Raw genomic sequence first — 57671 nt, forward strand, 5'->3', positions numbered from 1 at the left:
ATTCCTCCCGATCCGGGAAATCTATCTTCTGTTGAAGGTTTGATCAGGTCTGCAGATTATAAAGTAGAAGTTAAAAAATCGGGCGATACAAACTTTACAGAATGTTTTGTCTATAAAACTATTAACTCCTGGACAGCATCAAGTATTTTTACAGCTAAGCCTCAGGAGTCTGCTTCATTCACTAATATCTCCTTTAGCAATACCGCTGTAGACGTTAGAATTACAACTAATTTTAATGCAAGCAATGTTACTATACGTCCCTTAAATTATGGTATTAGTAGCGTTCGAAATGGAAATGTAATTACTTTTAGATTAGACAAACCAGTAAAAATTTCCATTGAGGTTAATAATCGTTTAAAGCCATTATTCCTATTTGCTGATACTCCGGATATTGCTCCATCGGCATCTCAAACTACCTACTTTTACGGACCGGGAGTGCATAAAATTGGTTTGGCAAAAAAGCTGAAATCAAACGACAAAGTATACATAGCAGCCGGTGCAGTGGTTGAAGGTTCATTTTTTATTCCATGGAACACCCAGAATATAAGTATAAAAGGGCGTGGTATTTTAACAATGGGAGAATGGAAACATACCTCTACAGATCTTACATGGCTGGGAGAACATAGTGCTATTAAAGCAAATGGGGTAAGTAATCTGGAAATGGAAGGTATTATTTTTGCCAATATTACAGGATGGAACTTAAGTATTTATAACAGCGACAATCTTACTCATGATAATCAGTACCGTAATTTAAAAATGATTAACTGGAATGGAAATACTGACGGGATATGGGTAAATGGAGATAAAAATATTGTAGACGATTGTTTCATTTTTAATAATGATGATTGTATTATGTCGCATGGCTCAACAAATTCAAAAGTATCAAATATGGTATTTTGGGGAGGACCATGGGGGAGAATTTTATGGCTTCCTTCTTTCTTTGCTACCAGTAATTTTACAATGGAAAATATCAATGTAATAGGCAGGGATGGTAGTTATGAACCGTTAATATTGGTTCAAAGGGAAAAAGACATGAGTCAGATTAATTTTAAAAATATCCGATTTGAACAAAGGGCCTCTGCTAAATTTTTAGAAATAGAAAATGCTAAAAATGGAAAGATTAAAAACTGGAAGTTTACAGATATTACCCTTGATGATCAGAAAAATGATGAGGGCTTTATTTTAGGAAATGCAACCGGTACAGTTGATGATATTACTTTTTCTAATTTAAAAATGGGAGGAAAAGTAATCACTTCTATTGAAGAATCTAAAATGACTAAAAATGCTTATGCCACAAATATTAAATTTGATACAGCAATTATAACTGCTCCCTCAGGATTTAAAGCTGGATCTGTTGCGGATACGCAGCTCACTTTGAGTTGGCTGGATAACTCAGATAACGAGACTGAATTTGTACTTGAAAGGAGGAATGTAACAGCCGGAGGCGATTATGCCCTAGTCAAAAGCCTTACTCCAGGTACTACCACTTTCAAGGATACCGGATTAATTCCGGGCACATCCTATAATTACAGAATATCTGCAAAAAATTCAAACTCACAATCTTCATTTGTTTATTTAAGTAATGTCACTACACTAAGTGCGCCTGTTTTGGCCCCATCAGCCCTTTCTGTAACAGCTGTTGAAGCAACACAGGCTACATTAAAATGGGTTGACAATTCAAATAACGAAACTGAGTTTGTTGTCGACAGAAGATCAATTACTGATGGTGAGGAATATGCTTTAGTTAAAAGCTTTTCAGCAAATAGCACTTTTTTTACAGATCAGACACTTTCTCCTGACAAAGAATACCGTTACAGGCTTTCAGCTAAAAACGGGGACAGAGTTTCAGATTTTGCTTATTCTGATATTTTTAAAACACCTGAGGCACCCGGAACCGGACTTCAGGGGGTATATTATAATAATACGGATTTTACAGGAACATTCGTTAGCCGTGTAGATTCTAATATTAATTTTAACTGGGGTAGTGGGTCACCGGCAACAGACATTCAAGCTGATACATTTTCGGCCCGTTGGACAGGACTAATTAAACCTGGGTATACTGAAACTTATACTTTTTACACAACTTCTGACGACGGTATCCGATTGTGGATAGACGACGTATTATTAATTAATAAATGGGTCAATCAGGGCAGTACGGAACATAAAGCGACTATACAACTTAATGCCGGCCAGAAATATAAAATAAACGCAGAGTATTTTGAAAATACAGTAAATGCGCTAGCTCAATTAAGCTGGTCTAGTACAAGTTTGAAAAAGGAAATAGTTCCTCAATCGTCCTTATACCCATCCTCAGCATCCCTGGCAAAAAAGATTGCCGGCGCAAATAGCGAGGGTGAAATTTCAGATAATGCTGTTAAAGTCTATCCTAATCCTGCAAAAGGAGTATTACATTTTACTTTATCTGGTGCTGTTCAAAATAGCATAGTGGCAGAATTATCTTCGCAGGAAGCAAAAATAATCAAAAATGAAAAATATAATGGGGTGAATATAAATAATACGTTCACTTTTGATATTGGAGGATTAGCGGCCGGGATCTATTTTTTAAAAATTTATAACGGATCTCAGACGACTGTAAAGAAAATTATTATTAGTCAGTAAATATTCATTTGCTATCCGACAGACATAGGTATTTATTCTCAATTGCTTGCCGGATAGTATTTACAATTGCAAAGTAACTTTAAATAAAAATTATAAAATGAAACATTATAAAATGAAACATGCCCATTTTTTCGTAGCTCTTGGGTTAATTTTTACTGGTTTAACGAGCTGTGAAACTGAGTATAATCCTGAACAATCACAATCAGTACAGTTGCCTCAGTCCGTACAGCAAGCATCAAACGCAGATTTATTGCATGCAAAATTAATTGAAGAGGCCGCAAAAGGAGGTTTAGAGTCTATAAAAAATGGTTTTGCAGTAAATCCAAAGGCCGCAAGACCTGTGGCAACTAATTTTTTAAATACAAGGGTTCTAATTAATGGTTCCATAATTGGATATGGCGTCTCCGGTTATCAACAGTCCTATGTTTCAACCAGTGGTAATTTTATGACACCTATTGCCGAATTATTAAGGAGATTTGAATACACGGTTTCTTTTGCTAACGGTGTTCTTACAGGTGTTCGCAGACCGGAAAATACTTTTGGCGCACAAAGAATTAACATTACTGTTGGCAGTACAAGTGTATCCTATTTAACTTCATCAGGTCAGAGTACCAGTTTATTTTTGCCGGAAGCTGCTTTGAATTCAGATGGAGCGATTTTTGCTCCGGCGAGGGTTGTAGCACTTTTAGCCGGTGCAGCCACAGCTGAATTTGATGCCGATACAACTACATTACAAACCTATTATTATGAGGTAAATGATTTTGGTATTTATTTTTACGGTATTCAGCAAAATGCTTCAAACGATGCAGTGGGCTGTCAAAAATATATCCCCGGAGAACCTAATCCATTTTTTACAGCAACAAGAAAGACTTTGATTTATGCTCATGGATATCAGCCTGGATCGATAGGCGGCTTCAAAAGAGAAGGATTTTTGTTTAATCAGGCTGAGAGTGGAAATCAAAATGTTCAGAACTACTGGAAGCTTAATTCAGAAAGTGAAAACTGGAATATCGGGATATTCCAATGGATCCAACTGGCTGATGATAGTGGACTTCCTCCTATAACTGAAGAAAAGAAAATCTACGATGCTAATTCGAGCGGAATCGGTATGAGATGGAGAAAATCAAATAATACGTTCAGTACCAGAGGTAATCCCAGTTTAAATGTATTACAATTATATCGTCAGGAATATCAGAAAATTACTGCTGTAGTTTCTAATGCAACTGAGTTACGTCTTATAGGCAACTCATTAGGAGGTAATCTTACTATGGCGATGTTACGTGAAGTAGCAATAAATGGGGCAAGGGTGCCAAACAGAGTGACATTAATGGATCCCTACTGGAATCCTGGTCTGGTAAAATCAAGCTCATTTAATTTGCCTACTAATTTTGTAACTCCAAACTCCAGTCCCGATACACGATATGTTGGCAAAGATGCTGCGGTGCGACTTAATAATTTAGATGTTGCCATAGAATATTTTGTTTCCAGTGCAGCAGGTTCGGATGGCTATAATCGCGGCGTTGCTTATATTGCCCAATATACTAACTTGTTACCCTATTATACAAATGACATAGCAGCGAAACATACCCAGCCGACACGAGTATACATGTGGTCTAAAGGTCTTGGATTTCCATCAGTGGGACCACATCCTAACAGGAGTAATTTGTTTGTGAGACAAAATATGAATACAGATAATTATTTTTCTCAGAGTGGGCAGGCAAGTGCATACACCGCAGGACCTGGTGACGATACTTATATTCTTGCATTTGGTAAACCGTAATAAAGATACATTTATAATTTCTTTAAAAGAGAGCTTAGTTTTAAGCTCTCTTTTAAATTATATTTTTAACCCGTTGGGTGCAATTCAAAATTGGTGTCAGGCTGAGCGAAGTCGAAGCTCTTTCCCTGTAAAAAAGCCTTCGACTTCGCTTAGGATGACATTGATTTCTAAAAGAATAAAGGTGTTTTACTCAAATTTACACTTTTATTTATCTGTTTTTTATATCAAATAGGAGTTTCAGTGAATTACATCCAACGGGTTTATATTTTTAGTATTCCATAATTAGCTAATTCGTTAAGTCATCCTTTTATAGGTTATTGTATTTTAAAATGTTTTAAGGCAAGTCATGGTTCTGTCGCATTTGGAATACCTTTTATGTTTGGTTTTTCAAAACTAACAAAAAATGAATACTAAAGGTCATTGTTATCCAAAACACATAATCCTTCAGGCAGTATATTTCAAATTAAGATTTACACTTAGTTACCGCGATGTTGAAGAAATAATGAAGATTAGAGGAGTGCTTGTGGATCATGCCACGATTCGGCGCTGGGCTTATAAGTTTACACCTTTGAGTTAGATCTGAAGAAGAGAAAAGGCAGAGTGGGGGCCAGCTGGAGATTAGATAAGACCTAATATCCATTTAAAACATTAAAAATATCCAAAATGGAAGTATTTAATAATTCCGCAATTTGGTTCACTGAAAGCCTTCTTCCTTCAATAAGTTCCATTTTTAAAATTTCTCCAGGATGTACGTTTCTCATTTTTCTTTCCATAAGTACAGTGTTTAGAATGTAGAAGTTATATTAGTAAATCTATTTTACTTTTATATCCAGGATGATACGAAGGCATATATTTTAAATATCCCATTTCCTGCAATTGCTTAAAATACTTGTGGTATGTGGGTAAAGTGCAAATTCTGGCAAAAGTGAGCGTTTAAATAGTTTCAAAAGCCTTGATGCCTTTGACCAGGAATGCAGGCAGATTGCCCGTGATGCCTTTGCCCTTTTTACGGAATATCCCACAGCAGGCATTTTCCGAAATGCCTCCATTTCCGAACAAGACCCCGATAATAATGAGGATGACTATGACTATGAAACCATCGGGATGGAAAAGTACATTTCCTTTATAGCCGATACCAAAGGATGGCTCTATGAAAGCCTTTCCGAGAGCATCAACAATGAATTTAATGAGTACGGGGCAATGGAAGAACCCACCATTTGCAAACATTTTGACGCAAGTGCAATAACAGCGGGAAGCCTTGATTTCGAGAACCGCCTGTTTCCCTTATTGAACGATTTATGCGGTTTATTATATGAATATAAAACGGAATAAAAATGAACAATTTAAACGACATCACCGAGAATTTCGAAACATTGTACCACCCGAAATCCGCTTTGGTTTTTTATGAAACCAAAGGAACTGACACCAATATGTATGTGGAGCATTTTGATATGGACAAAAACGGAAATCCCATCAATGCTCATCCTTTGAGCGTAAAGGAAGCCAGTGTATTGGCAAAGTCATTGCAGAGTGATGAAGAAAAAAGCAAAGCCTTTTTAAAGCCAAAGGGAATTTTGCCGACCAACATTCTGCATATCAATCCGAGCGAAAAAGGAACGGTACTCTGGTACACCAAAGCACAGCAAAGACAATTGTTTTTTGTGAATGGTTTGGACATTTCGAGCGGAATGGCACAAGTTCCGCCAATGGTTTGGTATGCCAATAAAAACAGCCTCTTTGTATTTGCCCTTGCAAGCGAGAGAAGACCCACAGAGAAAACACCATTATATTATGCACCTTTTTTCAATGTCTATGAAAACGGTAACGTATGTATGGGAACGGTAAGTATCGATATCAAAAACTCAGCTTCGGTAGAGGAATTTACTACTGCTTGGGAACATTACTTTTTCAACAGCTATTTCAGCCATTTATTAGGAAATTACAATCCGATAAAAGGAAATTGTGAAACCCTATGCAAAGACCTTATTGGAACAGATAAAACCTTTCCTAAGGAAGTATTAAAACCAAATAACAAAACAATTAAAAACCTGCTCAAATGAACACTGAAAAAATAAAAGTCCATTTTACTGACAATTATCTTATTAATCCCAGCAATCCAATTGCCGTAAATTTAATCGGTGCAGGTGGCACAGGCTCAAAGGTATTGACTGCCCTGATGGAAATGAACCATAGTTTAATTGAACTCGGACACGCAGGATTATCCGTTCGCCTTTGGGATGATGATATAATAACGAATGCCAATTTAGGAAGACAGCGTTTTGCAGAGTGCGAAACAGGATTGTACAAATCCGTTGCTTTAATCAATCGCGTCAACCGCTTTTCAGGCACCAATTGGAAAGCCGAAACGGTAAAATTTGAAAAGGACAAGTTTGGCAGATTACCCGAAAATGTAAGGGCAATTATTACTATTACTTGTGTGGACAACGTACAATCAAGGTTTGGGGTGGCTGAAATTTTAAAAGAAATAAGCAATCGCAGACATCACAGGGATGAGCCAAAATATTGGCTGGACTTTGGCAACAGCCAGCACACAGGGCAAGTCCTGCTATCTACTATCACAGAGATAAAACAGCCCAGTTCAGAGAAATACCAAACGGTGGCAAGCCTGCCAATGGTGACCGATGAATTTGCAGAAGTGCTCAAAGAGTCCGAACAGCAGGACGACACGCCAAGTTGCAGTTTAGCAGAAGCATTGGACAAACAGGATTTGTTTATCAATTCTTCATTGACCCAGATGGGATGCTCATTGCTTTGGGGATTGTTCCGCAACGGAATGACCCGATACAGGGGATTTTTTCACAATCTGAAGGATTTCCGAACCCATCCGATAAAAGTTGGCTGAAAACCAATTTTCGGCGGCAAAAAGACAGACCCTTCCGATGGTCGGGACAGTCTTTTTGCATAAAAGTGGAACAACCACATTGGAAAAATGTACCTTTTCCCATTCCTCATTCCTTACATTTTACCAAAGCGGTTGTGACGTTTTTGGCAGGGATACACATCCCTCAACTAGATTTTGGGCTTCTTTTCTTTCCACATCAGCGGCCAAAGAAAAGCAAAAGAAGGCCGTTTTGGATGTAACCGCTTTTACTTTTTTATTGTTTCGGAATCATAAGAAATATTTGTAAAAAAAATACGTATAAATACCTAATCCTAGGAAAGAAATCTTTTTTAATTTAGAAGAAAAAATTTTGATTGAAAAATAAGATTTAATTTTTTAATCAGACTTAACCTGTTTATTACGTGTGGATTAAAAATAAAAACTTATGAAAAAACTTTTACTCATTTTGTTAACGCTAGTTACTACTACTACTACTTATGTTCATTTAAATGCGGGCAATAATAAGACAACCTACTTTACGTCTTCTTTAGCCATGAAATATAAAAGTAATTTTTCTGATTTAAAGAAAGTGGAAGTAACCCAAACCAATTTTATTGGATCAGATTCAAATCAAACAAGAGAAAATGCTGAAAAATTCTTTGCCTATTCGGGAACCTATAAAACAGGTATAACCGAATTGAATGTTGATGTTGATTTTTATCATTTTCCATTTAATAAAAGTGAAATAGGATTTCATATTTTTCCAAAAAGTAAATATACACAAAACATAAAACCGGTATACAATGCTGGTGTAGGAGTGGTATTTCCATTCTTAGACAAGAAAAAGGATAAATCAACCATCAATGCTGAATTGTATTACAATTTTACGGATATTTTCAATTCCAGAGATTCAAATTATACAGTAATTGAAAGAAACAACGTTGGAGTACGTTTAGTTTTCCCGATAAGTTTTAACTCTAATTAATTTATATTATGGCAAAAAGTACTATTTTAAAAAGCAATGCCTTTACATCTGAGCGTCAATATAAAGCTGTTTGTAAAGAAAAAGATCTTAAATCTGAATGGAGATCGACAAAAAAAGAAGCGATTCAGGATGCTTTGGCACATCAGGGAAATAATAGTTCTCACAGGGTGGAGATATTAGTACAGGAAAAGCAACAGTACATTATAGGTATTTCATAATTTTCTGTTTTAGAATAATGAACGATGGGGGTTAGATTAAAGATTTCTATCATAAAAAGTAAATTATAAAAATGACCTGCTATAATGCAGCAGGTCATTTTATTATAAAGCAATCCTTATTGATTTTATCTATTTATGCTGTTCAATTCAAAACTCACTTGTTTTTCATTTCCAAAATTATCCGAAATCCATACTTCGAAAGACTGGGAAACAGTGGAATTTGAAGTGTAATACAGCCTGAATTGAGCTGTTGGTATCCCGTACAGATCATTGGGCTGGTAAGGCGGTTCATTGTAATACCGCAAGGTTCCCTGCCCGTCAAATTGAAAGTAGCGGATGAAATACTGCGTGCCCGTGTAATTACCCGCTGGCTGTATGGTTAACCTTATTTCCACAGTATCGCCGTTAGCAATGTCTTTAGATATGGGCATCACCTTTACCTCAAAAGGGAAATCATTCTGTATCTCCAATTCGCCCTTATCACAGGACAAGAGTGTAACAGAGCTTATCAGCACTGCCAGTATTAACGGCAGTAATCCTATTGTGAACTTATTAAAAAATGTTTTCATAGTTTTTCGTTTTAAAAATTAAATCTTAATCCCACACCTGCCGATGGCCGGAACTGTTCCAGATCCGTACCCCAAAAGACTTTTGTACGCCCCTGCAGCACTAATACAAATCGGTCTGACAGGTAGGTTTCAATAGTCAAACGTCCACCAACTCCGTAGATAAAATTATCCTCGCTTTGTATTTTTGCTCCGTCATACAAGATAGTTTCACCCCGATTGATGCTTTCATAACCGACTACGCCGGTTATTGCGGCATTGAGGGTAATGTTCATATGAGCATCTCCCAGTAGGAAAAAACTGTACCCGCCCTCGGCGGTATAGGTTTCCTGCGGTATAATGAGGTCTTTATAATCGTGGTATTGGTGCGTATATTCCAACGACCACAGCTGGTAATGACCATTTTTGCCGTTTACGGTCATACCGATATTGAGGTAATAATCATTGCCAATTTTATCATTGGATAACACACCTGCATTTACTTCCAGTCCTTTTTGTTTTGCCAGCATGCGTTGTGCCTGTGCTATTGTGATGCCCATCAAAATAAGCATTACAGTATAGATATATTTTTTCATTTTATTTTGTCGTTTAATGGATTACTAAAATTTCAGGTGCATATCATTAATGAGTCGCGCTTTTATCAGATCCGAATTTTCAACCTGAAGTACCTGATGCCTGCCACCGTTTTTCTCGAAAACCTCGATCTGCAGAATCTTGTCATCGGCAATGGTAAACTGGTCCATTAGGAAAACGTTTTGTTCGCTTGCTTTTGCGCCAATCTCATCCAGCGGCTTATAGGTTCGAAGTGGTATCAGTGATCTTTCCTGTATCACGGTGCGTTTGGCTATTTTTTTATCCGCCACTTTGAAATTGATAAAATCAATCTGGAAAGGAACATTGGTGCGGTTTTCCAGCTGGGTATGGAAATAGTATTTACCGTTATGGATGTAAATTCCTTTAAGGATAAACTGAATACCAAAACTTTTCGCCCCGATATGCTTTACAAAACGTGTGTCCTTTTTATAGATGGTTTCCAGCAGCAGTACTGCCAGAGATGGCGAATTATTGCCCAGCTCTTCAAAAAGCGCATCGTTTGTTGCAGATTTATCTACTGCTTTTTGCATTGTCAAAAGGCTGTAGCTTAATGTCTCGGGAGAGAGATTATAATACACGTTGAAACTGTAAAAGCGGCCGTCATCGGTAATCACCGAAAAATTGGTTTCAGCTTCAAATTCCCTTACCGATGCTTTTACACGAAGCACATTTTCTGCATCTTCAGCCTTTGCGGCAATCAGGTATTCACTTCCGAGATCCACATAACGGATGGCAGTGGGGAAAATCAGATGGGAAGTCTTATCATAAGTTACTTCCATCTGATAGGGTTGTATAGCGCCCATAGTAAGTGGCGATTGTACAGCATCCTGTGCCATAGAGGACACAATAGAGCCGATCATTAAGGCAAAAGCCCAAAAGATTTTTAAATGATTTTTCATTATGTAATTGATTTTAAGTTTACTATTATTTTTTATTTTTTGAAACAAGAAAAACCTGATGCCCAGATTTTAGGGTAACTTTCGGTGTCCTTACTTTTTTGGAGAAGTAACCGGAAATCCCCTGAACCACTCCTTTGCTCATCTCTGCGGCTATCTGCTGTCCTGCCGATTGGGTCAGCATGAGGCTTGTTCCTGATTGCTGGCTCATATTGCCGGCCATTTCGCTAAGGGCGTTCATTTCCGGTGAATACGGCACGGGCAAGCCCTGCTGTCCGTCAAGGTCATAGATGGTGATTTCGACAGGGATGACAGTACCGTCCACTTCTATGGAAGTAACTTTTAGCTGTAAACGCCCTGTCTGAATCTTAGCCGCGGACGTTAAGATGGTACCTTTGGGAATGATACGGCCAGAAGTCTGGGCAGGTTCCAATAAACGCAGCTGTACCAAGCTTTCACCGATAATGGTCTGTGTTTGCTGTACACAGGCTTTGATGCTGTTCTTTGGCTTTACCACTTGCTTGGACGAACCAGCCGTATAAAAACTGCGGTTTCTGGCGCCGCTCCATTCTGCCAAAAAAGTACTATCACTGGGTTCGCGGTACAGCGATGATACTGGGCTTTTTCCTGCTGGGACGAGCGGTGCAAAATTTCCTTCCTGTATAGCCGCAGGAGTAACAGTACTAGTGCTATTGCTGTTTGGGACCTGATTGGTAACGGTTCCTGAGGGTAGGTACTTGGCAGCCATCTGATAGGATTTCTCCATGAGTGCCAGTTGGTCAGTTGTCGTTACTCCGGCGGGTATTTCCTTTTCAGCCAGCTTTTCCTTTAGCTCATCGAGCTGCCTGCGGAGTTCCTGTGTTTCGCTGTTATCGTCCTTATAAAAAGAACTTAATGTACTTTGTGCGTTGCGATAGCTGTTGAGTGCCGGGTTGCCGGATTTTCCAGTACCGACGCCAGTTCCATTGTCTGGGTCTTCTTCATCAGGTACTGCTGTTGAGTTATCGGCTGAACTGCCCTCGTTCCAATAGTCCGACAGCGTGGTAAGGGCACTCTGTTTTTCCTGGTCTTTCTCTTCCAGCATCTCCTGTTCGTAGGCCTTTTGCTTGTCTGCCTGCATTATTGCATCACTTGCCTGCGGTACGGCATCGTTGAGTCCGATGTTTTCGATTTCTTTTTCCGAGGAAGACGGTTTAAATATCAGGTACATACAGCCTAAAAATAGGATGCCCATTAAAACGAATACCAGTGGTTTTTTAAGCCGTTCCTGCTTGCTTTTTTGATCATCAGCAAGATTGGATGTGTTGTTCTGGCCCCCTTCTTCAATAAGAAGGCTGACCTTTTTTTCATTTTCCTTCATAATTTTTATTTTTTAGAATTGTGATCAAACTGTCCCCTAAAGTCGGAGGACTTTCTTTCTTTTTCAGGGCAGGGTTTTCAATATGCCTGATCTCCATATCATTATCGGATCCCGCCGTATCGAGTACTGTTTTAAAAATGACCCCTGCAGTAATCAGTACATATCCTGCAAAAAAGTATAGTGTACAGCTGTGTTGTTTTTCTACTGGCAGTGCTTTCCAGCGATGATCCAACCTGTCAAACCACTCGCTCATATTGGTTCTTAGATTTTTCATAATCATATTGTTTTCTAGCTATAGTTTGAAATGCCTGCGGGCTGACACAGTTTCCTGCTCAATAACATCACTAACCATAGCAATTGCTTCACTCGCTTTTGGCATAGTATCTACTGAAAGATTTTCTAATTTCGATTGCTTTAACAGTTGGCCGAACTGGTCTTTTTGGGTTATTTCCATTTTTTGAAGCTCGAAATTTCCGTTTTCATGTTTCACCCGCATACGGCATTCAATTCTCGGGTGTTCATCACCTGTCCATTTAAGATAGCCTATGAGCGTAAATTCGCTGTTAGAAAAAACTTCCTTTCCTTTTTGGCAGCTTTCCAGATAGTCACTGATACTTTCTTTTAACCTGCCGGGATGTGCAGACTGCGTATGGAAATAGCCGTTATAGCCTTTATCCGAAAGGCTTTTTGAGAATGTTTCTAAATCAATTATCTGTTTCATGTCTTTTTAATTTAGCGTTTAACGACCTCAATATCCCTGTTCTCTGTCACGGCGAACTTTTCGATATTGAAGCCTTGCGGGTTATTGTCCGAACGAACGGAGTTTACCAGAAAACAGGACGTAACCAGGTTACGTTTTGTCACGTTGCTCGAACGGATAATGAACTGTTTGGCATAGGTATGTACTGAATAGGGATAGGTCTCAAAGCTGCAGGACACACTGTCTATTTCGATGCGCTGCTGCACATTGCCCGATATAATACGGTTATAGTATCCTTTTTCCGAAAGGTCTTTGTAATAGTCAAAGGCACTTTTATCGGCAAGATTAAATGCCCTTTTCATATTGCTTTCAATCGCGTTTTTATCCGGAGCAAGTGTAAAGAAGAGTTCATGGAACCGCCTTACGTGTTCTCGTGCTTCGACGGGACGGTTGATTGAGGCATCCTGAGCGAGTGCCAGCATGAGTGATTTCCCATTGTCCAGTACATAAATTTTCTGTCTCTGCTGCTCGGCAAAACTGTAGGACTTCCATACCGCATATCCTGCAACACCTGTGCAGAGCACAGCAAACACAATAGCATACAGGCGTATCTGCCTGAAACTGTTTTCGATATTTCTTAGCGTTTTAAATTCCATTTTCTTGAATAATTAGTTGTTTTATTTGTTTATCAGCCTGCCACCGATATTTCCAACTGCCGAACCCGCTCCGGCTCCGGCAATATTTCCGGATTTCATTGCCGTTTGGTTTACGTTGCGGGTAAAGTTTCCAGCACCGCCGGCTTGGATGATCCAGCCTGTCACCGTAGGAATAGTGAAGTAGCCCACAATACCGATAATCATAAAGATGATATAAATACTGTTTGAGGTATCGGGAATGAAAGTCGGATCGGCTAGCATTTCAATATCCCTTTCAACAATCAGCGATTGTATCTTGGCAAGCATCGAACTGAACAGGTCTGCTACCGGAAGCCATAAATAAACGCTGACGTATCGGCTGAACCACTGCGTGAGTGTCGATTGAAACCCATCCCATACCGATATGGCAAATGCTATTGGTCCGAGTATGGACAGTACAATCAGGAAAAAAGTTCGAATGGTGTCGATCACGAGTGCTGCTGCCTGAAAAAGTATTTCCAGCAGATTGCGAAACCATTCCTTTATTGCTTTCTCTATCCTATAAGCCTCCCTGTCCATATACAGTCCTGCCATTGTCCCGACATCGGCAGGCGACCAGCCTAATTCATCGAGTTTTTTGTCAAATTCTTCGTTTGACACCAAATAGGCAGTTTCCGGGTTGCGGAGCATTGCTTCGCGGTCGAGCTGGTCTTTTTTTGCCTGCAGCTCGTTCAGGTCAAGCACTTGGTCTTCGAGGATGGAGTGGGTACCTGTAACCACGGGACTTAAGACCGCATTGATGGTTCCCAGTACAATGGTGGGAAAAAACATGATACAAAGCCCTAAAGCAAATGGGCGGAGCAGCGGGTAAACATCAATGGGCTCTGCACGGCTGAGTGCCTGCCAAACTTTTAATGCCACATAAAACAAGGCTCCAAGACCAGCCACCCCTTTAGCCACTGCCGCCATATCGGCGGACAGCGGGAGCATCTCATCATACAAAGAGCGCAATACCTGATGAAGGTTATTAAATTCCATGGCTTACCAGTATTTTTGGTTTGGTGTTCCATAGAGTTCCAGTACTCTTTTTGTATTGTGCTGCTTCTTTGCCCTTAGAATGCTTACCGAAATATTCTTATTGGTATAGTAGCGCACCAGGCTATGGTATTCTTTGACTTCTTTGTACACACGGTCAATAATATCCATGCGCTCTTTGTCATTAAGGGACAGGCTGGAGGAATTTACAATCTGTTTGAGTTCTTTCAGCAGCTCGGTACTCTCTCCCAGAAGTGCCGAATAGCCATTGGCAATAGCAGCCAGTTCCTGGGCGGAAAAATTGGGGTCATTCATCATTTTGCCAAAATTCTTTACATACATTTCCGATACATCACCCACCAGCAGGACGGTCTGCTGCACTTTGCGCGCATCTTTCACCAGATTGTTTACCGCTTGGAGTTTGTCGTAATATTCTTTGCCCTGCTTGTATACCTTTTCCACTTCCTTGAAATTTTTTACGACATTCGACACCGTGTTAGAGGTCTGTACTATTTCATTGGCGCTGTTGAGAATACCTGATGCCAGATTTGCCGGATCGGTAACTACAAATTGGGCTTTTACAGAAGGTGCTCCGGCAAGCATAAGTGCCGTATACACCAAAAACGTTAATTTTTTCATTGTTTTTGATTTTAAAATTTGTTACTAATTATTTGTTTTTTTGTCACGCCTTGCCATTGCAATGCGTTTGATGGCGAGTTCTACATTGCCGTCCAGTTCTGCAGCAAGGTTCATCACTTCCAGTTTTTCAGTTTCTTCGGTGGTGTAGGCATAATACTCTTCAAGGCTGACCTCTGTGGCATATACCGCCGAGTGTGTACCGCCGAGACCTATCCATACTTCCTTGTAAAGCCTTGAAGGATCGTTATTCATATTGATAGAAAGTACCTGCGCCTTTTCTTTGTCAGTCAGGCCCAGCATGGCCTGTATATCATCAAACTTGTTCATGTACTTGCGCTGGTCCAGCAGGATCTTACAGTCGGAATTGTTGATAATACTTTCCTTGACAATCGGTGACTGAATGATATCATCGACTTCCTGAGTCACTACAATCGCTTCTCCAAAAAATTTGCGCACAGTCTTAAATAAATAGCGGATATATTCTGCCATTCCTTCTTTGGCTATCGCTTTCCAGGCTTCTTCAATCAATATCAGTTTGCGTATCCCTTTTAGTCTTCGCATTTTATTGATGAATACCTCCATAATGATGATGGTCACTATTGGGAAGAGTATTTTATGATCCTTGATGGCATCAATCTCAAAAACGATAAAACGTTTGGACAATAAATCAAGCTGTTGTTCGGAATTCAGCAGGTAATCGTATTCACCGCCTTTGTAGTAAGGCTCCAGTACATTGAGAAAATTGGCAATATCAAAATCTTTTTCCCTTACCTGTTTTTCTACGAGTACTTTGCGGTAATCAGTGCGTACATAATCATAAAAGCCATTAAATGAAGGTTTTGCTGTTTCCTGTTTGATTCGCTCGATATAACCGCTTACTGCATTGGACAGCGCTACCTCTTCCGAGCGGGTTGGCGGTTCATCATCCCTTTTCCAAAGCGTAAGGATTAGAGTTTTGACACTTTCTCTTTTTTCAATATCAAATACCCCGTCATCGGTATAGAAAGGATTAAAGGCAATCGGATTGTCTTCCGTATAAGTAAAGTACACGCCGTCTTCCCCCTTGGTTTTACTTTTAATAAGCTCGCATAATCCCTGATAACTGTTTCCGGTATCTACCAAAAGCACGTGGGCTCCCTGTTCGTAATACTGCCGTACCATGTGGTTGGTAAAGAAAGATTTCCCGCTTCCTGATGGGCCCAATATGAATTTGTTACGGTTGGTAATAATTCCTTTTTTCATCGGCAGATCGGAAATATCCAAATGGATGGGATTTCCGGTCAGACGATCTGACATTTTGATTCCGAAAGGCGATAGTGAATTTTGATAATTGGTTTCTTCTGTGAAAAAGCATAAAGCAGGCTCGATGAAAGTATAGAAACTTTCCTCACTTGGAAAATCACCGGAATTACCAGGAATACCAGCCCAGTACAAGGTTGCTGTATCGGTAGTGTTGTGTCTTGGTTTACATTCCATGAGTGCCAGTGCACTCCCGGTATCGTTTCTTACTTGTTTTAATTCCCCGGGGTCATCCGACCATGCCATCACATTGAAATGCGCTCTTATAGAAGAAAGTCCGAAGGAATGTGCCTCGTTCAGGTAACGCTCAATCCACTCTTTGTTTATCTGGTTACTTCGGCTATAGCGGGCCAGGGAATGCATATTCCTTGCGGACTTCTCAAATTTTCTAAGGTTCTCATCACTGTTATCCAGAAACAGGTATTGGTTGTAAATATGATTGCAGTTCAATAACAATCCTACCGGAGCCGCAAACGAAAGCCGGCAGTCGCTTCGGTCTGTGGAAAGCTTTTCATAACGGGTATCTGCCGATACTGTACCAGGCAGATCGTCTGTGTCGGACAAGGTGTGCAGACATAGTCTTTTGTTCCCGATTCGCACCTCTTCAGCACCCAGGACAATGTCCTGCATCGGTGTTCCGGCTTCTCTTGAGAGGGTGAAGTATTGCTCTAGTAATCCCTGTTTTTCATCTGTCCCGACTATTTCTTCTTCACTCAGCCTTGTAAGTTTTACAAATCCGGAATCGTTAAGAATTCTTTCAAATTGCGATACGGCTTCCATAAAACGATGAATGGTTTCTTTATCGCTAATTTCTTTTGGTATTAAAGTGCCCTTGCATAAGGAAGAGAAATTACTCTGGGTGCGCATTCTTTCTTTAGTGGTTTTGGTCAAAAAGAGATAACAGTAATGATTCAAAAATGGGCGCTCATTAAAATGCTGCTGATAGGATTTCCCTAAAAAACTTATTTCTTCCTGATCCATTTTTGAAGCATAGTCTTCTTTAATAAACCAATCCTGCTTGTGTACCACTGTAAAATCTGGCAGTGTTTTAATTGCTTTATGCCAGGCGGAGTGAATGGCTTCATATTCCGCAGAAGCTGCTGTGAAAAGCTCGGGTAAATGCACCTGAAAACAAGCCGTTATATCAGCATCTTTAGAAAGGATGCAATGGTTTTCTACCGCCAGTAAAGGAAACTTATTTTCGAGTGTGGCGGCTTTTGAGGTATTTCTCATAGCGGTTTGGTTTTTACTGATGAAACATAGCGGTAGATGGGCTTGCGACAAATAATGTATCGTGGGTGCCTTTTTTTTGCGCCCGCTTTCATGAGACCATGTTCTCCATACTTTTTATTCAGCGAGAAAGTCTTCCAGATAATAAGTGATGCGCCGCCGATACCAAGCCCTAAACAGATATAGGAACTCATCCCAATGATATACAGGATCATCACCAGGACAAGAATACCCAGCAGGCCGCCTGCAAAAATGAATAGATACTGCGCTTTGAGTCCTTTAAATTCCACTGTATTTCCAATCCCTTTATTGATATTGTAATTGTTCATATATCAGTTTTTAAAGGAAGAAAGAGCGAAGAATCGTAGCCGCTACAATAAGGAAGATACAGGCACCAAACCAGCTTGCGGCCGTCTTACTGGTATCTGGATCGCCGCTGCTGAATTTGTTGTACACCTTAACACCTCCGATTAGACCAACTACAGCCCCAATAGCATAGATGAGCTGAGTTGCCGGATCAAAATAAGAGGTGACCATCTGAGTTGCTTCATTAATACCTGCTGTACCGTTGCCTTGTGCCAACGCACCGAAGCCTGTCAGAATTATCATTGTTGCCAACAGGTTTTTTTTTCTTTGTTTTTCCATAATTAAACACGTTAAATTGTTACTCTTTTCCCGCACTTAGCGAGTTTAGAGACAAAGATGTTATAGAATTTCATGTGTTTTAAGAAAGTGGCTATGAGTGGAATTGTTTGGCGCTGATGGGCGCTTACAATGAAGAAAAGTATTATATTAGTCGATTGTATATAATTGCTTTGTGTCTTAAAAATTAGAATAATGTCAAATAATTTAGTCGCATATTCAAGAGCAGGTGATGTATTTCATTACAGATGGGCAGCAAGGCGTTGTTTAGGATTGATTTATCCTAACGCCTCGTTACGCAGCATTGTAATTGAAGGATCCAAGGAAAATGAAAAGGCAGGCGAGTATGTCATAGATGTCTCAGAATACTATGAAGAGTTAAATGACAAAAAACACGTCAAGTATTATCAATTAAAACATACAACAGTTCAAAAAGATGTTCCGTTTGTTTTAAGTGATTTAAAAGATACTATTGAAGGCTTTTCAAAGAGATTTTCTCAGCATTTGCAGAAGAAGAATGCTCTTGCTTTCTCGTTTAATGTAGTTACCAACAGACCGATTGAAAATTCTTTTAAACAAAATATAATTTTCCTGGCACAGGACAAGAAGGTTCCCAACAGGTTTAAAACAACTATTGAAAAATACACCGGACTTACCTCCAGTGAACTATCTCAGTTCTGCCAACTTTTAGAATTTAAAGATGGTGAAGGAGACTACAATATTCAAAAGGATGATCTCAAATTAGAAATTGCGCAGCTTATAGCTGGAGCCGTTGATAATGCACAAATTGAAAGTATTGTTGCCCTTGTACAGGAAAGAGTTTTACCGGACTCTGATGGAACAATTACACGTGAGGATATTTTAAAGCGTTTTGGGATATACTATGAAAAAGATCTATTTCCGGCTCCTGCTATATGGGAGACTGCTGAAAATATTATTGAAAGAGAGCAACACGGGGAGCTTATCACGAATGTTTCAAATTCCCTATATGCTACAATAGTGCATGCTCCTGGGGGTGTTGGTAAATCCATATTCTGTAGGCAGCTAGTGAATTCACTACCTTCAGATTCAGTGGGTATAGCTTATGATTGTTTTGGAGCTGGACGCTATAGAAATCGTAGTGAACCCCGGCACAGGCATAGAGATGCGTTGGTACAAATCGTAAATGAACTTGCTGTAAAAGGGTTATGCGATCCATTACTTGTACAAGATACTTCTCAGGATAGCGATATTATGAAGAAGTTCTTATGGCGTATTGAATCGGCCTTAAAAATCTTAAGGCAGACAAGTAAATCTGCCATGCTATTTATTTTAATTGATGCGGCTGATAATGCAGAAATGGCAGCCCAGGAATATAGTCATCCTTGTTTTGCCAAGGAATTGCTTCGTGAGGATATGCCAGATGGATGTAAGCTTATTCTGTTATGCAGGACAGAACGTATTGAATTATTAAAGCCACCTTCTAAAATTGAGCAGCTCAAATTAGAAGGATTTTCTAAAACTGAGACATTCATAAATTTAAAGAGATGGTTCCCAGAAGCTGATGAGAAAGACGCCGAGGAATTTCACCGCTTAACAAGCGGGAATCCACGTGTACAAGCAAATGCGTTAAGTGTCAATACTTCATCTGTTTATGAATTACTAAGTCGTTTAGGCCCTTCAGTAATTACTGTTGAAGAGCAGATTGAGATGCAATTAAGTACAGCTGTATTGGCAATAAAAGATTCCCTATCAGATTCTTTCCAAGAACAAATAGAAGCTATATGTTTAGGATTAGCTAGTTTACCACCACATATTCCAATAGAGATTTTAGCAAAGACATCGACTGTAACCATTGAGACAATAAAAAGTTTTGTAGCCGATATTGGCCGCTCATTGTGGTTGTCAGATGAATCTGTACAGTTCAGAGATGAGCCAACGGAAACGTGGTTTAGAAAAACTTTCTTAGCAAAGAAAGAAAATTTTGAAACCTATATAAATATATTGGAACCTTTAGCCAATCATTATACTTATGTGGCTGAGGTTCTGCCGAACATGTATCTTCAAGCGGAGAAATATGAAAAACTAATTGAAATAGCACTCTCGGATAGTTATTTACCGGAAGATAATCCCATTGATGCAAGAAACGTACGTGTTTACAGGTTGCAATTTGCTTTTCGTGCGGCACTAAGGGCAAAAAAATACAATGATGCGATTCAGATTGCGATGCGGGCTGGTGAAGAAATGGCTGGTAACCAAAGGCAGATAGAACTTTTTCAGACCAATATTGATCTGCTTGTTGCGTTGCAGGACAAACAAAAAATTCAGGATATTGCATTTAAACGTTTATTGAAAGGAAGATGGAATGGTTCAGAGAATGCTTATACCGCTTCATTACTGTCAGGAATTGATGAATACAAAGGAGAAGCCAGAGGGTATTTAAGGGCTGCTGTAAACTGGATGCAAATTTACTTTGAAGAACTTAAGATAAGTGATAAGCAACGTCCTGAAAACGAAGTCACAAAAGAAGATGTTTTAGAATTAGCATATGCATTTTTCAACATCGAAGGAGTAGCTGATTGTGTTAATTTTCTAAACAGATTTACATCCAAAGAGTTTGTTTTCAATGTGATGCAGAATCTGACAAAAAGACTTATTGATATTGGAAATTTTGAAGCTGTTAATAGTTTTTTGGCAGCCTGTACCAAAAAGCCATATTGTACAGTAGCAATTGTAAGTGAACTGTTTAAAATTGGCATATTTCCAGAAAAGAAATTCATTGAAACTTGTTTAAAACTAATGACAGGTTCAAAGTCCCGAATTAAAAAGCCAAAACAATATTACAATAGTGAAAATATAATTTCAGCAATAGTTTCCTTTATAGAAGCTTGTTTATACAGAAATCTATCTTACGAACTGATTTTAAATGTATTACGGTATTATGTTTCTGAAAAGGCACCACAGATGGTGCATAGCAGACATCAATCTGCAGAGCGTACTATTTATTTAAAAGCGCTGGCAGTCAGAAGTTTGATAGATGGAACGCCGGAATTAGATATTGATGCTATCTTACCTCAAGAACTTGCTAAAAAAAAGGAAAAGAAGAACTATGATCGTGATAATGAGATTAACGAATTCAAAGAAATAATCGGTGGCTTATTTCCTTTGTATTTTTTAAGAGCTAAAGTAATAAGCTCCCATCATTTCAATATCCAAGAGGAAGTAAAAAATGCGAAAGAAAAATCAGGTAAAGCCAGATCGAATAGATATCAATCTCATGATAGCTTACCCTACGAGATTACTTCGCTCTGGTCATCCATTTTAATATTATATAACAAAGGAAATAAAGAAGAAATTAGTTGGTTGTATGATTCCTGTCTTAAGGATAATAAATCTTTGTGGATTCCTGTTGAACTGAACACAGTCAGGGCAGCTTTTAGATTGCCGCATTTATATTTTATCAAAGAGAGCCTTGAAGAACGGGCTTATTACCGTATTAAAAGTATTAATGACGGTACTCCGGAGGAAGCGGCAGAAAAATATATATGTCTTAGTCGTGCTGTATTGAACACCGCATCAGATGATGCTGGTATTTATTTTGAAGAAGCCGTAAATATTGTCTCTAAATTTGGTGATGAGATAGTCAGGAGATGGGAAGCTTTTATATCTCTTAGTGAAGAGACATGTATCGAAAATAATATCTCAAATGAATTGGCTTACCGGTTTATTAGATGTGCCGAAGTTGTTGGCGAATACGTAGATCGTGAAAAGTATTGGGATAGAAGTGAAGCAATTGCTGTTTGTGCTAAAATGTCCAGTGGAACAGCAATTGCTGCATTAAGTCGGTGGAGAGAAAGGAATATTGGAAGGTTTGAGTACCAGTTAGAAGCCTTGATGATTGAAATGGTTGGATCGAGTAAAATTTCTCCTTCATTGGGATGGACTATGTCACGATTCTTTTCACATCATCAAAAGGAGCACTTTCTTTCAATCTGCTTAGAAAAGGAATCTGATTTAGAATTAAAGCAGAAAATATTTGCCGACGTCGTCTGTCTTCTTCAAAGAGAAGGAACTACAGCAGAATATTGGAAAAAAATTAGAGATATAGGACACATTCAGAATATTCAAAATGATATATTAGAGAGTATATTGGTTAGCCATAAAAAAAATGAAAAATTAATATTATTACAAGATAAAAAAGAGAAAGATATTTTTAAATTCGATCAGAAAGGCTCTGATATAAATTGGGAAGATGTATTTGGGGATTTGAATATTCTGAATGCTACTGATTTTGAAAAGTGCCTTCATTCCTTTTATGTGATCTCAGATAAAAAAATTTACAGGACTACTAAAATATTTTGGAAAGAAGGTTTAAAAAGATTAGACAAAAAAGATGTTGTGAAATTTATCGATCTAGTACTTGAATCTGAATTAGACCGTTATGAAGTAAATTCATTTTTCGCTTCCCTTCCGAATGAAATAAAGAATAAGGTTAGTTTTAAGAAAAATTGGCCCAATCTGGTCAGGCAGCTAGGAAGAAAGTATGCTCAGGAATTGTCGGCTCCATATTCCATTAAATCCTATGCATTAGAACTTGATCTAAATCCTGATGAAATAGATAAACTAAAAGAAGGGATATTTGAAGGCTTGGCAAATGGATATGAGTTTTCCAATGCAGAAATATTCTTTGGCTTTGTAACTATTGCTTCTCCTTTAATAGACGCTGTACAAGCAGGAGATCTTCTTGATTTTGCCATATCAAGATTTGAACTGCATATTGAGACAGGTTTTGGTGATGGGCAATGGAATAATTGGCTTAACACATCTATGGATGTCAATAATCAAATAGCAGGTTTCATTTGGTCCGCACTTGGATCTCCAAGGTCGGCTGAGCGATGGAATGCTGCCCATTGTGTACGAATGCTGGCTGAGTTTAATTGTATTAAGGTTATTGAAGAACTGTTTAAATGGATGCAACATGATAAAACCGATGCTTTTGGCAGTTGCGAATTCCCTTTTTATAATCTTCATGCACGGCAGTATTTATTAATCGCTATAGCGAGAATATCTCTTGATAAACCTGATTTATTGATTCCTTTTAAGGATGTATTTGTTCATTATTCCATAGGAGAACCTCATATACTGATCCAAAAAATTTCAGCTGAAATAGCAGCTAATCTTTCAGTTTATTTAGAAGATATCTACGATGAGGAAACGTTAATTAAAATAAATGCTGTTGGTAAAAGTAAATTGCCCGTTTTGAAAGTGAGCGATAATGAGAGAATAGAAAGCCCTTGGCATATCAATAATGAAGTTGCCACTGAATATGATTTTTATTTTGGATTGGATTTCGACAGCTACTGGTTTGAACCGTTGGGTGAAGTATTTGGTATACCTTGGAAACAAGCACAAGATATCGCTGCTGACGTACTCATTAAGGAATGGAGTATAAAAGAAGAGAATGGATATGATAAAGATCCTCGTGTTTCTTTATGGAATAAATACTCCAATGAACGGGAAACATGGCATGATCACGGAAATTATCCAAGAACAGACAATCTTGATTTTTATTTGTCTTATCATTCGATGATGGTTGCAGCCGCAAAGCTTCTTGAAAAAATGCCCGTGGTTTTAAAAGAAGATTGGGAAGATAATCAATTAGAGGAATGGATTTCAGATCATTCACTAACTAGTACTAATGGTAGATGGCTCTCTGATTATCGTGATGCTGTTCCATTAGACAGGCCTAAATGGATTTCTCAAAATATGAATGATAACTGGAGGAAAGATATGCCGGAAGAATCCTTCTACGAAGCATTACTCGTTGTAAATGGGGATAATGATGATCCGTGGCTTAATGTTAAAGGAGGGTGGACAGAAAAGGATGGAGAAAGAACTGAAAGTTTTTCAATTACCTCTGCTTTAGTTTCTAAATATACTTCCAATGCATTAATGAGAGCACTAGAAACCTGCAGTGATCCTCACGATTATAAACTTCCTGACTATAAAGAAAGAAGAATGGAAATAAAATCAGATCCTTTCGAACTTAAGGGGTGGCTTATGAATGAAACTGCTTCAAAGGGATTAGATGAATATGATCCTTATGCGGATAATGTAGACTATCCTTCTTATTTAATAGGGGACGAATTTATAAACAAGTTAAATTTGTCTAGAGAAAGTGAAGGGAAAAGCTGGTATTTGCCAACATCATCTTATCCTGATTTGAAATGCGAAATATGGAGCAGTCATAGGGGAATGGAGAGGGATGAGAATCCAGATCAAAGTGGTAAACGATTGAAAGCATCATTACATTTTTTAAAACATCTATGTTCAACTTTTAATTGTGATTTATTACTGGAAGTTGAAATAAAAAGGGATATTACCTATAAATATAGAAGAAGTGAGGAGAAGTACGAATATTTAAAACCTAAACACAAACTATTTATACTATCATCGAATGGAGAACTTAGAACTACAGAAAAAAATTATAAACTTAGGTAAACTTTTTGTTAAGGAGCTTAAATTAGAACCAGGGGTTGACACTTTTTCGCGTTGGATGGCTCATTTTATTGCTGAAAAAATAGTTATTGCTGAAGAATCAGAAGGAAGTGTAAAACAAGCTGCTGAAAAAGAGTGTTTTGAAGTAATATTAAAATTATGGGAGCACCGACGGTCTCTTCCGTCAGGAAGAAGACCTTTAGAAAGTTTTGAACCGATTTTAGCCACATTATCTAAATTAAATCCTGATAATGAGGAGCCTTATTTTTTTAATCCTTTCCAAAATAGAGACCTAACGGAATTAAAAACTGATATTTCAGATTTCAATTCTGTAGAAGCCTGGTTAAATATTGTAACAGAAATTGATAAGACATCCAGAATTTGGATTGAATATGCTTTAACTCAGGCAACAAATAATGCTAAAAATGAAAAGACAAAAGAATGGATTGAAAGTACGATAAACCTGCCAAATGATAATATTGAGGTAACCATAGTCAATTCTTTAGTGGAAGAACGTCCATTTTTTGATTTTGAAGATGACGATCAAGATGATTTTTCAAAAAAATATAATACTGAGAGATTAAAAAAAAGGGTTTCTGAACTCAAAAAATACTCAGAGTTAAATACATTTTTATTAGCTAAATATGAAGATGAACTAAAAAAATTAAGCAGCACAAAATAATGATATTTATTAGTCAAAATAATAATTTAATGTCCTTAACAAGATATGGAAAGAGTCTATACAAAGTCCCCAATGTCAAACTCCCCCAAATCATTTTTCCGCAAAGTGGAAGAACTGGCATCAATTTCAGAGGAAAGGCTCTCATCCAATAGCTCAGCTTTTATAGAGTTTTCTAGCGGTCTGAATATTAGCTATTTGTGGTTTTTAAGCGGAAATTGAGTATGAAAAGTACCAACCTTTTACTGTTTAGCATTTTTCGATTTACATTTTGCGTCCTTTTTGTTTACTTTGTTTTGGCTGGATTGACAGTTGTTTTTCGGTAGCTTTTTTTAGCCTCTTTTCTGTTTTAAGGTTGCTTTTAATTAAATCGACTAGAAACGTTTTTTCCCACGGAACATTCTTTGCAGTAAACTGCAATTTTAATCCTTGCTTTACCAGTCCGTGGCTAATATCCAATCCATATTTCCGATTCCAACCTATCCTGTCCAATAATCTTTCAGATGGAAATTCAACAGCTATTAAATCCTTTGGATATGCTTTTATACTGTTATAATCAGGCTCCTGGAATTCATGCGTTTTTGGGTTGTATGGAATGGTATAGGTTCTTTTATCTCCGTCATAGTAGCTTTCGATATCGGAAAATACAATGCCTTGTGAAAGGAAATCATCTTTGGGTCTTAGCTTGTCCATTCGTACATCAACATAAAAAGTATGCCCTGCAATTTCTATAGTGGGCAGCAGTCCCTTATTTATACGTAAATCAAAAGCTTTCTGATCCACCATTATTTCAAAGTCGGTCATATGGCCGATAGCATCAGGCGAGCAATTGTACTTCCTGCATATACCCAATGGATCCATATCGGAAATTCTGGGTATTCTGACAGTTGTAAAGATTTCATTTGCTATGTCGGATGCATCTATTCCGTAGGTCGTCTTTGATTCGTCAAGACGTTTGGAATTTCTATCATATACAAATTCATAATGTGTACCGCAATCTTTCATATCCTCCAGCAGTACTCTGTAGTCAGGTCTTACTTTTTCAAACAAAGCCATTTGGTCGATGTCGAACAGGTATTGTGTTCCCTCAATTTCAATTTCGGGCAGTTCTCTTTCCATAATTCCTTCTTTTTATAGAATGACAAAGGGAAGTCTAAAGAAACTCCCCAATATCAAAATCACTCAAATCATTTTTCCGCAAAATAGAAGAACCGGAATCAGCTTCAGAAGAAAGGCTTCCCTCCAATAGCGTAGCTATCTTTCGGGAAGCACCTTCCATGGAATTTTCCAGCAGGCTGAATAATTCGGTTCCCTGTATTTTCTGAACGATGGCGGCCGCTGTTTCCTTTTGGGATGGCTCCAATTTTTCTTTTTGGAGCAGCATCGCCACGGAGCTTAGTTCTTCGAAGGTAACCCCCTGGGCAAAACCGTCATTCCCTGCCGATATCCCATACCTGTTCCATTCTTCTTCCTCTTCCTCAAAATCAGGCATTCTACTGAATACTTCGTCCAGTTCTTCTTGCGGAATTTGAATACCGACGTTTTCGTTTTCGTCGTATTCAATGTCTAAATTATCAGGATTTAACTCCAGTTCCTGAATCTGGTGCTCAGTGTCATTCTTTGGCACTGAATGGCTTCTCATAGGTCTAGGCTGCCCCATAATTTCGGGAAGATTTGGATTTGTCTTTTCCTCTGTTGGGTTTTGCTCCTTCCTTTTCTTAATAATAATTTTATCCTGTACCAACAGGGTAATAATGATAAGCAGGCATATCACAATGATTGTTTCCATAACTAAAGAATTGGTTTGTTGCGTTCATTAAAATAATCCGTGATGTCCTGGCCAAATTCCCTGAAGTGATGTTCCATAATATTGTCAATGTAGGAATAGAGCGTAGTTTTTTCTTCTCTCGATAATTGCACAATGCGCAGCAGACGTTCATGGTACTCGGGGCGTAGGTATACTACTTTTCCGCTTCGTCCTGAGGAAAAGCGATTGACCATAAACAATTTTTTAAATTGTTCTTTACGGTTCTTGTGAGTTTTAATTTTTATCTTCATGGTTACATTATAAAATAGGTTTGTATTTCTCGTTAAAACTTTTGGTGATCTGTTCTCCGAATTCTTGAAAATGATATTCCAGTACATTGTTTAGATAGGCATAGATCGCCAGCTTATCCTCACCGATAACCTGAACGATCCGGGATAATTTTTCATGAAAATCAGGCTGGATGTACACCGTTTTGCCATCTCGGGCATTGGTATCAGTTTTCTTGAAAAAAATGGATTCATAGTCCGTATCAGTTCCTCTTTTAATTCTTATGCGTTCCTTTGTTAAAGGCTTCTCCTGTACCGGTTCTGATGAAGGTTTGTGTTCTTCAACCGGAGGTATTAGCCCTTCCTTTTTAACGCCATCCGCCATTATATCCATCATCAACGCTTCGTCGATGTTAGGAGTGATTTTTTTCTTATTATCTTTTTCCATAGCTTTATAATTGAACAATCTTTAAAAATTCTGCCATGAACTGGTCTAACCGGCAAGCCTTCATCAAGTATTTGTCCGGAGGCATTAAAGTGGAGCGGAAAACAGACTTTGTATCGAGTTCGCTTTCTTTTCGGAAGCGTGTGCTGTTCATGATGCTGCACTGCATAAGGCTAAATCCCAAATCATTGATAAGTTTGTTATAGATGCCATATAAAGGGGAGCGTTCCCGGCCATCTACCTGGTTCCAGAACAGGTTGATACTTTTAATGGACGTTTCTCCTTTTTTCATAATGACATCGCGCATCAATTGTGTAAAAACAAGGGTGCTTTCCATCACTACACGATCAGCAGTAATGGGGGTGAAAATGTGATGCATCCCTGCCAATGCTTTCAAAATCCCTGGTGTATTTACCGTTCCGGGAAGATCAAAAAAGATAACGTCTATTGGAACTGTTGAGGATTCTAAAAAATCATTTGCTGCCTCCAAAACACCTTCCGCTTTATGCTGAATGATTGGATAGGCTTTTTTGTTGATCGTGGTAAACTGTGTGTATGCCATCCTTTTTAAAACCTCATTTTCCATAACCATCGCCAGGTCACGGGTCTTCATTTTCATTAAGCTGAGCTGTGGGAAATCGGCATCGAATACTACAACATTGTAACCCAAACGATAATGAAGCGTACTGGCTGCAAGTGCCGTGAAAGTACTTTTGCCCACACCCCCCTTTTGGGAAGAAAAGGCAATAAATACGGGTTTGTTTTCTGTTTTCATTTCTTACTGTTTTTAATTATTTGTACTTATTTATCTGTGTAGATAATCAGACAGTTAATTGTATGTCTTTTACAGTACACAAGTAATTTTGTCTTGGCCTGCGTACCTGATTACATTTGTATTATCCTAGTAAACTATCTGGGTATAGTACTACCGTTTCAGATAGCAGTGCGCATAGTGAGATACTGTTTCAATTACATCTGCGTACATATAGCCCAATGTTTAAGTGGGTAATCAGCGGACTACTTTTCCTTATACTCTTATAGACAATTAGCAGCTTATCTATATTCCAATTTCGGTATCTACATTACTCTGTAGATAGATACAGAGGTGATTTTAAAACTCCATGCATCTACTTTCTTATACAAAGGAATAGAGATATCTATGTGCTTTTATTACTACGGTATTGCTTGGCATCCAAAGGCAGTTTTTGGCATTGCAGCACACTGCATTACTCTGTTAAAGAGTGTTTTACTTTGTAAAATAATTTTTATTAAACGCCTGATGCAAAAACAAGATGATATATCGGGTAAGAAAGTAAACGGCCAAAAGCCGTTTTTCCCTGCTAACATTAATCCGCCTGTAAGAGCGGATTTTCCTTTCACCAGAAAGGAGCAAGTTGTGTTTTGAGCTGCTGGAAATGAATTCCGCCGCTCAAAACAACTTGCCCCGCCGGGGGCTGGAAAACATTCTCCAAAGTCGATGTTTTATAAAATTATAAATGGATTTTTTATGACCGAAAATACTAACAGACCACAAAAGAAATCTGGACGCAATCCTAAAACGGATCCCGCTGTATTTCGTTATTCCATATCCTTAAATGCGGAAGAAAACGCCCGTTTCCTTTCTCTTTTTGAGCAGTCACAAATGAAAGTAATGGCCCATTTTATCACTGCCTGTATCTTTCAGAAGACCATTAAGACCGTAAAAGTAGACAAAGCCACAATGGATTATTATATGCGATTAACCACTTTTTACGGGCAATTCCGGAGCGTTGGAGTGAATTACAATCAAATCGTAAAGCTGCTTTATCGCAATTTCTCCGAGAAAAAAGCCGCCGCTTATCTCTATAAGCTCGAAAAGCATACCGCAGAAATGGCAGTATTGTGTCAAAAAATCATACAGCTAACAGGGGAATTTGAAGCAAAATACAGTAAAAACAACAAGTGATATGGTAGCTAAAATTGGCAGAGGACAAAATTTGACCGGTGTACTTTCCTATAATCAACTCAAAGTCGAGAAGGAAAATGCGGAGATTCTCTTTACCAATAAGATGCTGGAAACTCCTGATGGTCAATATTCTGTTGCCCAGCTACTGCGTTCTTTTGAACCTTATTTGCTGGCGAATCGTAAAACGGAGAAAACGGTTCTGCATATTTCTCTGAATCCGGACCCAAAGGATAATGTCAGTGATGAAAAATTTAATGCTATTACGCAGGAGTATATGGGAAAAATGGGATACGGCCAGCAGCCTTATGTAGTGTTCAAACATACCGACATTGAACGCACCCACATTCATATTGTATCGGTCTGTATAGATGAAGAAGGCCGGAAAATTTCCGACAGTTATGAGCGTAGACGCTCGATGGATATATGCCGGGAGCTGGAACAAAAACACCAATTAGCCTGCGCTGCTGAGAAAGATCCCAAACAGAACCAGAGGGCATTTCGCCCAGTGAATTACAAGAGCAATGATCTTAAAGTACAGATCGCTTCAGTGATACGGTACCTGCCCAAATCCTATCAGTTCCAAAGTTTAGGGGAATATAATGCTTTGTTATCGCTGTTTAATATTACAGCAGAAGAAGTCAGAGGAGAGTTACATGGAAAGCCCAAACAAGGGCTGGTCTATTTTGTCCTGAATGAAAACGGAGAAAAAACAAGCACCCCTTTTAAAGCCTCTCTTTTTGGAAAAAGTGCAGGTTATATCGAGCTGCTAAATCATTTTACAGTTTCCGCAGCGTCTCTTAAAAAAAGTGATGCGGGAATTACAATTAGAAAAGCAATTGAAACGCCCCTGCAATGTGCCACTGACGAACCAGACTTTAAAAAGCAATTGGCTGAGAAAGGAATTAATGTTGTTGTCCGCCGAAATGAAACAGGCCGCATTTATGGCATTACATTCATTGACCACAATTCTAAATCAGTATGGAATGGTTCGCGTTTAGGAAAAGAATTTTTAGCCAATGTATTTAACCATTGGTGGAACGAGGGACAAAAACCGGAAATCATAAATGCAGAAGAACCACAAACAATTTCCACCCAAGCAGCAATATCCGAAAGCTTACCAACGGACAAAGTTCACGATTTGTTTGATTTTCTACATTATGAAAGTCCTGCATATGCTGTTGACAGTCATAGTACTATAGAAGGTTTAGGCGGATTATTGCCTGAGGCTCAGGGAGAAGATTTTGAGGAACAAGCCTTTGCAGATCGTCTAAGGAAAAAGAAAAAGCGAAGAAACAATAATAAATAATTAAAAATAACAGCTATGCAGGGAGAAGATGACTTAAGGGGATTAGCCAAGATTATGGAGTTTATGAGAGGAGTCAGTATTTTATTAGTACTGATGCACTGTTATTGGTTTTGTTACGGGTTTTTCAAAGAAGAAGGGTGGACATTATCTATTATTGATAAAATACTGGGGAACTTTCAGCGGACTGCAGGACTGTTTTCACATACGCTGTATACGAAACTATTTGCTTTAGTTCTTCTGGCGTTAAGCTGTCTGGGCAGTAAGGGAGTGAAAAACGAAAAGATTACCTGGGGCAAAATCTATACAGCGCTCACAATAGGCTTTGTTTTTTTCTTTCTCAATACCCCATTACTCAGTCTTCCTGTTGAAATGGCAGCATTTTTATATATGTTCACCCTGAGTTTGGGATATATTGCCCTGCTGATGGCAGGTGTATGGATGAGCAGGCTGCTCAAAAACAGCCTTATGGATGATGTATTTAATACCGAGAATGAAAGTTTCATGCAAGAAACCGAGCTAATGCAAAATGAGTATTCTGTCAATCTGCCAACTAAATTCTGGTACCATAAAAAACAGCACAACGGCTGGATTAATATTGTAAATCCGTTTCGTGCAACCATTGTTTTAGGTACTCCGGGTTCAGGTAAATCCTATGCCATCGTAAACAATTATATCAAACAACAGATTGAGAAAGGTTTTTCCATGTACATCTACGATTTTAAGTTCGATGATCTCTCTACAATTGCCTATAATCATTTATTGAAGCATACGGATAAGTACAAAGTAAAGCCCAAATTTTACGTGATCAATTTTGACGATCCGCGAAAAAGCCACCGTTGCAATCCGATCAATCCTGATTTTATGACTGACATATCCGATGCTTATGAATCTGCTTATACCATCATGCTCAACCTGAACCGTTCCTGGATACAGAAGCAGGGTGATTTTTTTGTGGAAAGCCCGATTATCCTTTTGGCTGCCATCATCTGGTTTTTAAAGATTTATGATAACGGGAAATACTGCACTTTCCCTCACGCAATTGAATTATTAAATAAAAAGTATGCCGATGTATTTACCATTTTGACGACATATTCCGAACTGGAGAATTATTTATCGCCGTTTATGGATGCCTGGCAGGGAGGTGCACAAGACCAATTGCAAGGTCAGATCGCATCAGCAAAAATACCATTGTCCCGTATGATCTCCCCAAGTCTTTACTGGGTAATGACCGGTGATGATTTTTCACTGGACATCAATAATCCTAACGAACCTAAAATCCTTTGCGTAGGTAATAATCCCGACAGACAAAACATTTATTCGGCAGCTTTGGGATTATATAATTCACGTATTGTCAAACTCATCAATAAAAAAGGACAGCTTAAAAGTTCGGTAATCATAGACGAGCTGCCTACTATTTACTTCAGGGGACTGGACAATCTTATTGCGACAGCACGAAGCAACAAAGTAGCTGTATGTTTAGGGTTTCAGGATTATTCACAATTGACCCGCGATTATGGGGATAAAGAAAGTAAGGTAATTCAAAATACGGTAGGTAATATTTTCAGCGGACAGGTAGTGGGAGAAACGGCAAAAAGCCTTTCGGAACGTTTTGGTAAAATATTGCAGCAGCGCCAGAGTATGACTATCAATCGCAATGATAAATCAACTTCCATTTCCACACAACTGGAAAGTCTCATACCGGCCTCCAAAATATCTACCCTGACACAGGGAATGTTTGTGGGAGCCGTTTCCGATAATTTTGAGGAGCGTATCGAACAAAAGATCTTTCATGCAGAGATTGTGGTCGATAATGAGAAAGTGGCTGCTGAAACTAAAACCTACCAGAAAATCCCAGAAATACTTTCATTTGTAAATGATCAGGGAGAAGATACGATGAAAGCTGAAATTGAGGCCAACTACAAACAAATCAAACAGGATATTATCGGGATAGTGTCCGATGAAATGGAGCGCATCAAGAACGATCCAAATCTACAGCATTTATTACCAAAAAGAGAAGCCTAAAGGCAATGTATAAATATAAATTTATCGTCAGTTTTCAATCCGAATAAGCAATCTTTCCTTCAAACAATAGATTTTTTATATTTTAAAAAAAAGTATTTGTTCTAATAAGTTTTGTCATTTACAGAGGAACTAAGCTGATTTAGCTACTTGTAACATTATTTGGCCAATACATTACAAAACACTTCGTGCAAGATTCATTACGACTACTAAAGACAACTTTTATTTATTAACAAATGGTACTTAGTTCTTAAAGTCCACAATCTAAATATATGCTGATGTAAGTAAGAAAAGTATTCAATAAATAAAAACTCCATTTGATGATTTGTAAAATAAATAATTTATATTTGAGATAGATAAAAGCGAAACAACCTTCGCCAATCTACCCAAAAATGTGTGTGTGTGTGTGTAAAAGAATGTTTGTTTCGACTATATACAATTTGTGCGTCATCGCAAAAAAAAACGGAAACTGACATAAAATATAACTATGGATTTTTTTGAAAAATCAATTATCGAACTGCAAAATCAAAGACCAATATTTCATTCTGAAGATGATTTAAAATTAGCTTTAGCTTTTAATATCAAAAAAAATAATCCCGAATTTGAAATTCGTCTTGAAAGACCTGTACAACTAGAAATGATTAATCGAAATGGGAAAGGAATAGCTGTTCGTGCTCCAATAGATATAATAGTAATGGATACTAGTGGAGATTCTTATCCAATTGAATTAAAATACAAAACAAGAAAAGCAAATATTCTTCATAATAACGAAAATTACATTTTAGCGGAACATGGCGCACAAGACGCAGGAAGATATAGCTTTAGAAAAGATATTTATAGAATTGAAAATTATAAATCAAGTAATTTGAATTATAAATATGGTTATGTTTTAATTCTAACTAATGATAATGCATATTTTGAAAAAAATGTTTTTAAAAAAGACAATATTGACAAACATTTTTCATTCCATAATGGCGTAATTCTTAATCGTTCTGATTTAAGTTGGAATTATAGCAAACTTGATAAAAGTAGATTCATATTTAATGAAAATAAAGTTTGGTGTAACATTAAGTCAAAAGAACATTGGACATGCAGTAAAGAAAATTTTTATAAATTGGACTTACTAAAAGATTATGAAATAACTTGGAAAGATTTTTCAGTAATTGAGAAAACAACCTTTAAATATTGCCTCATAAAAATAGGATAGTAAAAGCAACGACACACAAGACACATCTGTAGCGGTTTGCGAATTTAGTGAAATTACCGTTTTAATTTGTATTTTCGTTTAGCCGAGATGCTTGGTTTTAAAAGTCCTAACCACGGCAAGTGCCAAAACGTTATAAATCTTTTAGCAAAAAACCATTATGAAAAGTTATTGTAATAAATGTAGTAGACCTACTAATCAAGTTGTAGTGAAAGAAGAAAAAACTTCATATGACGACGGCGAAGGTTGGTGGGAAGAAATTGACTATCAAATTATACAATGTAGTGGCTGCGATGAAATTTCATTCAGAAGATTGGAAACAAATCCGCAAATACAATCGTATGATGACATTCCACAGTATATGCAAGAGCTTTATCCTAAACGTGGTCCAAATAGCATTTCAATAAAGAATTTTAGTAATCTCACAATAAAGCTAAAAAGCTTATATCGCGAGACTATTGATGCTTTTAATAATGAACAACTTATTCTTTGTTGTGGAGGATTACGTGCATTAATTGAAGGTATATGTCTTGATAAAGCCATAAAGGGAATTATGGTAAAAGACAGAAAAGGTAATGATGTTTTAAAGGAAAATTTAGAAGGTAAAATTGAAGGATTATTTGAAAGTGGCTTTTTGACAAAGAGTAGTGCAACTAGTTTACATGAATTAAGATTTATTGGAAATGAAGCACTTCACGAACTATCAAAACCAAGTGTTGATGAAATCAAATTAGCTATTGAAATTTTGGAATCAACAATCGATGATATGTACGAATTACATCATAAAGCAATGAAAATTCAAATGAAAAAACAAATTCGAACAAAAAAATAAACGACTCATAATAGCTACAACGGATTTGTGCAATTGACTCAATGAAAAGTTGTTTCTGTATTTGCAATGATTTTGCAAATTCGAAAATAAGGCTTAATTCAACCCAAACCTCTTCTAGCAAGGGGGCATTCGTGGTAATGCTAAAACACAAATACTTATGAATGAACTTTACAATAAATTAGAAACTTACTTTCAATTTGAAAAAGCAGATTCCATTGTTATTTCAATTTCTAAATCAATTCTATTAATAATCTCAGGAGCCTATTTTGGATTATTTCTAAAAGAGATTAATTCCGAACCGGCAATTTACAGATTTAATCATCTTATATATGCAGTTATAGGGGTTATTATTTGTATGTATATTGAGTATCGACGATTAAAAAAAGAAAGAAATTTTCCTGTTTCAATATTAGAACACTTAAAAGCCTCAGAAGAACTACAAAACTTACGCAACCTTTATAGTCGAAAAATTAAAATTTACGAATACATTGATAATTCCATTCAATCGCTAAATTCAAATACATGTCCCATTTTAGGAGGTTCAGAAAATGACCTTTGTCATCAAGATTTAAGTTCTGGACTTCTAGGTGTACTTACAGACTTAGTAGAGAGACCAAATTATTTTCTCAATATTGATGAAACAAAATTTACAGTTGGTGTTTATTTAGAAAATATTCATGATAGGAATTCCAAAATTGGAGAGTTACAATCCTCTGAAAAATTCTTCATATTGAGAGATGATTTAGAAATTAACGATCAGTTTCCTGAATCTTTATTTAACATGGAATCTGAGGAAGAAGAATATTTTCAAATACAGACAGCTATAATGGAGTCGAAAAAGTTTGATAAATATCTATGTAAAAGATTAACGTTAAGTACTCGAAACTTGACAATTATATGTTCTCCAATAACAAATGTTTGTGAAGATTGTCCGCCTGATGGAGTAATTTTCACCATTTACACTGAAGAAAAACAATGTTCCCCCGACATGGAAAACGTTTTTCAGATTTTTGGTCGAATAGTATCAAATTGGATTTCAAAATACAATGATTGCGTTCGTTCATCAAAAAATATAAAAGTTGAGGAAAAACATGATCATAAAGAAGTATTAGGAAAAAATTAAAAGCACTACAATTAACACTTCCTATAAGCAATATTAGAAAAAAATGAGCAAAAACTACTATAAATATTTGCCAACTAGCAGAATAAGTTATCTTGAAAATGAATTATTAAGATTTACTCAAGCTAGTGATTTAAATGATCCTTTTGAGTGTTTGCCACAAAAACCCAGTATCGAAAAATTAAATGCTTTAATAGATTCGTTAATTCCTACAAATACAAATAAAATGAAGGGAAAAATAGTGAGAGAAAAATTTGACTCAAATTTTTTAAGCAATTTATACGAAACTCAGTATGGAAAAGTGAATCAAGATATAGGCATTTTATCACTGTCTAAAAATTGGAAAAACTCACTTATGTGGGCTCATTATACTGAATCTCACAAAGGATTTTGTATTGGCTTTGATTCACAACACAATTTCTTTACAAATTATTTATGTCCTGATAAAGAAACTTCCAAAACTATTAGAGAAGTTATATATTCCGAAAAAAGAGTTGAAATTCCGATGATTTTAGGACAAGAAAAGCTCAATTTTGAACCATATATAACGAAAAGTTTAGATTGGAAATATGAAGAAGAAGTTAGAATAATCTCTACTCTGAATTCTCGTGAACATTTAATAAATGGAAAACCTTTAGATATTTATTTATTCAAAGTTCCTCATTCGGCAATAAATGAAATAGTCTTGGGCGCAAATATAAACGTCGAAAACGAAGAAAAAATAAGAAAGTTTGCATCTGACAAAAAAATAAAATTATGGAAATCGAAAATAGCTGAAACTACATTCGATATGGAAAGAGAATAAATACATCTGGTAATAATCGTTTTGTCTATTGAGTGATTTTTTAGCCGAAAAACTCATTTTCAAAACCCCAAAACCTCTTCTAGTGCCAGAACGTCAGGCTGTGAAAAAACCTCATTTTTCAATTAAATCTTTAAATTATCTTGCCGTAGAACGCAAATAGAAGTCATTTAACGGGGCGTAATTTTCAGGCTGCCAACTTGGTTTGATAAAAAAAGCACTCTAATTTCTACTTTAAATACATCGCTTTTAGTAAAAACAAGACTTTTACCTTGTAAGGTGAGTTCCATTTTTGGAGTTTGGCAATCAGCTCGGGAACTCCAAGAATATTGATACTGCGTTTAATGTTATAGACCAACATAATCAAGCTATGTTCTCCGTTTACTTTTTCCAATCCCGTTAAATTTGTATGATTGTACCCCCATTGCCGTTTGATAGTTCCAAAGATATGCTCGTTGATTTCCTGTCGCTTGCGATACAACTGCGCATTTGCATGATAGCGTTTGTTGTTTTCTTCTACTGCATCAGCATATTGGCTTCGGTCGATTTCTCTGCCGCCTGCTCTACTAGTACATAAATGTTTTACGGGACATTCCCTGCATTTAGGTGTTCGGTATTTTTTAAACTCATAACTGTCTCTTTCCGTGGTTTTCTTGTGCCAGCTTCCTGTAGTTTTAAGCGTTTCATCCTGTGGGCAAGTGTAAGTATCGGTGTCTTGATCGTATTGAAACTGGGCTACCAAATAATCCTTGGTCGTACCGTTTTCGTTACTTTTTCCCTGCTCGGGTTGTGCCACAATGGTAGTGATATTGGCTTGTTTGCAGATTTCTATTTGTTTACCGTTATGATAGCCTTTGTCCACCAAAGCCGTGTAGGTTTCAATGCCTAAATTCTCTTTAGCTTCAATAGCAATTGCCGACAAGGCACTGCGGTCATTTTTGTTGATAGTATGCGTAGCTATTACAAGATTGTGTTTGGCATCTACTGCAGCCTGAATATTAAATGAAATTTCAACCACTTGCCCTTGTACCAACAAAGCTCTGGCATCGCTATCGGTAGTGCTTATTTGAGGCTCGCCACTGGCTTTTAGCTTTTCTTCCAGCAATTCATAGCGAATTTTATTTTGTTTTAATCGTTCTATTTTTTGTTGGATGTTTTGAATTTTAGGCTGATTTTCTTTGGTATCATTTTCCTTCAGAGCATCAAGGTATTCTTGGGTTTTAGTTTCAATATATTCCAGATGCTGGTCTATTTTCTTTTGATTGAAATTGGCTTTCTTGCTATTGTGCGCCCGGCTTTTGTACCATCAATAGCAATGGTTTCTCCTGCGATCAACTCGGCATCTTTTAAGAACGAAACAAAGAGTTTGAATAGCTTTTTAAGTCCTGTTGGATTGTCTTTTCTAAAATCGGATATACTATGATAATTGGGAGCTATTGCACACAAAAGCCATTGTAATTCTATATTGCGGACACATTCTTTTTCTAACTTCCGGGAGCTTCTAAGGCCATTTAAATAACCGTATAAATAGATTTTAAGAAACACTTTGGTATTGTAGCTGGGACGGCCTTCGGTTTTAAGTGTTTGAACCGTAAAACCAAGAGATTCCAGGGCAACAGCTTCTGCAAAAGCATCAATAAAACGAATGGGATTATCTGCTGAAATAGTGTCTTCTAAAGAAGAAAAACACATTTGATTACGGGGAATTCCTGTGATATGTTGCATTATTAAAGATACAACCTTTCTCTTTTCAATGCAATTCTTTTGCTATATTTGGTTACTAATAAAACGGAGGTTTATTCACAGACTGACGTTACAGGAAATAGCATAAGAGACATTACAAAACTTACAAAAATCTTAATGGAAGACTATAATTTTTATAAAAGTAAATTAGACCGAGAACTTTCAAGACGTAATGACCTTGATAATGCTATTAACAACCCTATACTTGGCATTACTATTATTGTTGGACTAACATCGTATATCATTCAAAATAATAATTTTAAACACCTTGACAAAGCAGATTATTGGATAATTTTCAACCTAATACTTTCTACTTTTACTACTTTGATTTCTTTGTATTTTATTTTCTTATCAAATAATAATCTTTTAAAAGGCTTTGAATACAAAAATTTTGGTCTTCTTAGTGATTATCGTGATGTCCAAAAAAAACTAGAGGTCTATAACGAACAAGTTGAAGAAAAAGAGAGAGAAGATTTTGAAACAAAAATTGTTGAAAAAATAATTACCTTTTCTGATAATCATACCATAATAAATGACAAAAGAGCATTAGATTTACAATTAGCAAGAAAGTATATAATCATATCATTTATTCTTGTAGTTTTTAATTTAATATTTTTAACAATTAATAATTTGATTCATGATTGACAACGACAAACAGACAAATGAACCAACGACTCAACCAACAGAGAGTCCAAAACCTGAAGCTCCAAGAATGCCAGTGGACAGAATTGAAAAAGGTGAAACTCCAGATTTGGAAAGAAAATAATAATTTCTAAATTCAGATTTATGATAACTAGTGATGACAAATCAAAAAGCCAGCCACCTAAGATAGAAACACAAAAACCTGAACTACCAAAATTGCCCACCGACATGATAGAAAGAAATGGTGATTCTACTACTATAAAAACACGATGACTTAAAAAAGCTACTTCCTGTAACAGCCATGGGATTTAGTGGAATAAACGTTATTTTTAAAGTTTACGTTAATTAAAACCCTTCAAGATCTAAAAGCCACGAGACGTTGGCAGTAAAGCATACAGCAGAAAATGGAAATATGACATTAAAAAGAAAAACACAAATATTTATAACAGTTTCTGCAATTCTTGTTGGACTAACGCATTTAATATTTCCTGATTTACAGATAGATGCAATATTTATTACTTTGATTATTGTAGCAATAATTCCTTGGTTGGAACCTTTGTTTAAGTCTGTTGAACTTCCTGGAGGGCTAAAAGTAGAATTTCAAGATTTGAAAAAAATTGAAGATGAAGCAAAAAAAGCAGGTTTGATTAAGCCTGAAAATGAAATGAATTCAATTTCAAATTCAGAAACATATTCCTTTATTGAAATAGCTGAAAAGAATCAAGAGTTAGCATTGGTAGGTTTTAGAATAGAAGTTGAAAAAAGATTAAGAAGTTTAGCAGATAAATATAGTATTGAAAGTAATAAATTTTCAATTTCGAAACTCATCGATGCATTACACAACAAGGAAATCATTAACAATGCAGAAACAAAATCTTTAAAAGATATTATTCATACGCTTAACTATGCTGCACATGGAATGGACTATGATATTAGAAATGCAAATTGGGTAATTGAAAACGGCCCAAAAATCTTAGACAGTTTAGACGAAAAACTTGAAAGTAGAAGTGGTAGATTTTCCGCTGGAAGTACAGACGAAAAAGAACATTGGATTGACAAATCATTTACTAATTGTGAATGGACTACCAATTTTGAATGGGGAGAATGTATTAAAAAACATAATGAACTATGGGAAAAAGAGATGGACAATATTTATCAATCTTTATTAAAAAAACTCTCCGAAAAACAAAAACAGAAACTCATAGAAACGCAAGTTAATTGGATTAAACAATTTGAGATGGAAAAGGATTTTGTGTACTCCTTTGAGGACTTACAATTTAAAATTGGACGAGAGGGAATATTTATTACGGCTACAAACTTTATGAATAAAATAAGGGAAAGAACATTAGAACTTGAAGAAATTTTAAGCAGACTAACCGAATAAAACCTGCTGCCAGCAGCTTAGCGAGATTGGGGATTTAGTGGAATTCGCGTTTTTTATCACTTTTACGTTTAGCAGAAAGTACTCATTTTCAAAACCCCACAATAGATAGAAGCATCCGAACTTTAGCGGTTATATTTTTAAAAACCTATGGAAAACAAAACAATTTTAGAAAGATTACGAGAAGTAGAAATTCAATCAGAAATAAAGGTGGTTGAATGTCTAAAAGAGACAGAAAACAAAGTTCAATCTGAATTTTTCAATATGTGGAAGAATCATGATTCTGAACAATATATCAATATAATGTTCAATGATTTAAAATTAAACATTGAAAAATACTGGCTAAACGAGAAATATAATAAAGAGATAGAAAAGGAATTCAATATGATCTATTTTGAACATAGTGGCCTTTACGGAGGAGAATTTGAATCTTATGCCATTGATTTTAACTATATCAATGATAAGTTTCCAAAGTTTGAAATTATGGATAAAAGGATTACTTATTTAGAAAACATTTCTTGCTTTCCTGCTTGTATAGTTCCATTGCTTAACGACTTAACTAGAGAAATACAAGGAAAAGAAGACGACTTTGACGATTGGGATGATGTAATGGATATTTATAACCTTTTCGAATCAAGTTCATACATTGAAGCATATCAAATGTTTTTGAGAGCAGATAAAGAAAAAGTATTTAGTAAATTGAATTTTAAAACACCTCTTTATTTAGCTGTTGGAGAACATGACGGAGGTGCTCCGAATTTAATTTATGTGATTAAATAAAAAATACATCAGCTAACACCAACAGAATATATGATTCAACAAGTAACACAAGTTAAGCACTTTAATTACTAATTAGATAGTCTTTAAGCGTATAGGAGTGTTTTCCTGAACCTGAACATAATCAATTTGAATTGTTTTTTTCGACTCATCAGCTATGAGTTCTTTATTCTCTGGAGTGATAGACAATTGTATTTTCCTGTCAACTGCCGCCAATTCATTTTTCAATTCACCAAGTACATTCTCTTTAGTCCATACACTGTTTACTACTTCTTGCAGTACAGGAATATCTTTCTCAATAGCCGTAATTTTCTTTTGCTCGGCTTCGATCAATCCGGGTATTTTTTCCAATGCATTCAAAAAATTCAGCGAAGCAAGTTTATGATCGCCTGCAATCTGCCCGTTATTATATGTATATTTTATATTTCCTTCACCTTGAATAAAAAATCGGTTGTCTCTAATATCCATTCCTTCTTTTTCCGACATTTCCGTTTTTACTAAAAGTGTAAACCCATACAAAGTACCGATTTCCTCATACAATCCCTCTGTTCTGGTTTTAATGGCAAGCACATTAAGTTTTTCTCCAATCTGTTTTATATCAGCATTTGCAGGCCGGCCGGTAAGCTCAACCGGATTTAATTTTGAACCATCACTATCTGCAAGAATGCGTTTTTCTAGGTTCTGCCAATCAACAGAAAATCTTTCTACCATCGATTTTGAAGTTTCAACAGTTGCCATGCAGTCTTCGAGTTTATATCTTGACATGGATTTGGAACGGGTAAAAGCCTGTTTTTCGTTTTCAAGTGATGTAATTTTTTTTTCCAGTTTGGCTTTTTCCAGCAAATCAGTATTTCCGGAGAGTATGGCGACATATTCTGAGAAATTCATTCCTGATTTTTCATCAATACCACCTTCATCGATGGTACGCTTACTAAGGCTGTTGTTTTTGAGCTGATCAATAAACAGCTGTTTATTATACAACAGGTTAAATTTATAGCTGTCCAAGGACTTTTCGACGGCGTAAATAATCACATCGACTTTATTATCTGCGAAGAATTTTGCAATTTCATTGCCTTTACGGATAGCCCTGCCGTCCCGCTGGGCTAAATCACTTGGTCGCCACGGCGTGTCCAGATGGTGTACTGCTACAGCTCGCTTCTGAGCATTGACTCCCGTCCCCAGCATATCGGTTGATCCGAACAGTATCCTGATTTTTCCTTCGTTCATCATGCTGATGAATTCTTTGCGCATCTTGTCGGTTTTCGTCTCTTGGATAAAACGTATTTCATTGGCAGGAATGCCTTGGTCTTGTATCAGCTTGCGTTTGATTTCCGAATATACATTCCACTCAGTGGGTTTGTAGGTGCCTAAATCGGAAAATACAAACTGGGTTCCCTTTTGGGCATTAAAACGAAAATAATATTCGGCCAGCTTTGCCGCACAATGGGAAGCTTTGTTATCGGGATGGTCATCATACTTCTTACTAATCATCCGCATATCCAGCGACATCTTGCGGGCATAGTCCGTGGCAATCAACATTTTCGCTTTCTCTTCACTTTGCGATAATGGAGCACGTCCAAGAAGCGTTGCGTTTCCTGATTTGGCAAACTCCATCAGGTTTTTGATGAATATTTCCTGCTCAGGTGTTGGCGGTATATTGTGCAGTATCTCCATCTTTTCCGGCCGGTCGATGCCAATATCTTTTGCAGTACGATAATCGGTAATCTCTGAGTAAAACTGGGCCAGTTCCGGTACCTTGATAAAAAAACGGAATCGTTCTTTCTGAACGATATTATTGGCTACTGAAAACTCATAATCAGTAGTTTTTCTTGTATAGATAGCTGCCCAGGCATCAAAACAATTAATGCCCTGTTTTTCCAATGCCTGCGGGCGAAGGTATTTGAACAAAAGATACAATTCAGTAAGCGAATTACTAATGGTGGTCCCGGAAAGAAAAGTAGCCCCTAAATCTTTTCCGCTTCGTTCCTGAATGGTTCGAATGGCAAACAAAAGGTTCAGCGTCTTTTGGCTTCCCTGCATATTTCCGAGTCCCGCCACACGATCGTGGCGGGTATTAAACATCAGGTTCTTGAAGCGGTGGCTTTCATCCACCAATAAATGGTCAATGCCCATCATCTTAAAATCGACCACATCATCCTTGCGGTTTTCAATATCGTGCTGCAGGGTCTTTAGCCTGACTTCCAAATTTTGCTTTCGTACGATAACGCCCTTGAGCATGGCGCGTGATACTTCTTTGCCCTGGGATTCAAGGGCCGATAAATTTTCTTCAACACTATCGAGTTCCGTCTGCAATATTTCTTTTTGCATTTCAGCCGATTGTGGGATCATCCCGAATTGGTCGTGGGTCAGGATAATACAATCCCAGTCATTGTTTTTAATCTCCCCGAAAATACGCATGCGTTTTTGAGGTGTAAAATCCTCTTTGCCCGGATATAATATTTTAGCATGAGGATATGCTTTTCGGTAGGTTTCCGCTATTTCATGAACATTGGCTTTCAGCCCAATAATCATGGGTTTATGTGCCAGTGCCAGACGTTTAATTTCCTGAGCGGCGGTACACATGATGAGCGTTTTTCCGGCACCGACTTCATGATCGCATATCGCTCCGCCGCTCAGTTTGATCATCCATACTGCATCTTTCTGGCTGGAGTACAGGTCTTCAATCCCCAATGCCTTTCTGTCCAGTCCGGGAAAGTCCTGATGGCTGCCATTGTATTGGGGACGGACAAAGCAATTAAAGGTATCATTGTACTTATCGGTCAGACGTTTTTTAAATTCATGATTCTGGGCATACAGCCACTGGGAAAACGCTTTACGGATTTCATCAATTTTCGTATTGGCCATCTGGATAGCTTCCATATCCCGTACTTTTATCTCTTGGTCACCATGCATTACTTTTTTGGTAATATCAGGGGTGGTATTGACCAGACCATGTTTAAGCAGCGTAATTCCATCATAAGACCGGCTTTGCGATTTTATAGCATATTTCTCGGTAATATGTATATTTTTGGTATCACATTTAATTGAGAAATCATCTGTATTCTCGTTGTAATAAATGCGTACATCCGTATTAAACAGATGCGAAGCAAAATGGTTGTAGATTCCCATTGGTATCCAGCGCTCGCCTAAATTAAAATCCAGTTCTTCAAATTCAATACGTCTGGGAAAGGCCTGTTCAAGAGCGTGAAGGCTTTCTCTGGTTTGGGTATCGTCTGGGTTTAGCTCTAAATAGTTTTGTATTGCCTGGGCTTTTTCAACTACATTTCCTGCAATCCACCGTTCTGCTATTTCATATTCTTTTTCCAAAGGATTATAGAAAATACGTCCGTGAAGTGCCTCTTTCAGATTATCAGTCGATAACCCGCTGATCTGCGACATATAATCCAAACGGACAGCTCCATATTTATTGAGTGACGCGGTTAATGCCTCATCAGGATTATCGGTTGTCATGGCAGTGATTGAAAAGCTGACTGGATGATGAAAGATATCCGATTTGTGGACCACACCGCCAACTACACGTTCGAGATATGGAATTTCGTTTCCGGCACTGTCTGTCTTAATAAGTTGGATGTTTTCTGCACTGTTCAGGCTTCCATATCTCTTCGAAAAGGCATCATAGAAATGGTTTAATATTTCTCTTTCCTGTTTGTGTTCGGTTTGTATTTGAGCTTCTTTCTCATACAATTCCTGATAAGCATCACGAACGTTGATATAGGATTCAGCTCTTATTTTTTGAATTGGTGCAAGGGTAAGGGGATGAAATAATGCTTTTTGTTCTTCCGTATTTATATCTTTCAGATAGCCTACATGCCCGTTGTGAAGCACCAGACATTCATTTCTATAAAAAGACTTCAATTTGTCTTGATAAATACTTACTTCGGCAATAGGTAAAGTTTTTAGTTCAGCAGTATCAGAGAACAAATCCCCCATTATCTGTTTATTTTCACCATTGTGTACTTTTTGAACTGATGGCGTAGTTTCATTTTGCCTGATGGGTAAATCGAATAAGTTTCCCTGTCGAACTGGTGGAACTATTTTGCGTTTAGATTGGGGAAAGTTTTTCTTTTTCTGAGGTGTACTTTTTATTACAGGAGTATTTTCATAAAAACTAAAAAGGCTCAATTGGGAAGCTGCTGAAAAGTCATTTGGGGTTACAAAATGGATTTTATCCAGTTTCTCTTTTTCAATATCTATTATTGGTATTATGGGTTCAGATATATGAATCGTAGAAATAGTTTCTGCCCTAAGTCCATTATATAAGTCCAGGTCAAAATAATTGGAGAGATCATCAGACAGCATTTTTTTTAAATCTTTTGCGATTCCTTACACGCCGTCCTTATGCTCATAAATCCACGAGGGTTTACCATATTGATTGGTTCCTTCATACAATGAAGTATGTACAATACGCTGTCCCTTTGCAAAAAGCAGGTTATTGTTGATATTTTCAGAAGTAATATAGGCTTTGCAGAATTGCTGCTCGATTTGGGAAATCCCTGATTTAGACTTGTTTTTTTGCAGTACAATCAAATCACTGCCCACTTCGGTACCGGCATAATCGGTGAACAAATTATTGGGTAAACGGATAGCCGAAACCAGATTACAGCTTTGCATCAAAGCCTCACGTATTGGTTCATTTTTGGCACTGTTAAGCACTCCTTGTGAAGTAATAAATGCCAATATCCCGCCGTCACGGAGCATATCAACTGATTTTATAAAGAAATAATTGTGAATACTTCGGGCAGCCTGCATTCTTGCAGAATTTTTACTGCGTATAAATGAAAGGTCAAAAACCGATGTATCCCCAAAAGGAATGTTACTGGCAATGATATCATAGGTTTCTTTACCGCTGTCCGGGATTTCTTCAAATCCGGCAACCCTGATGTTATTATCAGGATAAAGTTGTTTTAGTATTTTTCCTGTGAGTAAGTCCTTTTCGTATGCCGCTATATGTGATATACCTTCATTCTTAAAGGCTTCGATAAAGGATCCTCTTCCTGCAGATGGTTCCAGGAAGCGCTCTATAGGAATTTGGTTTTCTAGAAAGGAATTTGCAATGGCATCAATGATTGCAGGCGGGGTGTAAAAAGCCGTCAGTACGGAAGCTCTTATACTGTCGAGATAACGATGGTATTGTTTTTCGTCAAGCGCATTTTCACGTAAAACCTGATGAAGTTCCTGGGTAAGTGCAAATAAATCCTGTTCAGATTTCACCCAGCGGTGAAGGTCATCTGCCTTATCGGCCGGATTGAGGACAAATTTAAGACCACCGAAACCACTATATTTCATGAGTAATTGGCGCTCGTTTTCAGTAGCTTGGCGTTTTTCTTTCTCCAGCAGGAAAACAAGCTGCAACGCCTCAATATTCTTCTTTAAATGTTCTCGTTTATTGAAGGCCATTATCTTCTATCCAGATTTGAATAGTGCCGGTGAGTTCGGTGTAGAGCAGTTCAAATTCAGGGCTGTCCGCAAAGTCATCCGTAAGTTGGTATTGTTCAAATACAGGGATGCTGACAGGCAGCATTTTTAAGGCAAATGGTCTTAATTCCTCATCAGCCATGATCGTGTCGAACTCGCTGCAGACCACTTTAAAAACAGTGTCGAATTTGGAGAAGTGCAATCCTTCAAATAGTACATACTCAGCAATCTCATTGCACTGCTCAATTTTATTGCCTGCTATAAAAGCATCATTGTAGACTTTAGCAGCTAATTGTCCACGTCGTTCAATAAATTCTTTGTCTGTGGATAACTCAGGAAAACTGCTGTTGAGCAATTCCTTTAATCGTAGTGCGTAATAGGATATTTTATTCTCTGCCTTCATAAATAATGAGTATTAGGGATGGTAAATTTACTTTATTAAAACAAAAGCAAAAATATAACGAAGGAGCTATTGAATATTTTTAAGGCATTATTTGACTGGTAACGGCTTTAATTGACTGGTTTAAATGGTAGCAAAGGAAGCACTAGCTTTCTCTTTGCTAATTTTTTTTATGCGCAGTTATTAAATAAAAATGATTGTAAACGATTTAACTTTGCCGTTTTTTTGTAAGTGTTCTTCTTTTAATTCTTCCTACTTTGCAACTTGGAACAGAATATTTAAATGCATGATTTTTTATGAAAATGAACTTTTTATCCTGTCAATCAGCAATAGCATTATATCTTTAGAATTCAAGTCTAAAACAGTTATTAATCTTTCAGCTGCGCAAAATATTGTTGCAACGAGATTACAATTACAGGCGAAAAAAGTCTACCCTTTATTTTTAGATATGAGAGGTGTAACAGATTCTGACAAAGCAGGCCGTGATTATTTAGCCCAATATGGTTTTATGCTCACCAAAGCCGTAGTTATCGTTGTTAATCCAGGAGTTTCATCAGTCATAACGTCTTTTTATCTTAAAAGGTATACAGCTGAAGTTCCGGTCAAGGTCTTTACAGAAAAATTAAAGGCGATGGAATTTTTAAATACATTCATATAGCTCATAAATCTCTGCATCGATTCTCAATTTCTGGATATGGAAAGGGAAATAGATCAACAGCGAATGAGAAACATATACCATATGCTTCTGGAGATGTCAGTAGGTAATTTTACGTACCGTATACCTCGTACCGAAAATGACGATAATTTAGAGGGATTAGCGGTTCTGATCAATATGTTAGCAGAAGAAATGAAAGAGGCAATCTTCCCTGATGGATACATCAATAAAAACCACACTCACAATCACATAACTGAAACCAAAGAAGATTATAAAGCTTTGATCAAATCTTTACCCGAAAATTCAGATGTTATAATTCGATCATTGGAAGCCCGCCTGATTCAGAATGTTTACGATTACATTATAGGACATTTGGATTCCCCATTGCCGTCCTTAAAGGAATTATCGCAAATTTTCGGCATCAATGAATTCAAATTAAAGCAGAGCTTTAGGGAATTATTCAGGACAACTATATACCAGTTTTATAATGAACAGCGACTTAAAAGAGCGCATCTCTTAATAGAACAAAGTATTCTGCCTTTAAAAGAAATAGCCTACATAAGCGGTTTTTCAACCTATGCTAATTTTTCAAAATCATTTAAGAAAAAATTTGATTATGCACCCAACCGCGTTAAGAGGCCGGCTAAGAACATATAAATAAGATTTTCTTTTGAAAAATTATAGTCATGGGCTTTGCTGTCCGTTTTTGACATACGATTATCCTGAATTGACAAGTGTTATTTATTTGTTTTATAGAATTTTACATCACAAATCACCAATAACTTTTATCATGAAATTTAGCCAGCGCCATAAGTATATTTTTGTAGAAGTAGTTTGTTTCCTGTATATACTGCTATTTGTTTATGCAGCAGGAAGCAAATTTTTGGATTTTCAAAATTTTCAAACACAATTAGGGCAGTCGCCGCTCTTAAGTGCATTTGCAGTTTATGTATCTTTTGGTGTACTGCTCGTAGAAATCATGATCTCGATTTTACTTAGTATACCAAGACTCCGACTGCCGGCCTTATATCTGGCAGTTGGATTGATGACAATGTTTACTGCTTATATTATCATTATTTTAAATTATAGTTCTTTTATTCCCTGTTCATGCGGTGGTATTCTGGAAAAGTTAGGATGGCACGAACACCTTGTTTTTAATTGTGTCTTTATTCTCTTGGGTACAGTGGCCATTTTATTATTGAACCATGGGAAGAGAACCTTAAGAGTACTGTTGATTACCGATATAGCCGCGATTGGAATCATGATTGTATTATTCTTTACATCCGAAGATATTATTGCCAAAGAAAATCCATTTATCCGACGTTTTGACCAATATGCCATAACAAAAATGGACCAAACCAGTTTACAAAACCCCTCATTTTATCTGGCGGGTTCTGATAATGGAAAAATATATTTAGGGAATTTTGCTGCCCCTTTACAAATACAAGTTTTTGATACTGTTTTCAAAAACAAAAAGCAGTATACCATACAATTAGATCGAGATGATTTTCCGTTTCGATCAGCAGAAGTAAGAATAAAAGCCCCTTATTTTTACCTGTATGATGGTATGGTTCCTGTAATTTACAAAGGTAAAATAACAGACTGGAAGGCAGGGGTTATTTACAACGGTAATCATTTTTTTACCAAAGCAGCTGTAATCGATTCCAATAGTATCGCCATTCGCGGCCAGCAAAAAAATACAGGGGAGAATTTGATGGGAGTCTTATACTTTAATAACAATATCAGCATTACATATAATCCCGATATTCTGGAAAAACAAATTGACGGCATATTTGATACTGACGGTACATTTGAATATAGCTACGGACTTAAACGTTTTGTTTATACCTACTATTACAGGAACCAATATATTGTTACTGATGATAAATTGAAGGTACGCTACAGAGGTAATACAATAGATACCACCACAAAAGCTAAATTAAAAGTAATAAAAATAAAGCTGTCAGGTGATACCAAATTGGGAGCACCTCCTTATACGGTAAACAAAAACACGGCTGTTTTTAAAAATTTACTTTTTGTGAATTCCTCCCTTAAGGGAAGATTTGAAAGTAAAGAGGTTTGGGATCAGGCCTCCATAATTGATGTTTATGACATCTCTAAAAATGAATATGTTTCCAGTTTTTATATTTACAATATTGGAAAATCAAAGATGAAATATTTTCTAGTTAATGATTCCAGTCTGTATACCATTTCAGGTTTGGTCCTGCAGCGGTTTTCATTGGGAAACACCATTAAAAAAGCTATTAGAAAATAAAAATAAATCAATTAATTGATTCATTGCCACCGGGCCCGGTAACAGGGGTAAGATCGAAAACCTGTAAAAAAGAGTAGATCATTAATTTAAATTTTAATATTATGAGAACTATTGTAAAAGCTTTAGTATTGCCAATTGCAGCATTTGCTCTGGCAAGCGCAGGTGCTGTAAGCACAAATGTGTCAAAAGAAAGCAAAACTGACACAGTATTAATTTCGGGTTATATTCATAATCCACAACCAAACAGCTGTCAGGAAGTACAGGTAGATTGTACTCCCACTAATGGTGCTACTTGTATGTACAACAACGGTAGCAGTAACTTTCAGGTATATAGAAAAGCATCTGCTGCTGCTCCCTGTAATCTTCAATTGTTTAGACCCCAATAATTTTCAATTGGATTGAAATGTAATGCAGTTCCGGATTCTGGAACTGCATTATATTTATCATTCTATTTAGTTTTTGTACCCATAGTAATCCATAAGGCGGCAGGCTGCTTTTTTAAATAACAATCAAACCATTGTTGTATTCGTATTGTTAAGTCTATTTGATTAGCTCTTTTATAAATGGCATGGGATTCATTAGGATATACCAACATCATATGTTCTTTTTCGAGTCTTCGCAGTGCTATGTAAAAAGCCTCACTTTGTTCCCAGCAAACATTTGTATCCTCTTTTCCTGACCATTGCAGTAATGGTGTTTTTATATTTTTTGCATTTATTAAAGGAGAATTGCGAAAGTAGCTTTGCGCATCTTCATAAAAAGATTTACCCATTCTAAATTGCTGATTTTCTAATCTCCAGGCTTGAGGTATTTCAATATCTTTGCCCATGCTAAAATACCACGAAACAGTATCACTTATTCCTGCACCTGATATTGCTGCTGCAAAAATATCCGTTTGTGTAATAATAAAATCTGTTTCATATCCTCCGAAAGAGTGTCCTATGAGACCTATCTTTTGAGGATCTACAAATCCAAAATCAATTACTTTTTTAACTGCTGCTATAACACAGTCTGTGGCTGAAGGGCCAGGATCTCCCAATTCATAAACAATATCCGGCAGCAAAACAAAATAGCCATTCAAAGTATAGTTGGTGGGATTGAAACCTTCCTCACTGTATTGGGAAGGATTCGTATACTCGTGCAGTATGCCTGACTTGGTTTGATAAATATTTACTACCATTGGATATTTCTTTTCCTTATCATAATCGCTCGGATATAATAATACCCCCTTCAATTCTTGACCTTTTTTATTTCTATAATGGATTAGTTCTGATTTGCCCCAATTGTATTGCTCTTGCTGTGGATTACTGGCAAATACTTCTGTACTTTTTGCACTTTTATTGGGTTTAAATAACAAAACAGATGACTTATCAAATTTCTGCTCAATGAAGACGTAAGAGCCATTTTTTGATTTATGCACTTGATCAATAGCACTCTCGTTAAAAGCCAATGGTTTTTCTCCTTCTCTGGTATTCCAAATAAAGTATCCTTTAGAACAGTCATCTTTATCGGTAGCTTCCAGAATTAAATCTTTTGACAAATCAAATACCGCAGTACTTTTTCCATCATACTTTGCTGAAAATAGATTAGAAAATTCAAACTGGCTTATCCTGAAAACAATATTTTTTTCCCTGCCATGGGTAATTCTTCTGCAGGTATTTTGTGCAAGGTCTGCTATCCACAGATCAAAGGTGTCGTAAAGCAATAGATACTTGCCATCTGAACTCCAGCCGGGACAATTATAAGGTGAAATAGGAGGCATTAGAGCATCATTCCTTGAATCCCATACTGTTGCGATGCCGCTCGTAAGATTAACACTTTTATTTTTATCAGGATTATACAGCCACCAGTTATCATCACGATAATAGGCAATTTGATTTGTCAAAGGAGAAATAATAAGGTCATTATGGTCTGTGGTCTGCTGCTTTAAAAAAAGCGAACGGGTGTTCTTTTTTAGATCCGTAATATAATAATCAACATCTCCATACTCTTTGTAATGTGGAGCATACGATTTGGGATTTGAAAGGAGCGCGTAATCCTGCTTTCCAGTTAACTGTACGTATGGCAGATCGTTTGAGGATATTGGTTGGCAACTGTTGGTTTCTGTAAACCAAACCCAGAGTTTGGCAATGTCTTGAAAGTTTCCAATCTTTTTTTCCAAAGGATAAACAAAGGGCGCATTGCCATTCCATATTTCTACCTCGTTTTCCTTTACAGAAGGCGCAAGTTCCTTATTTTTAATACCAAAGAATACCTTTGAGCCATCATCGGAGATATTTAATCCCAAATCTTTTACAAGATTCAATTCTGCTATTTCTTTAAAATTCTGCTGTATCAGTTGGATTATTCTTCGCTTCGATAACTGGCATAAATACAACTTATTATTTTTTGTAATACTGTCTGTTTCCTTGAAGAAAGCTATTGCATCTCCATTTTTTTGCCATGTGAGCGTGTGGAAACGATGCTGCTTTCCAGAAATGACAGTATGTCTGGCATATTTTTTTAAATCTATAAGCCCCACAGTTTGATTATCAGACAACTCACTACTATAGACTAAAGCATCTGCTTTACTATTAAGGATGTATTCTGAAACACCATTGATACTATCGAGTATCTCTCCATTTTTATCCCTGATTTGCATGTTGCTTTTAAGACCATAAGTCTGGTTTAGAGTAATAATATACTTTCCACTGTAAGCAACCTCAAATCGGCTTACATCAGGTACTTTTACTTTTCTCCCGGAATTAAGATCAACAATATTTAATTTCTGGTCAGGCATCATGCAGGTGAAAATATCTGCATTTAAAAATATACCGCTGCTGCCATTTGGGAAAGAATATATTTTATTTCCAACCGTACTTTTAACAAAGAGGGTATCTGTATTATTTTCATAGCTCACTTTATAACTCACCCAGCTTCCTGTTCCAGATAAGGCTGTAACTCTTAAATTGCCCCATTTATAATATTCATTTTCACTTAGGTGTTTTTTCTGTCTCACCTGCGCTATTGCTATTGAAGTACTGCAAATCAAAAAAAAGATGCAGACTATTATTTCGCAAATACTCAAATGAGCATTTTTCCGCTTTATTATGTTCGTTTCTTTCATTTCAGATTGAATTAATAACCGGAATTTTGCGGGTTCAAATTTGGATTTGCCTGCAGCTCTTGTGCAGGCAGTGGCCAAAGGGCATCGTCATGTGACCATCCGGGTTTTGAAGCTAATGTGGTGTCCAGAATGCCTGTCCTTTTTAAATCAAAAAAGCGGTGCCCAAATTCGGTAAAGAATTCGAAACGGCGCTCATTAAGTACTGCTGTTGTAATTTCTGCTGAAGTAAGAGCGTTTGTATCGTTTAGTCCTGCGGTATTGCGTATTTTATTCAGGTCTTCTTTTGCCCCAATAAGGTCACCTTGTCTAGCTCGTGCCTCTGCACGAATGAGATACTGCTCTGCAAGACGAAAAACAACCGAATATTCGCTGGAAATTCCTGCACCTGAATCTAGCTTGTACTTATAGGCATGATACCATGTTAAATTTCCGTCAGTAATTGCTCTGGTCCAATGCGTTTTTCTCTGATCATTGCTCTCAAATGAGCTCATCAGATTATTATTTAATGCCACGCTCGCAGGCGGGCCTGAATTAAAAATAAACAGATTGCCTTCAGCAGAATTCGCCGTATTACTATCAGGTATAAACTGCCAAATAGTTGTTGTGGATCCTTTAAGGAATATTTTGTCTAAATCAGGTTCCCAAGTGTAAAGGGGATTATTTAAAACAGCTGAAGCGCTATTGGCAGCTTCTGCCCATAATCCCATAAACAGATACACGCGGGCTAACAAGGCATGAGTTGCTGCTTTGTTGGGTCGAACCCGTTCTGAGGATATATAATCTTCAGGCAATAATAAAACCGCTTCCGATAAATCATTTACTATTTGATTATACACTTCAGAGACTGGCATTTTATGTACCTTACTGTTTTGGACATAATCTGTTGTTTTTACATAAGGAATCTCACCGTACAGATTGAGCAGATAAAAATGAATAAGGGTTCGGACAAAAAGTGCCTCTCCTTTAAGATGATTCTTATCATTTTGAGACAGTGATTTTGAGGCTGAAACGCCTTCAATTACTGCATTTGAACTATAAATCACATTATAGCTTTGGTTCCATAAATCCTGTATTCCGGATTCGGCGGAAAAAAGCGAATTTGTATAGAAGTAATTGGGATCATTAGCCTGATAATAATCCAACTCATCGCTATACAATCCTAATCTACAGGATAAACCCGTAGAGCGGCCGGTCAATAATCCTGTATCACGTAGTTTCGTATACACACCAGCCATCGCAGCATTTGCAGTAGTCGCATCCTCAAAAACTGTTTCACCATTAAGCTGTGAACCCGGAAGATCAACTTCTACAAAATTATCGCACGAAATTAACAACGTAATTACAACTCCCAAAACCAAAATTGGAAAAGTGTTAATTCTTATCCGGTTTTCATTTAAAAAAGACCGAAAGGTTTTATATATAGTTTTCATTTTTAGAAGTATTATGTTAGAAAGTCAATTGGACACCAACGGTATACATTTTTAATGGTGGTAAATACCCAGCGTATTTAAACTCGGGATCACCGCCTTTATAAGAAGTAAATGTCATAAGGTTTTGTCCTTGAAAAAAAAGTCTGCATTTTAAGTTTTTATCCATCTTTAATGGTAAATCATAGCTGAGGGAAATGTTTTTCAAGCGTATATAAGATCCGTCAACAATAGCAGCATCACTTGACCTGTAATTGTAAAATGATGTTACTGCCTCTCCATTTGTGCCTGTTGTGCTCTGTTGATAAGGAGTGTTATCACCTGACTGCTGCCATGAATTTGTCATAGCTGCCGTTTGATTGTAAAAAGCCCCCGCTGGTACATTAGCGATATAATCGTAGTTTTTCTGTTTCACAAATTGAAAAAGAAAGTCTAACTGTAAATTCTTAAACCGAAATTGATTTTGTATCCCGCCAAAATACTGTGGGGTTAAATCAGCGACTGTCTTTCTGTCCTTGTCTGCTGTAATAAGACCATCTCCATTTACGTCTTCAAATTCATAAATACCTGTCTGTGTGTTGAGTCCGGTATAGTGAAATACTTTTGTAATGTTTAAGGAACTTCCAATAACATAATTATTAGCATAGGTGGAAGCCTCCAATCCGGGAAATGATATCAATTTATTTTTTGATGCTGAGATGTTAAAATTTGATGTCCAATCAAAATTTTTATGGTCAATATTCAACGTTCTTAGCGTCAATTCTATTCCTGTATTTTCTACAGTAGCATCCAAATTTGCATTTACGGATGAAAAGCCCGTGGTTCCCGGCAATGGTATACCAACAAGCTGATTTGAGGATCTATTGAGGTACCATGCCGTAGTTAGAAAAACACGGTCTTGAAAAAAACCGGTTTCAAGAGCTGCTTCAAACTTTTTATTGATTTCCCAGCCAAAATCAGGATTAAACAGTCTTACTGGATTTAATCCGATGGTTCCCTGATAAGGCGTTCCTGCGGATGTGTAGGTATTTAAAAATTGATAGTCACCGATTTGATCATTTCCTGTTGTTCCGTAGCTTGTACGCAGTTTTCCAAAACTCAGGATGCTATTATTCTCTTTTAAGAATTTTTCGTTAGAAAATAACCATGCTGCTCCAACAGCCCCAAAAACAGCAAACTGTTTACCCGGACCAAAACGACTTGATCCATCGCGTCGTCCGGTTAAATTCACAATAAACCGTTTTTGCCAATTGTAATTGATCCTTCCGAAAAAAGCCTGATACCGATAGACAGTCTCATCACTGGTAAATGTAAAAACAGAATTTGCCGAAGAAAGGTCATTTATCAGGCTGTTGCTTGCAAATCCATATCCCATTTGATACAGACGGTTGTTCTTTTGCTGTTGTGCAGTAGCGCCAATCAGAATATCCATTTTTCCATTGGTAAATGTTCGGTTCCAACGCAGTTGCGGTTCAATTATCCAGGATTGTCTTAGCGTTGTATTAGTGAGTAATATTGATTCACTACTACCTATCCCATAAGCAGGATTGTACATTGTGGAAGGCATCGTACGCACTTCATTATTCTTAAGATCGGTAAAACCCAAATTTGTCTTGAATTCCAAACCGGGAATAATCTCATAACTGAGCACTGCATTGGCCAAAAGATCATTGGTTTTTATTACTCCTTTACTAATCAGCGAAGCCAGAGGATTTTCGAATGTATTGTTTTCCCAGTTTAAATTTCCATCAATATCATATAAAGCAGGGGCATTGGGCGCTAATGATCGTGATATACCAGTTAGGTCAGTGGAGGGCTGGTTATTTTTTTGAGAGGTGTAACCTCCAGAAAATGTTAATTTAAATTTTTTATCATCAGATACATGGTTCATACTGAAATGAACAGCCCCTTTGTTATATCCAAAATTTCCCGGAAACACTGTGGTTTCTGTTCGGTAGTTTCCGCTTAAAAGATATTGGGTTGAACTGGAACCTCCTGCGATTCCTAATTGGGTGTTGTTAATTTGTGCTGTACCGCCAATAAGTTCTTTCTGCCAGTCAGTATATCGATTTTGATCCCATGCTCCGTTGATGTCATATGCGGAATTTGGATAAACTGTAATTCCATCGTTCACAAAAGCTTGTCGCCGCATTTCCAGATATTGTGTGGTGTTCATCAGGTCAAGCATTTTTGTTACTTTACCGATACCTGACGAAGCTGTAATCGTGACTGTTGTTTTCCCGGCTTTTCCTTTCTTAGTGGTAATAAGTACTACGCCATTTGCACCTCGGGAGCCATATATTGCCGTGGCATCAGCATCTTTAAGCACTTCAATACTTTCAATATCAGCTGGATTAATACTGTTAAGAGGGCTTGTCTGGCTGGCAGTTATTGTAGAGGTCTCAGTGGAGCCTATTGTCTCCGAGGAATAAGGAACACCATCAATAATATAAAGTGGACTGTTTCCATCTGTACGCAGGCTGTTTTGTCCTCTTATTTTTATTTGGAAAGCCCCTCCTGCAGTACCTCCATCCTGAATTATCTCAACCCCGGCCATACGACCCTGCATGGTAGCAAGTATATTTGTTACTGGTTGTTTTTCTATATCCTTGGAAGTGATTTTGGCTATGCTTCCAGTCCGTTCACTATTTTTAACAGAATAATAGCCCGCATTTACAGTCACTTCCTGTAATGAAGTAGTGTTATCAAGCATTTTTACATCGATAATCTTGCGGTTACCAATGGAAATGTCAAGGGTTTTATATCCGAGATAGGAAAAGATAAGAATATCAGTAGTATTTGCGGTGATAGCGTATTTACCATCGAAATCAGAAACTACACTTGTTGTAGTTCCCTTTACTTTTATGGTAACTCCTGCCAAAGGTATCACACCATCTGTAATGGTTCCTGTAATTTGTTGCTGCTG

General features: G+C 37.2%; 48 protein-coding genes and 1 pseudogene (2 of these 49 cut by a window edge). 24 read left to right on the plus strand and 25 right to left on the minus strand.

Annotation, left to right across the window (positions count from 1 at the left end):
- Both EV142_RS05590 and EV142_RS05595 read left to right on the plus strand, forming a co-directional pair.
- Nucleotides 1-2619: the 3' portion of a PA14 domain-containing protein gene (locus EV142_RS05590; protein ID WP_132033481.1), read on the plus strand. The gene continues 117 nt to the left of window position 1, outside the view; the window shows 2619 of its 2736 coding nt (coding positions 118-2736); its start codon lies beyond the left edge, outside the window; its stop codon occupies nucleotides 2617-2619.
- 97 nt (nucleotides 2620-2716) lie between these two features.
- Nucleotides 2717-4399 (plus strand): hypothetical protein, encoded by a 1683-nt coding sequence (locus EV142_RS05595; protein ID WP_132033483.1) that lies wholly within the window; start codon nucleotides 2717-2719, stop codon nucleotides 4397-4399.
- Nucleotides 4400-5028: 629 nt separating this feature from the next.
- Here the strand turns inward: EV142_RS05595 and EV142_RS23995 are convergent.
- On the minus strand, nucleotides 5029-5172 hold the full coding sequence (locus EV142_RS23995) for a hypothetical protein (protein ID WP_158286297.1): 144 nt from the start codon (nucleotides 5170-5172) through the stop codon (nucleotides 5029-5031).
- Between the two features lie 331 nt (nucleotides 5173-5503).
- On the opposite strand from EV142_RS23995, the gene EV142_RS24325 reads away from it, so the two are divergent.
- The 5 genes from EV142_RS24325 to EV142_RS05620 all read left to right on the plus strand — a co-directional run bounded on the left by EV142_RS24325 (nucleotide 5504) and on the right by EV142_RS05620 (nucleotide 8444).
- The gene (locus EV142_RS24325; RefSeq protein WP_238698657.1) at nucleotides 5504-5731 is read left to right on the plus strand and encodes a hypothetical protein; all 228 of its coding nucleotides are present in this window, start codon (nucleotides 5504-5506) and stop codon (nucleotides 5729-5731) included.
- Between the two features lie 2 nt (nucleotides 5732-5733).
- Nucleotides 5734-6459, plus strand: a complete 726-nt coding sequence (locus tag EV142_RS05605) for a PRTRC system protein B (protein WP_127337624.1) — start codon at nucleotides 5734-5736, stop codon at nucleotides 6457-6459.
- A complete protein-coding gene (locus EV142_RS05610) occupies nucleotides 6456-7262 on the plus strand; it encodes a PRTRC system ThiF family protein (RefSeq protein WP_127337623.1) in 807 nt (268 codons plus the stop codon). The genes EV142_RS05605 and EV142_RS05610 overlap by 4 nt, the downstream gene beginning before the upstream one ends.
- A 424-nt stretch (nucleotides 7263-7686) precedes the next feature.
- Nucleotides 7687-8226 carry a hypothetical protein gene (locus tag EV142_RS05615; protein WP_127337622.1) on the plus strand — a complete coding sequence of 180 codons (540 nt, stop codon included), beginning with the start codon at nucleotides 7687-7689 and terminating at the stop codon, nucleotides 8224-8226.
- Nucleotides 8227-8234: 8 nt separating this feature from the next.
- Nucleotides 8235-8444, plus strand: coding sequence for a hypothetical protein (locus EV142_RS05620; RefSeq protein WP_127337621.1), 210 nt, complete (start codon nucleotides 8235-8237; stop codon nucleotides 8442-8444).
- Nucleotides 8445-8569: 125 nt separating this feature from the next.
- Here the strand turns inward: EV142_RS05620 and EV142_RS05625 are convergent, their stop codons facing one another.
- Genes EV142_RS05625 through EV142_RS05680 form a run of 12 tightly spaced genes read right to left on the minus strand, consistent with a single transcriptional unit; the run spans nucleotide 8570 to nucleotide 18043 of the window.
- Nucleotides 8570-9013 (minus strand): DUF3872 domain-containing protein, encoded by a 444-nt coding sequence (locus tag EV142_RS05625; RefSeq protein ID WP_127337620.1) that lies wholly within the window; start codon nucleotides 9011-9013, stop codon nucleotides 8570-8572.
- 11 nt (nucleotides 9014-9024) lie between these two features.
- Nucleotides 9025-9585 (minus strand): conjugal transfer protein TraO, encoded by a 561-nt coding sequence (locus EV142_RS05630; RefSeq protein ID WP_127337619.1) that lies wholly within the window; start codon nucleotides 9583-9585, stop codon nucleotides 9025-9027.
- 24 nt (nucleotides 9586-9609) lie between these two features.
- Entirely contained in the window at nucleotides 9610-10503 is an 894-nt protein-coding gene (gene traN / locus EV142_RS05635; protein WP_127337618.1) for a conjugative transposon protein TraN, read from the minus strand.
- A gap of 25 nt (nucleotides 10504-10528) precedes the next feature.
- On the minus strand, nucleotides 10529-11860 hold the full coding sequence (gene traM, locus EV142_RS05640; RefSeq protein WP_127337617.1) for a conjugative transposon protein TraM: 1332 nt from the start codon (nucleotides 11858-11860) through the stop codon (nucleotides 10529-10531).
- On the minus strand, nucleotides 11847-12134 hold the full coding sequence (locus EV142_RS05645) for a nitrogen regulatory IIA protein (RefSeq protein WP_127337616.1): 288 nt from the start codon (nucleotides 12132-12134) through the stop codon (nucleotides 11847-11849). The genes traM and EV142_RS05645 overlap by 14 nt, the downstream gene beginning before the upstream one ends.
- An 18-nt stretch (nucleotides 12135-12152) precedes the next feature.
- On the minus strand, nucleotides 12153-12581 hold the full coding sequence (locus EV142_RS05650; protein WP_127337615.1) for a hypothetical protein: 429 nt from the start codon (nucleotides 12579-12581) through the stop codon (nucleotides 12153-12155).
- 11 nt (nucleotides 12582-12592) lie between these two features.
- Nucleotides 12593-13216 carry a conjugative transposon protein TraK gene (gene traK / locus EV142_RS05655; protein WP_127337614.1) on the minus strand — a complete coding sequence of 208 codons (624 nt, stop codon included), beginning with the start codon at nucleotides 13214-13216 and terminating at the stop codon, nucleotides 12593-12595.
- A 21-nt stretch (nucleotides 13217-13237) separates the two neighbouring features.
- Nucleotides 13238-14233, minus strand: a complete 996-nt coding sequence (gene traJ / locus EV142_RS05660) for a conjugative transposon protein TraJ (RefSeq protein WP_127337613.1) — start codon at nucleotides 14231-14233, stop codon at nucleotides 13238-13240.
- A gap of 3 nt (nucleotides 14234-14236) precedes the next feature.
- Nucleotides 14237-14869: a DUF4141 domain-containing protein gene (locus tag EV142_RS05665; protein WP_127337612.1), complete on the minus strand. Its 633-nt coding sequence runs from the start codon at nucleotides 14867-14869 to the stop codon at nucleotides 14237-14239.
- A gap of 24 nt (nucleotides 14870-14893) precedes the next feature.
- Complete coding sequence (locus EV142_RS05670) at nucleotides 14894-17401, minus strand: TraG family conjugative transposon ATPase (RefSeq protein ID WP_127337611.1); 2508 nt, start codon at nucleotides 17399-17401, stop codon at nucleotides 14894-14896.
- Nucleotides 17398-17727, minus strand: a complete 330-nt coding sequence (locus EV142_RS05675) for a DUF4133 domain-containing protein (protein WP_127337610.1) — start codon at nucleotides 17725-17727, stop codon at nucleotides 17398-17400. The genes EV142_RS05670 and EV142_RS05675 overlap by 4 nt, the downstream gene beginning before the upstream one ends.
- Nucleotides 17728-17737: 10 nt before the next feature.
- On the minus strand, nucleotides 17738-18043 hold the full coding sequence (locus EV142_RS05680; protein WP_127337609.1) for a DUF4134 domain-containing protein: 306 nt from the start codon (nucleotides 18041-18043) through the stop codon (nucleotides 17738-17740).
- A 192-nt stretch (nucleotides 18044-18235) separates the two neighbouring features.
- Here EV142_RS05680 and EV142_RS05685 point away from each other — a divergent pair, with 192 nt between their 5' ends.
- Both EV142_RS05685 and EV142_RS05690 read left to right on the plus strand, forming a co-directional pair.
- Nucleotides 18236-24520, plus strand: a complete 6285-nt coding sequence (locus tag EV142_RS05685) for an ATP-binding protein (protein WP_132033485.1) — start codon at nucleotides 18236-18238, stop codon at nucleotides 24518-24520.
- The gene (locus EV142_RS05690) at nucleotides 24477-25199 is read left to right on the plus strand and encodes a hypothetical protein (RefSeq protein WP_127337607.1); all 723 of its coding nucleotides are present in this window, start codon (nucleotides 24477-24479) and stop codon (nucleotides 25197-25199) included. Before EV142_RS05685 ends, EV142_RS05690 begins: the two co-directional genes overlap by 44 nt.
- 261 nt (nucleotides 25200-25460) lie before the next feature.
- On the opposite strand, the gene EV142_RS05700 is transcribed toward EV142_RS05690, so the two are convergent.
- From EV142_RS05700 to EV142_RS05720, 5 genes are read right to left on the minus strand one after another with little or no spacing between them, the layout of a single operon-like run.
- The gene (locus EV142_RS05700; RefSeq protein ID WP_127337606.1) at nucleotides 25461-26315 is read right to left on the minus strand and encodes a hypothetical protein; all 855 of its coding nucleotides are present in this window, start codon (nucleotides 26313-26315) and stop codon (nucleotides 25461-25463) included.
- Between the two features lie 34 nt (nucleotides 26316-26349).
- Nucleotides 26350-26985, minus strand: a complete 636-nt coding sequence (locus tag EV142_RS05705; RefSeq protein ID WP_127337605.1) for a conjugal transfer protein TraD — start codon at nucleotides 26983-26985, stop codon at nucleotides 26350-26352.
- Between the two features lie 2 nt (nucleotides 26986-26987).
- Nucleotides 26988-27254 carry a DUF3408 domain-containing protein gene (locus EV142_RS05710; protein WP_238160831.1) on the minus strand — a complete coding sequence of 89 codons (267 nt, stop codon included), beginning with the start codon at nucleotides 27252-27254 and terminating at the stop codon, nucleotides 26988-26990.
- Between the two features lie 7 nt (nucleotides 27255-27261).
- Nucleotides 27262-27678 carry a DUF3408 domain-containing protein gene (locus EV142_RS05715; RefSeq protein WP_127337603.1) on the minus strand — a complete coding sequence of 139 codons (417 nt, stop codon included), beginning with the start codon at nucleotides 27676-27678 and terminating at the stop codon, nucleotides 27262-27264.
- A 4-nt stretch (nucleotides 27679-27682) separates the two neighbouring features.
- Complete coding sequence (locus EV142_RS05720; RefSeq protein ID WP_127337602.1) at nucleotides 27683-28450, minus strand: ParA family protein; 768 nt, start codon at nucleotides 28448-28450, stop codon at nucleotides 27683-27685.
- 732 nt (nucleotides 28451-29182) lie between these two features.
- On the opposite strand from EV142_RS05720, the gene mobA reads away from it, so the two are divergent.
- The 7 genes from mobA (at nucleotide 29183) to EV142_RS05755 (ending at nucleotide 36906) form a co-directional block, all read left to right on the plus strand.
- A complete protein-coding gene (mobA, locus tag EV142_RS05725) occupies nucleotides 29183-29620 on the plus strand; it encodes a conjugal transfer protein MobA (protein ID WP_127337601.1) in 438 nt (145 codons plus the stop codon).
- Nucleotide 29621: 1 nt separating this feature from the next.
- Nucleotides 29622-30926, plus strand: coding sequence for a conjugal transfer protein MobB (gene mobB / locus EV142_RS05730; RefSeq protein WP_127337600.1), 1305 nt, complete (start codon nucleotides 29622-29624; stop codon nucleotides 30924-30926).
- A gap of 15 nt (nucleotides 30927-30941) precedes the next feature.
- On the plus strand, nucleotides 30942-32948 hold the full coding sequence (mobC, locus tag EV142_RS05735; RefSeq protein WP_127337599.1) for a conjugal transfer protein MobC: 2007 nt from the start codon (nucleotides 30942-30944) through the stop codon (nucleotides 32946-32948).
- Nucleotides 32949-33432: 484 nt separating this feature from the next.
- Nucleotides 33433-34152 (plus strand): hypothetical protein, encoded by a 720-nt coding sequence (locus tag EV142_RS05740; RefSeq protein WP_127337598.1) that lies wholly within the window; start codon nucleotides 33433-33435, stop codon nucleotides 34150-34152.
- A gap of 157 nt (nucleotides 34153-34309) precedes the next feature.
- The gene (locus tag EV142_RS05745) at nucleotides 34310-34981 is read left to right on the plus strand and encodes a DUF4145 domain-containing protein (RefSeq protein WP_127337597.1); all 672 of its coding nucleotides are present in this window, start codon (nucleotides 34310-34312) and stop codon (nucleotides 34979-34981) included.
- Nucleotides 34982-35138: 157 nt separating this feature from the next.
- On the plus strand, nucleotides 35139-36104 hold the full coding sequence (locus EV142_RS05750; RefSeq protein WP_132033487.1) for a hypothetical protein: 966 nt from the start codon (nucleotides 35139-35141) through the stop codon (nucleotides 36102-36104).
- A 43-nt stretch (nucleotides 36105-36147) separates the two neighbouring features.
- Entirely contained in the window at nucleotides 36148-36906 is a 759-nt protein-coding gene (locus EV142_RS05755) for a DUF2971 domain-containing protein (RefSeq protein WP_127337595.1), read from the plus strand.
- A gap of 226 nt (nucleotides 36907-37132) precedes the next feature.
- Here the strand turns inward: EV142_RS05755 and EV142_RS24335 are convergent, their stop codons facing one another.
- Nucleotides 37133-38008 (minus strand): transposase, encoded by an 876-nt coding sequence (locus EV142_RS24335; RefSeq protein ID WP_238160830.1) that lies wholly within the window; start codon nucleotides 38006-38008, stop codon nucleotides 37133-37135.
- Nucleotides 38009-38151: 143 nt separating this feature from the next.
- Complete coding sequence (locus EV142_RS24340; protein WP_238160829.1) at nucleotides 38152-38628, minus strand: transposase; 477 nt, start codon at nucleotides 38626-38628, stop codon at nucleotides 38152-38154.
- Nucleotides 38629-38763: 135 nt separating this feature from the next.
- Here EV142_RS24340 and EV142_RS05765 point away from each other — a divergent pair, with 135 nt between their 5' ends.
- The 4 genes from EV142_RS05765 (at nucleotide 38764) to EV142_RS05775 (ending at nucleotide 41449) form a co-directional block, all read left to right on the plus strand.
- Complete coding sequence (locus EV142_RS05765; protein ID WP_127337594.1) at nucleotides 38764-39291, plus strand: hypothetical protein; 528 nt, start codon at nucleotides 38764-38766, stop codon at nucleotides 39289-39291.
- Nucleotides 39284-39412 carry a hypothetical protein gene (locus tag EV142_RS24520; RefSeq protein ID WP_262708216.1) on the plus strand — a complete coding sequence of 43 codons (129 nt, stop codon included), beginning with the start codon at nucleotides 39284-39286 and terminating at the stop codon, nucleotides 39410-39412. Before EV142_RS05765 ends, EV142_RS24520 begins: the two co-directional genes overlap by 8 nt.
- A 255-nt stretch (nucleotides 39413-39667) precedes the next feature.
- Complete coding sequence (locus EV142_RS05770; RefSeq protein WP_127337593.1) at nucleotides 39668-40672, plus strand: lysozyme inhibitor LprI family protein; 1005 nt, start codon at nucleotides 39668-39670, stop codon at nucleotides 40670-40672.
- A gap of 147 nt (nucleotides 40673-40819) precedes the next feature.
- A complete protein-coding gene (locus tag EV142_RS05775; RefSeq protein ID WP_127337592.1) occupies nucleotides 40820-41449 on the plus strand; it encodes a hypothetical protein in 630 nt (209 codons plus the stop codon).
- A gap of 72 nt (nucleotides 41450-41521) precedes the next feature.
- On the opposite strand, the pseudogene EV142_RS05780 reads toward EV142_RS05775, so the two are convergent.
- Both EV142_RS05780 and EV142_RS05785 read right to left on the minus strand, forming a co-directional pair.
- Nucleotides 41522-46864: pseudogene (locus EV142_RS05780) on the minus strand (N-6 DNA methylase).
- Nucleotides 46851-47285 (minus strand): DUF1896 domain-containing protein, encoded by a 435-nt coding sequence (locus EV142_RS05785; protein WP_127337591.1) that lies wholly within the window; start codon nucleotides 47283-47285, stop codon nucleotides 46851-46853. Before EV142_RS05785 ends, EV142_RS05780 begins: the two are co-directional and overlap by 14 nt.
- Nucleotides 47286-47475: 190 nt before the next feature.
- On the opposite strand from EV142_RS05785, the gene EV142_RS05790 reads away from it, so the two are divergent.
- The 4 genes from EV142_RS05790 (at nucleotide 47476) to EV142_RS05805 (ending at nucleotide 50598) form a co-directional block, all read left to right on the plus strand.
- On the plus strand, nucleotides 47476-47940 hold the full coding sequence (locus EV142_RS05790) for a DUF7793 family protein (protein WP_127337590.1): 465 nt from the start codon (nucleotides 47476-47478) through the stop codon (nucleotides 47938-47940).
- Nucleotides 47941-47976: 36 nt separating this feature from the next.
- On the plus strand, nucleotides 47977-48594 hold the full coding sequence (locus EV142_RS05795; protein ID WP_127337589.1) for a helix-turn-helix domain-containing protein: 618 nt from the start codon (nucleotides 47977-47979) through the stop codon (nucleotides 48592-48594).
- A gap of 133 nt (nucleotides 48595-48727) precedes the next feature.
- Nucleotides 48728-50212 (plus strand): MauE/DoxX family redox-associated membrane protein, encoded by a 1485-nt coding sequence (locus tag EV142_RS05800; RefSeq protein WP_127337588.1) that lies wholly within the window; start codon nucleotides 48728-48730, stop codon nucleotides 50210-50212.
- Between the two features lie 101 nt (nucleotides 50213-50313).
- Nucleotides 50314-50598, plus strand: coding sequence for a DUF6520 family protein (locus EV142_RS05805; protein WP_127337587.1), 285 nt, complete (start codon nucleotides 50314-50316; stop codon nucleotides 50596-50598).
- Between the two features lie 62 nt (nucleotides 50599-50660).
- Here EV142_RS05805 and EV142_RS05810 read toward each other — a convergent pair whose 3' ends face one another.
- The 3 genes from EV142_RS05810 to EV142_RS05820 all read right to left on the minus strand — a co-directional run.
- Nucleotides 50661-53210: a S9 family peptidase gene (locus EV142_RS05810; protein ID WP_158286299.1), complete on the minus strand. Its 2550-nt coding sequence runs from the start codon at nucleotides 53208-53210 to the stop codon at nucleotides 50661-50663.
- A 119-nt stretch (nucleotides 53211-53329) separates the two neighbouring features.
- Nucleotides 53330-54748 (minus strand): RagB/SusD family nutrient uptake outer membrane protein, encoded by a 1419-nt coding sequence (locus EV142_RS05815; RefSeq protein ID WP_164502521.1) that lies wholly within the window; start codon nucleotides 54746-54748, stop codon nucleotides 53330-53332.
- Between the two features lie 16 nt (nucleotides 54749-54764).
- Nucleotides 54765-57671, minus strand: the 3' portion of a protein-coding gene (locus EV142_RS05820) for a SusC/RagA family TonB-linked outer membrane protein (RefSeq protein ID WP_127337585.1). It continues 117 nt past the right edge of the window; 2907 of the gene's 3024 nt are visible here — the last part of the coding sequence; its start codon lies beyond the right edge, outside the window; its stop codon occupies nucleotides 54765-54767.

It is taken from the genome of Flavobacterium circumlabens (assembly GCF_004345565.1).
Taxonomy (GTDB): domain Bacteria; phylum Bacteroidota; class Bacteroidia; order Flavobacteriales; family Flavobacteriaceae; genus Flavobacterium; species Flavobacterium circumlabens.

Bases quoted from the DNA above. Each gene is read 5' to 3' on its own strand.
- EV142_RS05605 (WP_127337624.1), top strand. From the start codon at position 5,734: ATGAACAATTTAAACGACATCACCGAGAATTTCGAAACATTGTACCAC.
- mobB (WP_127337600.1), top strand. From the start codon at position 29,622: ATGGTAGCTAAAATTGGCAGAGGACAAAATTTGACCGGTGTACTTTCC.
- traJ (WP_127337613.1), bottom strand. From the start codon at position 14,233: ATGGAATTTAATAACCTTCATCAGGTATTGCGCTCTTTGTATGATGAG.
- EV142_RS05610 (WP_127337623.1), top strand. From the start codon at position 6,456: ATGAACACTGAAAAAATAAAAGTCCATTTTACTGACAATTATCTTATT.
- traM (WP_127337617.1), bottom strand. From the start codon at position 11,860: ATGAAGGAAAATGAAAAAAAGGTCAGCCTTCTTATTGAAGAAGGGGGC.
- EV142_RS05765 (WP_127337594.1), top strand. From the start codon at position 38,764: ATGGAAGACTATAATTTTTATAAAAGTAAATTAGACCGAGAACTTTCA.
- EV142_RS05680 (WP_127337609.1), bottom strand. From the start codon at position 18,043: ATGGAAAAACAAAGAAAAAAAAACCTGTTGGCAACAATGATAATTCTG.
- EV142_RS05705 (WP_127337605.1), bottom strand. From the start codon at position 26,985: ATGGAAACAATCATTGTGATATGCCTGCTTATCATTATTACCCTGTTG.
- EV142_RS05595 (WP_132033483.1), top strand. From the start codon at position 2,717: ATGAAACATTATAAAATGAAACATGCCCATTTTTTCGTAGCTCTTGGG.
- EV142_RS05650 (WP_127337615.1), bottom strand. From the start codon at position 12,581: ATGAAACAGATAATTGATTTAGAAACATTCTCAAAAAGCCTTTCGGAT.
- EV142_RS05805 (WP_127337587.1), top strand. From the start codon at position 50,314: ATGAGAACTATTGTAAAAGCTTTAGTATTGCCAATTGCAGCATTTGCT.
- EV142_RS05645 (WP_127337616.1), bottom strand. From the start codon at position 12,134: ATGAAAAATCTAAGAACCAATATGAGCGAGTGGTTTGACAGGTTGGAT.
- EV142_RS05720 (WP_127337602.1), bottom strand. From the start codon at position 28,450: ATGAAAACAGAAAACAAACCCGTATTTATTGCCTTTTCTTCCCAAAAG.
- EV142_RS05665 (WP_127337612.1), bottom strand. From the start codon at position 14,869: ATGAAAAAATTAACGTTTTTGGTGTATACGGCACTTATGCTTGCCGGA.
- EV142_RS24340 (WP_238160829.1), bottom strand. From the start codon at position 38,628: ATGCAACATATCACAGGAATTCCCCGTAATCAAATGTGTTTTTCTTCT.
- EV142_RS05740 (WP_127337598.1), top strand. From the start codon at position 33,433: ATGGATTTTTTTGAAAAATCAATTATCGAACTGCAAAATCAAAGACCA.
- EV142_RS05670 (WP_127337611.1), bottom strand. From the start codon at position 17,401: ATGAGAAATACCTCAAAAGCCGCCACACTCGAAAATAAGTTTCCTTTA.
- traK (WP_127337614.1), bottom strand. From the start codon at position 13,216: ATGGAATTTAAAACGCTAAGAAATATCGAAAACAGTTTCAGGCAGATA.
- EV142_RS05620 (WP_127337621.1), top strand. From the start codon at position 8,235: ATGGCAAAAAGTACTATTTTAAAAAGCAATGCCTTTACATCTGAGCGT.
- EV142_RS24325 (WP_238698657.1), top strand. From the start codon at position 5,504: ATGGAAAAGTACATTTCCTTTATAGCCGATACCAAAGGATGGCTCTAT.
- EV142_RS05750 (WP_132033487.1), top strand. From the start codon at position 35,139: ATGAATGAACTTTACAATAAATTAGAAACTTACTTTCAATTTGAAAAA.
- EV142_RS05715 (WP_127337603.1), bottom strand. From the start codon at position 27,678: ATGGAAAAAGATAATAAGAAAAAAATCACTCCTAACATCGACGAAGCG.
- EV142_RS24520 (WP_262708216.1), top strand. From the start codon at position 39,284: ATGATTGACAACGACAAACAGACAAATGAACCAACGACTCAACCAACA.
- EV142_RS05700 (WP_127337606.1), bottom strand. From the start codon at position 26,315: ATGGAAAGAGAACTGCCCGAAATTGAAATTGAGGGAACACAATACCTG.
- EV142_RS05710 (WP_238160831.1), bottom strand. From the start codon at position 27,254: ATGAAGATAAAAATTAAAACTCACAAGAACCGTAAAGAACAATTTAAA.
- EV142_RS05630 (WP_127337619.1), bottom strand. From the start codon at position 9,585: ATGAAAAAATATATCTATACTGTAATGCTTATTTTGATGGGCATCACA.
- EV142_RS05775 (WP_127337592.1), top strand. From the start codon at position 40,820: ATGGAAAACAAAACAATTTTAGAAAGATTACGAGAAGTAGAAATTCAA.
- EV142_RS05745 (WP_127337597.1), top strand. From the start codon at position 34,310: ATGAAAAGTTATTGTAATAAATGTAGTAGACCTACTAATCAAGTTGTA.
- EV142_RS05795 (WP_127337589.1), top strand. From the start codon at position 47,977: ATGGAAAGGGAAATAGATCAACAGCGAATGAGAAACATATACCATATG.
- EV142_RS05800 (WP_127337588.1), top strand. From the start codon at position 48,728: ATGAAATTTAGCCAGCGCCATAAGTATATTTTTGTAGAAGTAGTTTGT.
- EV142_RS23995 (WP_158286297.1), bottom strand. From the start codon at position 5,172: ATGGAAAGAAAAATGAGAAACGTACATCCTGGAGAAATTTTAAAAATG.
- EV142_RS05685 (WP_132033485.1), top strand. From the start codon at position 18,236: ATGTCAAATAATTTAGTCGCATATTCAAGAGCAGGTGATGTATTTCAT.
- EV142_RS05625 (WP_127337620.1), bottom strand. From the start codon at position 9,013: ATGAAAACATTTTTTAATAAGTTCACAATAGGATTACTGCCGTTAATA.
- EV142_RS05790 (WP_127337590.1), top strand. From the start codon at position 47,476: ATGATTGTAAACGATTTAACTTTGCCGTTTTTTTGTAAGTGTTCTTCT.
- EV142_RS05755 (WP_127337595.1), top strand. From the start codon at position 36,148: ATGAGCAAAAACTACTATAAATATTTGCCAACTAGCAGAATAAGTTAT.
- EV142_RS05690 (WP_127337607.1), top strand. From the start codon at position 24,477: ATGGAGAACTTAGAACTACAGAAAAAAATTATAAACTTAGGTAAACTT.
- EV142_RS05815 (WP_164502521.1), bottom strand. From the start codon at position 54,748: ATGAAAACTATATATAAAACCTTTCGGTCTTTTTTAAATGAAAACCGG.
- traN (WP_127337618.1), bottom strand. From the start codon at position 10,503: ATGAAAAATCATTTAAAAATCTTTTGGGCTTTTGCCTTAATGATCGGC.
- EV142_RS05615 (WP_127337622.1), top strand. From the start codon at position 7,687: ATGAAAAAACTTTTACTCATTTTGTTAACGCTAGTTACTACTACTACT.
- mobC (WP_127337599.1), top strand. From the start codon at position 30,942: ATGCAGGGAGAAGATGACTTAAGGGGATTAGCCAAGATTATGGAGTTT.
- EV142_RS05785 (WP_127337591.1), bottom strand. From the start codon at position 47,285: ATGAAGGCAGAGAATAAAATATCCTATTACGCACTACGATTAAAGGAA.
- mobA (WP_127337601.1), top strand. From the start codon at position 29,183: ATGACCGAAAATACTAACAGACCACAAAAGAAATCTGGACGCAATCCT.
- EV142_RS05675 (WP_127337610.1), bottom strand. From the start codon at position 17,727: ATGAACAATTACAATATCAATAAAGGGATTGGAAATACAGTGGAATTT.